At 53.0% G+C, this 57406-nt stretch carries 55 protein-coding genes and 2 pseudogenes (2 of these 57 running past the window's edge); 24 read left to right on the forward strand and 33 right to left on the reverse strand.

Going from position 1 to position 57406, the window contains the following annotated elements; all coding sequences use genetic code 11:
- Window positions 1-191 carry the 3' end of a fimbria biosynthesis transcriptional regulator FimZ gene (gene fimZ, locus HU143_RS16300; protein WP_000801273.1) on the forward strand. It extends 442 nt beyond the left edge of the window, so the window shows 191 of its 633 coding nt (coding positions 443-633); the start codon falls outside the window, past its left edge; it ends in the stop codon at window positions 189-191.
- A 45-nt stretch (window positions 192-236) separates the two neighbouring features.
- Here fimZ and sfmF read toward each other — a convergent pair whose 3' ends face one another.
- From sfmF to fimA, 6 genes are all read right to left on the reverse strand, one after another.
- On the reverse strand, window positions 237-755 hold the full coding sequence (gene sfmF / locus HU143_RS16305) for a fimbria assembly protein (RefSeq protein WP_000577507.1): 519 nt from the start codon (window positions 753-755) through the stop codon (window positions 237-239).
- Between the two features lie 9 nt (window positions 756-764).
- Entirely contained in the window at window positions 765-1772 is a 1008-nt protein-coding gene (fimH, locus tag HU143_RS16310; RefSeq protein WP_000708662.1) for a type 1 fimbria D-mannose specific adhesin FimH, read from the reverse strand.
- Between the two features lie 14 nt (window positions 1773-1786).
- Window positions 1787-4399: a fimbrial biogenesis usher protein gene (locus tag HU143_RS16315; RefSeq protein ID WP_023227363.1), complete on the reverse strand. Its 2613-nt coding sequence runs from the start codon at window positions 4397-4399 to the stop codon at window positions 1787-1789.
- A gap of 30 nt (window positions 4400-4429) precedes the next feature.
- Window positions 4430-5122 carry a type 1 fimbria chaperone FimC gene (fimC, locus tag HU143_RS16320; protein ID WP_023227362.1) on the reverse strand — a complete coding sequence of 231 codons (693 nt, stop codon included), beginning with the start codon at window positions 5120-5122 and terminating at the stop codon, window positions 4430-4432.
- A 43-nt stretch (window positions 5123-5165) separates the two neighbouring features.
- Window positions 5166-5699 carry a type 1 fimbrial protein subunit FimI gene (gene fimI / locus HU143_RS16325; RefSeq protein ID WP_023227361.1) on the reverse strand — a complete coding sequence of 178 codons (534 nt, stop codon included), beginning with the start codon at window positions 5697-5699 and terminating at the stop codon, window positions 5166-5168.
- 74 nt (window positions 5700-5773) lie between these two features.
- A complete protein-coding gene (gene fimA / locus HU143_RS16330; RefSeq protein ID WP_000681028.1) occupies window positions 5774-6331 on the reverse strand; it encodes a type 1 fimbrial protein subunit FimA in 558 nt (185 codons plus the stop codon).
- A 546-nt stretch (window positions 6332-6877) separates the two neighbouring features.
- On the opposite strand from fimA, the gene folD reads away from it, so the two are divergent.
- From folD to HU143_RS16355, 5 genes are all read left to right on the forward strand, one after another.
- Window positions 6878-7744 (forward strand): bifunctional methylenetetrahydrofolate dehydrogenase/methenyltetrahydrofolate cyclohydrolase FolD, encoded by an 867-nt coding sequence (folD, locus tag HU143_RS16335; protein ID WP_000729165.1) that lies wholly within the window; start codon window positions 6878-6880, stop codon window positions 7742-7744.
- Window position 7745: 1 nt separating this feature from the next.
- The gene (gene ybcJ / locus HU143_RS16340; RefSeq protein WP_000190278.1) at window positions 7746-7958 is read left to right on the forward strand and encodes a ribosome-associated protein YbcJ; all 213 of its coding nucleotides are present in this window, start codon (window positions 7746-7748) and stop codon (window positions 7956-7958) included.
- Between the two features lie 127 nt (window positions 7959-8085).
- Window positions 8086-8631, forward strand: coding sequence for a metal-dependent hydrolase (locus HU143_RS16345; protein WP_023227360.1), 546 nt, complete (start codon window positions 8086-8088; stop codon window positions 8629-8631).
- Window positions 8624-9061 carry an STM0539 family protein gene (locus HU143_RS16350; RefSeq protein ID WP_001038573.1) on the forward strand — a complete coding sequence of 146 codons (438 nt, stop codon included), beginning with the start codon at window positions 8624-8626 and terminating at the stop codon, window positions 9059-9061. The genes HU143_RS16345 and HU143_RS16350 overlap by 8 nt, the downstream gene beginning before the upstream one ends.
- Entirely contained in the window at window positions 9058-9882 is an 825-nt protein-coding gene (locus tag HU143_RS16355) for a DUF2145 domain-containing protein (protein ID WP_000819118.1), read from the forward strand. Before HU143_RS16350 ends, HU143_RS16355 begins: the two co-directional genes overlap by 4 nt.
- A 44-nt stretch (window positions 9883-9926) precedes the next feature.
- Here the strand turns inward: HU143_RS16355 and cysS are convergent, their stop codons facing one another.
- A complete protein-coding gene (gene cysS, locus HU143_RS16360; RefSeq protein WP_000912377.1) occupies window positions 9927-11312 on the reverse strand; it encodes a cysteine--tRNA ligase in 1386 nt (461 codons plus the stop codon).
- 172 nt (window positions 11313-11484) lie between these two features.
- On the opposite strand from cysS, the gene ppiB reads away from it, so the two are divergent.
- The 4 genes from ppiB (at window position 11485) to purK (ending at window position 14395) form a co-directional block, all read left to right on the forward strand.
- A complete protein-coding gene (gene ppiB / locus HU143_RS16365) occupies window positions 11485-11979 on the forward strand; it encodes a peptidylprolyl isomerase B (protein WP_000255991.1) in 495 nt (164 codons plus the stop codon).
- A 2-nt stretch (window positions 11980-11981) separates the two neighbouring features.
- Window positions 11982-12704 carry a UDP-2,3-diacylglucosamine diphosphatase gene (lpxH, locus tag HU143_RS16370; RefSeq protein ID WP_000212284.1) on the forward strand — a complete coding sequence of 241 codons (723 nt, stop codon included), beginning with the start codon at window positions 11982-11984 and terminating at the stop codon, window positions 12702-12704.
- Window positions 12705-12821: 117 nt separating this feature from the next.
- Window positions 12822-13331, forward strand: a complete 510-nt coding sequence (gene purE, locus HU143_RS16375; RefSeq protein ID WP_000098736.1) for a 5-(carboxyamino)imidazole ribonucleotide mutase — start codon at window positions 12822-12824, stop codon at window positions 13329-13331.
- The gene (gene purK, locus HU143_RS16380) at window positions 13328-14395 is read left to right on the forward strand and encodes a 5-(carboxyamino)imidazole ribonucleotide synthase (protein ID WP_023227359.1); all 1068 of its coding nucleotides are present in this window, start codon (window positions 13328-13330) and stop codon (window positions 14393-14395) included. The genes purE and purK overlap by 4 nt, the downstream gene beginning before the upstream one ends.
- A 40-nt stretch (window positions 14396-14435) precedes the next feature.
- Here purK and HU143_RS16385 read toward each other — a convergent pair whose 3' ends face one another.
- The 4 genes from HU143_RS16385 to HU143_RS16400 are packed head-to-tail and all read right to left on the reverse strand — an operon-like array spanning window position 14436 to window position 19087.
- Window positions 14436-15329: a carbamate kinase gene (locus HU143_RS16385; protein WP_021000026.1), complete on the reverse strand. Its 894-nt coding sequence runs from the start codon at window positions 15327-15329 to the stop codon at window positions 14436-14438.
- A 3-nt stretch (window positions 15330-15332) separates the two neighbouring features.
- Window positions 15333-16142: a DUF2877 domain-containing protein gene (locus tag HU143_RS16390; RefSeq protein WP_000821192.1), complete on the reverse strand. Its 810-nt coding sequence runs from the start codon at window positions 16140-16142 to the stop codon at window positions 15333-15335.
- Window positions 16143-16153: 11 nt separating this feature from the next.
- Window positions 16154-17413 carry a DUF1116 domain-containing protein gene (locus tag HU143_RS16395; RefSeq protein WP_023227358.1) on the reverse strand — a complete coding sequence of 420 codons (1260 nt, stop codon included), beginning with the start codon at window positions 17411-17413 and terminating at the stop codon, window positions 16154-16156.
- 9 nt (window positions 17414-17422) lie between these two features.
- Window positions 17423-19087, reverse strand: a complete 1665-nt coding sequence (locus HU143_RS16400) for an acyl-CoA synthetase FdrA (RefSeq protein ID WP_023227357.1) — start codon at window positions 19085-19087, stop codon at window positions 17423-17425.
- 315 nt (window positions 19088-19402) lie between these two features.
- Here HU143_RS16400 and allD point away from each other — a divergent pair, with 315 nt between their 5' ends.
- From allD to allE, 3 genes are read left to right on the forward strand one after another with little or no spacing between them, the layout of a single operon-like run.
- Window positions 19403-20452 carry an ureidoglycolate dehydrogenase AllD gene (gene allD, locus HU143_RS16405; protein WP_023227356.1) on the forward strand — a complete coding sequence of 350 codons (1050 nt, stop codon included), beginning with the start codon at window positions 19403-19405 and terminating at the stop codon, window positions 20450-20452.
- A 21-nt stretch (window positions 20453-20473) separates the two neighbouring features.
- Window positions 20474-21709, forward strand: coding sequence for an allantoate deiminase (gene allC / locus HU143_RS16410; RefSeq protein WP_000589769.1), 1236 nt, complete (start codon window positions 20474-20476; stop codon window positions 21707-21709).
- Between the two features lie 10 nt (window positions 21710-21719).
- On the forward strand, window positions 21720-22505 hold the full coding sequence (gene allE, locus HU143_RS16415) for a (S)-ureidoglycine aminohydrolase (RefSeq protein WP_000540985.1): 786 nt from the start codon (window positions 21720-21722) through the stop codon (window positions 22503-22505).
- A 78-nt stretch (window positions 22506-22583) separates the two neighbouring features.
- On the opposite strand, the gene glxK is transcribed toward allE, so the two are convergent.
- The 12 genes and pseudogenes from glxK to allA all read right to left on the reverse strand — a co-directional run bounded on the left by glxK (window position 22584) and on the right by allA (window position 35204).
- Window positions 22584-23732: a glycerate 3-kinase gene (gene glxK, locus HU143_RS16420; protein ID WP_023227355.1), complete on the reverse strand. Its 1149-nt coding sequence runs from the start codon at window positions 23730-23732 to the stop codon at window positions 22584-22586.
- Between the two features lie 22 nt (window positions 23733-23754).
- A pseudogene (locus tag HU143_RS16425) lies at window positions 23755-24174 on the reverse strand (solute carrier family 23 protein); the annotation flags it as partial.
- A 16-nt stretch (window positions 24175-24190) separates the two neighbouring features.
- Window positions 24191-24888 (reverse strand): IS1-like element IS1B family transposase gene (locus HU143_RS16430; protein ID WP_095033700.1). Its coding sequence is split into 2 segments (ribosomal slippage): window positions 24191-24639 and window positions 24639-24888, totalling 699 coding nucleotides; the frame shifts between segments, so codons are not numbered across the junction.
- A gap of 56 nt (window positions 24889-24944) precedes the next feature.
- Window positions 24945-25829, reverse strand: a pseudogene (locus HU143_RS16435) (uracil/xanthine transporter); the annotation flags it as partial.
- A 58-nt stretch (window positions 25830-25887) separates the two neighbouring features.
- A complete protein-coding gene (gene allB / locus HU143_RS16440; protein WP_000006865.1) occupies window positions 25888-27249 on the reverse strand; it encodes an allantoinase AllB in 1362 nt (453 codons plus the stop codon).
- Between the two features lie 78 nt (window positions 27250-27327).
- Entirely contained in the window at window positions 27328-28782 is a 1455-nt protein-coding gene (locus tag HU143_RS16445) for an allantoin transporter (protein WP_017441717.1), read from the reverse strand.
- A gap of 95 nt (window positions 28783-28877) precedes the next feature.
- Window positions 28878-30125 carry an MFS transporter gene (locus tag HU143_RS16450; RefSeq protein ID WP_000005067.1) on the reverse strand — a complete coding sequence of 416 codons (1248 nt, stop codon included), beginning with the start codon at window positions 30123-30125 and terminating at the stop codon, window positions 28878-28880.
- 65 nt (window positions 30126-30190) lie between these two features.
- Window positions 30191-31069: a 2-hydroxy-3-oxopropionate reductase gene (gene glxR, locus HU143_RS16455; RefSeq protein ID WP_023227353.1), complete on the reverse strand. Its 879-nt coding sequence runs from the start codon at window positions 31067-31069 to the stop codon at window positions 30191-30193.
- 100 nt (window positions 31070-31169) lie between these two features.
- Window positions 31170-31946 carry a hydroxypyruvate isomerase Gip gene (gip, locus tag HU143_RS16460; RefSeq protein ID WP_023227352.1) on the reverse strand — a complete coding sequence of 259 codons (777 nt, stop codon included), beginning with the start codon at window positions 31944-31946 and terminating at the stop codon, window positions 31170-31172.
- A 12-nt stretch (window positions 31947-31958) separates the two neighbouring features.
- Window positions 31959-33740 carry a glyoxylate carboligase gene (gene gcl / locus HU143_RS16465; protein ID WP_023227351.1) on the reverse strand — a complete coding sequence of 594 codons (1782 nt, stop codon included), beginning with the start codon at window positions 33738-33740 and terminating at the stop codon, window positions 31959-31961.
- Between the two features lie 84 nt (window positions 33741-33824).
- On the reverse strand, window positions 33825-34643 hold the full coding sequence (allR, locus tag HU143_RS16470) for an HTH-type transcriptional repressor AllR (protein ID WP_000141265.1): 819 nt from the start codon (window positions 34641-34643) through the stop codon (window positions 33825-33827).
- A gap of 78 nt (window positions 34644-34721) precedes the next feature.
- Entirely contained in the window at window positions 34722-35204 is a 483-nt protein-coding gene (gene allA, locus HU143_RS16475; RefSeq protein ID WP_000764659.1) for an ureidoglycolate lyase, read from the reverse strand.
- 226 nt (window positions 35205-35430) lie between these two features.
- Here allA and allS point away from each other — a divergent pair, with 226 nt between their 5' ends.
- Window positions 35431-36357: an HTH-type transcriptional activator AllS gene (gene allS, locus HU143_RS16480; protein WP_023227350.1), complete on the forward strand. Its 927-nt coding sequence runs from the start codon at window positions 35431-35433 to the stop codon at window positions 36355-36357.
- 69 nt (window positions 36358-36426) lie between these two features.
- Complete coding sequence (gene mnmH / locus HU143_RS16485) at window positions 36427-37521, forward strand: tRNA 2-selenouridine(34) synthase MnmH (RefSeq protein ID WP_001154077.1); 1095 nt, start codon at window positions 36427-36429, stop codon at window positions 37519-37521.
- Window positions 37522-37559: 38 nt separating this feature from the next.
- Here the strand turns inward: mnmH and HU143_RS16490 are convergent, their stop codons facing one another.
- The 6 genes from HU143_RS16490 to ybbA form a co-directional block, all read right to left on the reverse strand.
- A complete protein-coding gene (locus HU143_RS16490; protein WP_000342247.1) occupies window positions 37560-38219 on the reverse strand; it encodes a methionine ABC transporter permease in 660 nt (219 codons plus the stop codon).
- Window positions 38212-39228, reverse strand: coding sequence for a virulence-associated ABC transporter ATP-binding protein SfbB (gene sfbB, locus HU143_RS16495; RefSeq protein ID WP_000569660.1), 1017 nt, complete (start codon window positions 39226-39228; stop codon window positions 38212-38214). Before sfbB ends, HU143_RS16490 begins: the two co-directional genes overlap by 8 nt.
- A 36-nt stretch (window positions 39229-39264) precedes the next feature.
- Window positions 39265-40095, reverse strand: a complete 831-nt coding sequence (locus HU143_RS16500; RefSeq protein WP_000524311.1) for a MetQ/NlpA family ABC transporter substrate-binding protein — start codon at window positions 40093-40095, stop codon at window positions 39265-39267.
- Between the two features lie 256 nt (window positions 40096-40351).
- Window positions 40352-41485 (reverse strand): porin, encoded by a 1134-nt coding sequence (locus tag HU143_RS16505; protein WP_023227349.1) that lies wholly within the window; start codon window positions 41483-41485, stop codon window positions 40352-40354.
- 185 nt (window positions 41486-41670) lie between these two features.
- Window positions 41671-44085, reverse strand: coding sequence for a putative ABC transporter permease subunit YbbP (ybbP, locus tag HU143_RS16510; protein ID WP_023193412.1), 2415 nt, complete (start codon window positions 44083-44085; stop codon window positions 41671-41673).
- Entirely contained in the window at window positions 44082-44768 is a 687-nt protein-coding gene (gene ybbA, locus HU143_RS16515) for a putative ABC transporter ATP-binding protein YbbA (protein ID WP_001110598.1), read from the reverse strand. Before ybbA ends, ybbP begins: the two co-directional genes overlap by 4 nt.
- On the opposite strand from ybbA, the gene tesA reads away from it, so the two are divergent.
- The 3 genes from tesA to cnoX all read left to right on the forward strand — a co-directional run bounded on the left by tesA (window position 44739) and on the right by cnoX (window position 47192).
- Window positions 44739-45353 (forward strand): multifunctional acyl-CoA thioesterase I/protease I/lysophospholipase L1, encoded by a 615-nt coding sequence (gene tesA / locus HU143_RS16520; protein ID WP_001010574.1) that lies wholly within the window; start codon window positions 44739-44741, stop codon window positions 45351-45353. The two genes, ybbA and tesA, sit on opposite strands and share 30 nt — an antisense overlap.
- Before the next feature lie 154 nt (window positions 45354-45507).
- A complete protein-coding gene (locus HU143_RS16525) occupies window positions 45508-46278 on the forward strand; it encodes an SDR family oxidoreductase (protein WP_001172802.1) in 771 nt (256 codons plus the stop codon).
- Between the two features lie 59 nt (window positions 46279-46337).
- On the forward strand, window positions 46338-47192 hold the full coding sequence (gene cnoX / locus HU143_RS16530; protein WP_000116060.1) for a chaperedoxin: 855 nt from the start codon (window positions 46338-46340) through the stop codon (window positions 47190-47192).
- 85 nt (window positions 47193-47277) lie between these two features.
- On the opposite strand, the gene fetB is transcribed toward cnoX, so the two are convergent.
- The gene (fetB, locus tag HU143_RS16535; RefSeq protein WP_001002130.1) at window positions 47278-48057 is read right to left on the reverse strand and encodes an iron efflux ABC transporter permease subunit FetB; all 780 of its coding nucleotides are present in this window, start codon (window positions 48055-48057) and stop codon (window positions 47278-47280) included.
- A complete protein-coding gene (fetA, locus tag HU143_RS16540) occupies window positions 48044-48721 on the reverse strand; it encodes an iron efflux ABC transporter ATP-binding subunit FetA (protein ID WP_023227348.1) in 678 nt (225 codons plus the stop codon). Before fetA ends, fetB begins: the two co-directional genes overlap by 14 nt.
- A 146-nt stretch (window positions 48722-48867) precedes the next feature.
- Here fetA and HU143_RS16545 point away from each other — a divergent pair, with 146 nt between their 5' ends.
- Complete coding sequence (locus tag HU143_RS16545; protein WP_000906146.1) at window positions 48868-49785, forward strand: SPFH domain-containing protein; 918 nt, start codon at window positions 48868-48870, stop codon at window positions 49783-49785.
- Window positions 49782-50234, forward strand: a complete 453-nt coding sequence (locus tag HU143_RS16550; protein WP_000561177.1) for an NfeD family protein — start codon at window positions 49782-49784, stop codon at window positions 50232-50234. Before HU143_RS16545 ends, HU143_RS16550 begins: the two co-directional genes overlap by 4 nt.
- On the opposite strand, the gene cueR is transcribed toward HU143_RS16550, so the two are convergent.
- On the reverse strand, window positions 50235-50651 hold the full coding sequence (cueR, locus tag HU143_RS16555; protein ID WP_001026760.1) for a Cu(I)-responsive transcriptional regulator: 417 nt from the start codon (window positions 50649-50651) through the stop codon (window positions 50235-50237).
- Between the two features lie 109 nt (window positions 50652-50760).
- On the opposite strand from cueR, the gene copA reads away from it, so the two are divergent.
- The 4 genes from copA (at window position 50761) to ybaK (ending at window position 55804) form a co-directional block, all read left to right on the forward strand.
- Window positions 50761-53262 carry a copper-exporting P-type ATPase CopA gene (gene copA / locus HU143_RS16560; RefSeq protein WP_023137943.1) on the forward strand — a complete coding sequence of 834 codons (2502 nt, stop codon included), beginning with the start codon at window positions 50761-50763 and terminating at the stop codon, window positions 53260-53262.
- A gap of 153 nt (window positions 53263-53415) precedes the next feature.
- Entirely contained in the window at window positions 53416-54243 is an 828-nt protein-coding gene (locus tag HU143_RS16565) for a lysozyme inhibitor LprI family protein (protein WP_023227347.1), read from the forward strand.
- 85 nt (window positions 54244-54328) lie between these two features.
- Window positions 54329-55123: a TraB/GumN family protein gene (locus HU143_RS16570; RefSeq protein ID WP_000421861.1), complete on the forward strand. Its 795-nt coding sequence runs from the start codon at window positions 54329-54331 to the stop codon at window positions 55121-55123.
- Between the two features lie 201 nt (window positions 55124-55324).
- Window positions 55325-55804 (forward strand): Cys-tRNA(Pro)/Cys-tRNA(Cys) deacylase YbaK, encoded by a 480-nt coding sequence (gene ybaK, locus HU143_RS16575; protein ID WP_000186618.1) that lies wholly within the window; start codon window positions 55325-55327, stop codon window positions 55802-55804.
- A 116-nt stretch (window positions 55805-55920) separates the two neighbouring features.
- Here ybaK and ushA read toward each other — a convergent pair whose 3' ends face one another.
- Window positions 55921-57406 carry the 3' portion of a bifunctional UDP-sugar hydrolase/5'-nucleotidase UshA gene (ushA, locus tag HU143_RS16580; protein ID WP_000670399.1) on the reverse strand. Its footprint extends 167 nt past the window's final position, so 1486 of the gene's 1653 nt are visible here — the last part of the coding sequence; the start codon falls outside the window, past its right edge — the gene reads right to left on this strand; its stop codon occupies window positions 55921-55923.

Raw genomic sequence — 57406 nt, forward strand, 5'->3', positions numbered from 1 at the left:
TGCCACTATCTAACCGCGAAGTTACCGTGCTGCGCTATCTGGCCAATGGAATGTCTAACAAAGAAATTGCCGAGCAACTTTTATTGAGTAACAAGACTATCAGCGCGCATAAGGCCAATATATTTTCTAAACTTGGCCTTCACTCTATCGTTGAGCTTATAGATTACGCCAAATCACACGAATTATTGTAAATGTACTCCCGGCGAATTATCGTTCGGGAGCCACAATAACGGACACTAATTGTAATTGATCAGGAAGGTCGCATCCGCGTTAGCAAGACCGGGCTGCACGCCATCGGCTAAGGCGATATAGTTCGCATAGAATTTCAGGGTAGCATTGCCATTGTTGTCAATATCGACGGCCTTGCTGGCCTGTTCAAGCGGCAATCGACGTTGATCGCCATCGCGAATTTCAATCGCCAGTTTTTGCGCCATTGCCGTATCAGCAAGCGCCAGTAATGCCGTGCCGGGCGCTGGCGTCCCGGAAAACGTTATAGACGCCGACCCCGGCGGGCAGCCTTCAAGTTTTAGGCTAAAGGCTACCGGTTGCGTGGCGTCACCGGCGGCGTGAAGCTGTTTTGTCGGCCAGGTGCCGAGGTTAACCGATTTGTTACTGTCGCCCGCCACCACGGCGCAGGTAAAATCCACCACGTTACCGCGCAGTTCAATATTCACTTCGCCCAGAGATGAGTTGGCCTGACTCAGCGGGCTGAACAAAACACAACCGATAGCGATGAAAACGCGCCGAAAGATCATTATGCCTCCTTAATCATAATCGACTCGTAGATAGCCGCGCGCAGTAAACGGCCCTTCCGCCGGTTTATTCCCCGTCACGCTGATCGGCCAGGCGCGAATACCTACGCGAGCGGCGGCGTTATCATCAAGATGAAACGGAATTTTACTCGACAAATTATTGGGTGTGAGCGGCGTACCGTTGCTATTAGCAACCACAAAGCCTAAATCCGGATTATCGGACACCATCGCCTGCCCTGAGGCCTTTTCGGCTTCAAGCCGCATAGATAAATAGGCCTGCGCCGCGACGTTGGTACATTTAATAGCGATAGTTTTCGTTTGCGGCGTGACGCCTTGCGGACGATTACCCGCCCCCGCCTGACTAAATAACGACGCGCCGATATCGCCGAAATCAAACTCCACGACCTGTCCGGCATTCACTTCGCAGTTTTGCGGTACTTCCACTTTGCCGCTGTAGCTAATGGTATATACCGGCGTGCTCAACGCGTCGCCGGTAGAGGTCGTCACATAGACAGTAAACATTGTCTGGCGAGGGATCGTCACCATATTAATAAAAGGCCGTATCACTTTTAATTTAAAAACCAGCTTTGAGTCCTGCACGCCAAACGGCTTTTGCTGCGACACGTTAGAGTCGACGCCCATGCGAATATAGTTACGGGGCGGATAAAATACGCCAGCGACACTATCGGTTATGCTCATCGCACCCAGGAGGTAGTCATTCAACTTGAGGTATTTAAAATTTCCTTCGGTGCTTCGTACCGGTAATTCTGATACATAGCTTCGGTAGGTATAATTTACCGTTGTCCCCGCCGGGCACGTCGCGTTTACGCCGACCCAACCTGATTTTTCCGGCAGCGTAACCACCTGTCCCGGCTGATTATTGCCGCTGGTGAAAACATCTGACAGGTCGTAAAAAATATCGGTCGCCGTCCCGTTTGAATTGCGGCAAACCGTCGCCAGCGCGGGATGGGTGAAAAAGAGCGCGGTCCCCGCCAGCAATAGCGCTGAGTATATTTTCATCTCTATTTTTCCTTTTATGACGCTGGACGGATACAGGTTGCGCTGGCTATCGTAATCGCCTGCTTCAGGCTATCCTCCGCCAGGGCGTAAGGGGCGATACAACGCGCGTTTTTCCCCTCTCCCCACTGGATGAACAGTTCACCTTTTAGCGGCAAGCCGCTCAGATAAATTTGTCCGTCATCGCCGACCATGCTGGTAATGCCGCTGGCGGTTTCTCGTACTATCGCGCCAAACGGTAACGGACGTCCGCCAAGCCTCGCGGTAATGATTGCCCTTACGCCTATCCGCGTATCAAAAGCGGCCCGCACCAGCGCGCCTTCAGTCGGCACCACGCTGCTGACGTTATTTTCGACATCGGTATGGTTGTCCATCGTGTTGGTATCTAACGCGACGCGGTTATAGCGATATACCGTGGCGTAGGGCATTACCGCATAGCCCCGCCAGTCCGTTTTCACGCCGGTCTGGTTTTCGATGCGCACGCCTTTCGCTCCCGGCGCTTTAATCAAGACATTGGTATCGCCCAACGGTTGGCTAAACGTAATACCATCCGCATGACCGACCACGCCGCCGGAAAGTTGCCAGTTATAGTCATGCTGATCGCGATCGTAGTTATATCCCACGCCCAGCGTGCCATACGTCGCCTGCCAGCTAGCGCTGGCGCTGCCGCTATAACCATTGCTACTGCTACGCCCTTGCGTCACGCTGTAGCTCAGATTACGTCCTTCCAGAAGCGTGCCGCCCACGCCGGTCTGCCAGCTATTGTCGCCGTCGCGGTTGCGGTTGGCGTTAAACGTGGCATAAGTACGATCAAGAATAGTGTCGCGCGCATAACGCCGTCCGGTCAGAACGCTAAACGGAACGGACATATTGAATGCCAGAATGCGGTCGGCGCCTGAAATCCCCACCGACTCGCTCCACGACCATGACAGCGAATAACTTATGCCTTGCCATCCACTGGCGTATCCCAGTTGATACCAGGTATTGGTATCCGCCGTATTCCAGTAATTTTGTTGACTGCCGGAAAGATACAGTGACCCGTAATCCCCCAGGTTTTGCGAAATATTGACCTGAAAGCGGCCTTTTTTGCTGTAACGGAGATTGTGGTAGCTCTGCGCCACCGGCACTTTATGGCGGCGTCCGTCGCTATCGTATTCGTAGTCGTACCCTTCCATGCTGCGGTATGCCACATCATCCAGGGTGTAAAATCCGCGTGTGGAATAGCGGTAACCCAGCAATTGAAAATTAGTCCCGTAATTATTCAGCGATTTGGCGTACAGAAAACGCAACGATTGCCCCTGATGGGTGCTGTCATCTGCCAGTTGGCTACGCGCATGTGTGACATCGACCGACACAGCTCCCCAGTCGCCCAAATTTCGCCCCGCCCCGACCACCACGGCACGGTAACGATCGGCAAGTTGCGTACCGCCGTAAGCCGTCAGCCCCGCAGGCAGGCCGGCAATCACCGTTCCCTGGAAAAAGAATGGCGAAGACTGCTGACTATTGCCGCTGCGAAAATCCCCGGCCACCAGGTCATATTTCACCCTGCCCTCACGCTGCAATAGCGGAACGGTAGAGTAAGGCACCGTGTAACGTTGTTGGCTACCGTCTTTTTCATCTACCGTCACCTCAAGGTCGCCGCTGGAAGAGGTAGGATTAAGATCGGTAATCGCAAACGCGCCCGGCGACACATAGCTTTGGTAGATAACATACCCGTTCTGTCGTATCGTCAGCTTTGCCGCCGTCCGGGCGATCCCTCTGACCGTGGGGGCGTAGCCCTGCAGGCTATCGGGATACATATTGTCAGAAGAGTACAGCCGCGCTCCGCGAAAGCCGACGCTGTCGAAAACATCGTTCCCGGTATTGCTGTCCCCCATGACCAGTTCGCTTTTTAGCGGAATGATGGCGCGCTGTACCCAGGTGCCAATGTTGTTCCAGCGTTGCGAATGATAGCCGTCCCCTTTCGAATAGTTCCAGGCTCCGTTATTACGCAACCGCCAGGGGCCATAGTTCAAGCCACTCAGCAGACTCAAAAAATAGCTATCGCTGTCTGTTCCGCGGCTACCGGTAAAACTGTAATTAATGAGTGCGGCGGGTATCCCTTCATCCCACTCTTCCGGCGGGATATAGCCACGCGCGCTGTTGAGCAATGACGCCTGCGGCAAGCTAATGTTTAAGCGCATCGACGCGAAATCGAACGCGACCTCCGCGCCCGGGATTTTCTCAGGAAGGTGAATACACGTGGTATCGACGCCTTTATCTGAGACAGGGAACACCGCGGTATTCACGCCCAGCCGTTTAATCCACTCCGGTGTAAAACAAGGCATCAGGCCGCCGGATTTATCGCCGGCACCCACGGCGCCCGCCTCAAAACGAATATCCTGCGTCGCTACGAATTCGTCGTTACGCCAGATATCCACCCGGTAAATACCGGGAGGCTGATGATTACCTTTTTCAAAGCGAGATAAATCCGCCACGGACGCGGTATCCGCCGACAAAAACGCAGGGTTGAAATAACTTTCGCCGCGGCTCGTCAGCGGACACAGCGCCGCCAGCACCGACAGCGCCACGCCGCTTAACGGTGATACATAGCCGGGAAATCGCCCTACAAACCAGGTTGTCTTCTTCATCGTGTTCTCGTGTGGCTTCACGCTCTCTGCTTAACCGAGACTGGCCGTTGTCGCCGACGTCAATGCGCCGTAATCATTGACGGTCTGAAATGTCACGCTGCCCTGCGCGCCAGTCGGTAAGGGAATTTGCATGTCGCTTTTTGGCGCGATCATCACGTTATCAATCTTTTTCGCGCCCACGCTGATATTGACCAGCGTGAGGTAATAAGCAGATGGGTTGGTTATCTTGAGATGGTTGCCGACACGGGAAAATTTCAGCAAGGTCGGCGCGTCTTCCGGCGTCTGCGGCAAATTCGCCGGACGCACGAACAGTTTGATGCGCGACAGAATCGCCAGTTGCAGAACGTTTTTTCCTTCAATATGACTTTTATCGACCGACGGGATGGCTTTCACGTTCATCCAGAATAACGACTCCCGATCCCCGGGTAGCGGTTGCCCGGCGTAGATAATACGCAGCGTGTTTTCGCTTTTGGGTTCGCTGACGAATAAAGGCGGCGTAACGATAAACGTTTTTTCTTTCTGCTCGGCGTTATTTTCGATCCATGAATTGACGAGGTAACGTTCTTGAGTATCGCTATTACTGATTGCCAGAGAAGTCTGCTTCGCCGCCGAGGGATAAATAACTCGCGTGGCGCCTAATGCAATCCCCCCCGCCGCCTGTACGTTCAGCGAAGTAAATAACGTGAGAAGAACAATAAAGCCTACTTTTATACTATTCAGCATGGTAAAAAATACCTTTTGCATTGAGTCACGTCGGCAAGAAAATTCATGGGTAAACCAGCGTAAACCACACTTCTGAATGAATTCGTCCCGGCGTCATATTTTCTGAAATTGCCCGATAGCGGGCGGTAAAATGCAAAGTCATTTCTGACGTTAAAATGGGCGCGTAATGAAGCGGTAATGTGTTAGGTATGATTTGCCGCTGCTGGTCATCAAATAACGCCAGGCCGATTCCGGCATTACCGATACCTTCGCCGCTGGCCAGAAAAACATGGGGATCTTCCGCAGGCGTAACGCCGGCAAACGCAATGCCGACATGACGCCAGACCTCCGCGCTACAGGAGATTAACCGTAACGAAAATGGAACGCTGACGGGAGCGAAGCTGCCAGGACCGGTAAACGCATTCGTGCGGTACTGTCCCATCAGTACGCGCAAATCCTGGCTTTCTGTGGCGACAGCGCAGCCGCCATTGACCAGTTGTCCGCGCAGGTGAATACGCCCGCTCTCCACCATTACCGGCTTCGCAATAACGGGCGACATCAAAGTAAGCCCCACTAGCGCCGCGCCTTTCCTTATCATCTGCTATGTTCTCTTTTATCCCCGATAGCCTCTTCCGTTGAGGCGCCTCCCTTCCCTGGCGTTCCCTGACGGGATTATTCGTATTTCATGATAAAGGTGGCGTCGGCATTAGCCTGGCCTGGCGTCGCGGCGGCGGCGGTTGCCTTATAGCGTGCGGTAAAACGCAGCGTATTGGTGCCTTCAACCAGCGCCTGCTTCGCCGAGAAGGTCGCGCCGTCCGGCTTCAACGGTGAGGAGGTGTTATCAAGAATCTCAATCCCGACGCCGGTTGCGGTAGTGCTATTGTCCGCAGAGGAGACCGCCAGCAAATTAGTGTTGGTGTTATCTGCCTGACCAGAGAAAGCCACGGCAGCGGTGGCCGCCACTTTTGGATCGCAGTCATTCAGGACGATGGAGAAAGGCACCTGCGCGGTCGTATCACCAATCGCCGTAAAGCTGGCGGTACGGTATTGACCCAGCGTCACCGTTTGATCGGCGGATTTAGTGCTAACGGCACAGGCTGCATTAACCAGTTTACCTTCGAAATGAATAGTACCGCCACTCACGCTCACCGGAGTAGGATCAGCCGCAACCGCTGCGCCAGCGACAAACATCAGACTCGCAATAGTAGAGGTCATTAATTTATGTTTCATGGATTTCCCTTGAATTACACACACCCGGTTTCGGCATCCTGTCGGCTCCGTTTGAATTATTATCGACATAGCATGTCAGAAAAGTTATCTCTGCATCCTGTAAAGATAGATATCGCAGATTAATTAGTTTTCTGTTTCTCCCCTGAGTATCAGACGCAGTAATTAATCTTTGCGAATATGACATTTCGTCACGGTAATAAATTAAACATTTCGCTAAATAAAAAACAGCCGCAAACTCTTTTAATGACCTAAGCTAATTCTTATTGGGATATAAGAAGGGTCTAATCTTATTTTGTATAAAATGTCGCATTATGCCGCCTGATGCTATTAACGGCGAGGGATTACGGTAACCATAGCCAGGGTGATGAATTGTTTCTTTTTGGTTAATCATGGCGCGCTTACGGGTCACGTCTCAGTATCGTCAACGGACGGGGGAGACGTCGCGTTTGCATCGGAAACACAAACGTTAACTGACAGCGAGGCCCGCTTCTGACAAAATAGCGTTATCCCCTTTGACTTGAAGTAACAGATGGAATCTTCTCTCTGATGGCAGCAAAGATTATTGACGGTAAAACGATTGCGCAGCAGGTGCGATCTGAGGTTGCTCAAAAAGTTCAGGCACGCGTCGCAGCAGGTCTTCGCGCTCCCGGCCTGGCTGTGGTGCTAGTCGGCAGCAATCCGGCCTCACAGATTTATGTCGCAAGCAAACGTAAAGCGTGCGACGAAGTGGGATTCGTCTCCCGCTCCTATGACCTGCCAGAAACCACCAGCGAAGCCGAACTGCTGGCGCTTATCGATACTCTGAATGCAGATAACACGATTGACGGTATTCTGGTGCAGTTGCCTTTACCGGCAGGCATCGACAACGTTAAAGTGCTGGAGCGTATCGCGCCGGATAAAGACGTAGACGGTTTTCATCCTTATAACGTCGGTCGTCTGTGCCAGCGTGCGCCGCGCCTGCGTCCCTGTACGCCCCGCGGTATTGTGACCCTGCTTGAGCGTTACAATATTGATACCTACGGCCTGAATGCGGTGGTCATTGGCGCGTCCAATATCGTTGGACGCCCAATGAGCATGGAGCTGCTGCTGGCTGGCTGTACGACTACCGTTACGCACCGCTTTACCAAAGATCTGCGTCATCATGTCGAGCATGCTGATTTGCTCATTGTCGCCGTTGGTAAACCGGGCTTTATTCCCGGCGAATGGATTAAAGAAGGCGCAATTGTGATTGATGTCGGTATTAACCGTCTGGAAAATGGCAAGGTCGTTGGCGACGTCGTGTTTGACGAAGCCGCGGCGCGCGCGTCATACATCACGCCAGTACCGGGCGGCGTCGGCCCGATGACGGTCGCCACGCTTATCGAAAACACGCTGCAGGCGTGCATTGAATATCACGATCCACAAGGAAAATAACATGGCGACATTCTCTTTAGGCAAGCACCCGCACGTCGAGCTGTGCGATCTGCTCAAGCTGGAAGGCTGGAGCGAAAGCGGCGCGCAGGCGAAAATCGCCATTGCCGACGGGTTGGTGAAGGTTGATGGCGCGGTTGAAACGCGTAAACGCTGCAAAATTGTCGCCGGGCAAACCGTTAGCTTCGAAGGCCAAAGTGTGAACGTCGTGGCCTGATACAGAGTGCCGGATAGCGACGCAAAGCGTCTTATCCGGCCTGATTACGCTGTCTTTTCAGATAATCATCCACTTAATCCTCTGCGTTCCAACTGCTAGCATGGCTATTTCCCTGTGAACGATCGCTATGCCTACCGTTATCACCCACGCCGCCGTTCCTCTGTGTCTTGGCGCAGGCTTAGGCCTGAAAGTTATCCCTCCTCGCCTGCTGTTTGCCGGTGTTGTGCTGGCGATGCTCCCCGATGCCGACGTGCTGGCCTTTAAATTTGGCGTCGCCTACGGCAACGTGTTCGGCCATCGCGGATTTACCCACTCTTTACTTTTCGCATTCGTCCTCCCCCTGTTGTGCGTACTCGCGGGACGACGATGGTTTCGAGCTGAGCAGGTGCGCTGCTGGCTGTTTTTAACCGTTTCATTGTTGTCGCATAGCCTGCTGGATTCGATAACCACGGGTGGGAAAGGCGTCGGCTGGCTGTGGCCGTGGTCAGATGAACGTTTTTTTGCGCCCTGGCAGGTGATTAAAGTCGCGCCGTTCGCGCTTTCAAGCTACATCACGCCGTATGGACACCAGGTCATTCTCTCAGAATTGCTGTGGGTGTGGTTGCCGGGAAGTATTTTAGTGTTATTTCTATGGGTACTTAAAACGCATATTAAAAGGAATCAATATGAATAAAATGACATTCGCCGCCGCGGTCATCTGTTTCTCATTTTCCCACGCCAGCTATAGCGAAGAAATGTCTGCCACTGGCTGGTATGCGGCATCGTCTGCGGTTGTCAGCGTGGGCAGTTCCGCACTGGTTAGCGGAATTATACTCTCCCCCGTACTGCTGCCGCTCAACCTGAGCATTGGATCTGTTGTCGAAAATAAAAAGCAAAAAACCGCGCTGTTAACCACTAAGTCCCCCGATAACAAAGACATTAAAATGCAAGTTCCGCTACATGTCGTCAAAGAAGGCAACCTCAAAGCAGGTGATAAAGTCACTCTGGAAAAAACGCAGGAAGGCACCGGCGCTTATTTGAAAAAAGAGGGCAAGGTCCTCGCCCATATGGTAAATCAGGACGACGCAGGACTTTCCAGCAACCAGACGGTACCGGCCAAATGAAGCGGTTCGCGTTTGCCCTGTGGCTCAGCGCAATCTCGCTCAACGCTTATGCAGACAGTGCTAACTGTCACCAAAAAGCAAACACGCCGGAGAGCATCGCAGCGACAATGGATCAGGCGCTACAGCTCAAACAACAGCTTAACAGTCAATCCGATCCGGTCGTCATTCTGGTTCGCCAGGGGCAAGATATGTCGAGCCGACATTTAACCTGGTCACATGCTGGCTATGCCATGCGCCAGCCAAACGGAGACTGGCGGGTTTACCATAATCTGAATACTTGCGGAACCGCTGAATCAGCGCTCTATATACAAGGTCTGTATGAGTTTCTGGCTGATGACCTGGTGAATCAGAGCATTGCCGTTTTGCGCCCGCGTTCAGATATCGCGACGGCATTACAAACGCTCTTACATAGCGCTATCAAACTCAATCTCTTCCACAGTCCCCGCTATAACCTGATTGCGTGGCCTTTTTCCGGCCCTTATCAGAATTCGAATGGCTGGCTTCTCGAAGTGTTTGCGCGAGCAAACGATGCGCAGATTTGGTCACGTAATGATGCCCGCCGCTGGTTGCAGCTTCAGGGTTATCAACCCTCTATCGTTAGTGCTGGCACTTTTGAACGATTAGGCGCAAAACTGTTCACCCCTAACGTTTTCACCGACGATCAGCCAGCAGAATTGCTGCGAAAAGGAAATGTGGGGCTAAACAGCGGCGACAGCGTCATCCGCTTTATTGCCCATTACAGCCGGGCAATGCCCGGGTGTGAACATCAGAATCTGGGGGAGTCGGTGTGTGTTTATCTTTCGCCCGGCGCGAAAAAATAAAAAAACAGGCCGTTCTATGCAAATAGAGCGGCCTGTAAAAGCGCTTACTTACGTCGCCAGGTGGTGCCCTGCGGGCCATCCTCCAGAATAATACCCATTTCAGTGAGACGATCGCGCGCCGCGTCCGCCGCCGCCCAGTCTTTCGCTTTACGGGCATCCAGACGCTGTTGAATCAAGGCTTCAATTTCCGCAACTTCACCGTCATCCGCCTGCGCGCCGCTTTGCAGGAAAACATCCGGCTCCTGCTCCAGCAGTCCCAGCACGCCGGAAATCTTCCGCAGATGAGACGCCATCGCATTCGCGGCGGTCATATCTTCGCCCTTCAGACGGTTGACTTCACGCGCCATATCAAACAGGACGGAGTAGGCTTCCGGGGTATTGAAATCGTCATTCATCGCCTCCACGAAACGCGCTTCAAACGCCTCGCCGCCCGCCGGGGCCGCTGATTTATCCGTTCCACGCAATGCAGTGTATAGCCGCTCCAGCGAGGCGCGCGCCTGCTTGAGGTTCTCTTCGCTGTAGTTCAGTTGGCTACGGTAATGCCCGGACATCAGGAAGTAGCGCACAGTTTCCGCATCGTAGTATTTCAGCACGTCGCGCACGGTAAAGAAGTTGCCCAGCGATTTGGACATCTTCTCGCGATCCACCATCACCATACCGGAGTGCATCCAGTAGTTGACGTATTCGCCGTCATGCGCGCAGGTAGACTGGGCAATCTCGTTTTCATGGTGCGGGAACATCAGATCGGAACCGCCGCCGTGAATATCAAAATGGTTGCCCAACTGCTTGCAGTTCATCGCCGAACATTCAATGTGCCAGCCCGGGCGCCCTTCGCCCCACGGCGACGGCCAGCTCGGCTCGCCCTCTTTCGACATTTTCCACAGCACGAAGTCCATCGGGTTACGCTTCACGTCAACGACATCTACGCGCGCGCCCGCCTGAAGCTGCTCAAGATCCTGACGGGAAAGCTGCCCATAAGTCGGATCGGTCGGTACATCAAACATCACATCGCCGTTATCCGCCACATAGGCGTGCCCTTTCTCGATTAAGGTGCGGGTGAGTTCGATAATTTCCTGAATATGGTGCGTCGCACGCGGCTCGCTGTCCGGACGCAGAATATTCAGCGCGTCGAAGTCCTGATGCATTTCCGCAATCATTCTGTCGACCAGCGCGACAAAACTTTCGCCGTTTTCATTGGCGCGTTTAATAATTTTATCGTCGATATCGGTAATGTTACGCACATACTTCAGCTTATAACCGAGAAAACGCAAATAGCGCGCGACAACGTCAAAAGCGACAAACGTGCGTCCGTGGCCAATGTGGCAGAGATCGTAAACGGTGATACCACACACGTACATGCCGACTTCCCCGGCATGAATGGGTTTGAATTCCTCTTTTTGGCGCGTCAGTGTATTAAAAATTTTTAACATCGAAGATTCCGTATAGACGTGTGTGGGTAATTAGGTGTGTATAATACTCATAATTCAACCTTGAAGCAGCACACTTTGCAAGGTGATCGCAGCTTACGGTTATGCTATAACAAGCCCCTATATGTGCCCCATTGCGGGCTAAAGCACCACTCTCTTGGAACAGGATGCAAAAATGGTTACTTTCCACACTAATCACGGCGATATCGTAATCAAAACCTTTGATGATAAAGCGCCTGAAACAGTTAAAAACTTCCTGGACTACTGCCGCGAAGGTTTTTACAACAACACCATTTTCCACCGTGTGATTAACGGTTTCATGATTCAGGGCGGCGGCTTTGAGCCGGGCATGAAACAGAAAGCCACCAAAGAGGCGATCAAAAACGAAGCCAACAATGGTCTGAAAAATACCCGTGGTACGTTGGCAATGGCACGTACTCAGGCGCCACATTCGGCTACCGCGCAATTCTTCATCAACGTGGCAGACAACGACTTCCTGAACTTCTCCGGCGAAAGTCTGCAGGGCTGGGGCTACTGCGTCTTTGCGGAAGTTGTAGAAGGTATGGACGTGGTAGATAAAATCAAAGGCGTCGCCACTGGCCGTAGCGGTATGCACCAGGACGTACCAAAAGAAGACGTCATCATTGAAAACGTGACCGTCAGCGAGTAATCGTGGCGACACTGTTTATTGCAGACTTGCATCTGCAAACGGAAGAACCGGCGATCGTCGCCGGTTTTCTGCGTTTTTTAGCCGTAGAAGCCCGTCAGGCCGACGCGCTGTATATTCTTGGCGATCTCTTCGAGGCCTGGATTGGCGACGACGACCCCAACCCGCTACATCGTGAAATGGCCGTTGCCATTAAATCGCTGGTTGATTCCGGCGTCCCCTGCTTCTTTATTCATGGTAATCGCGACTTCCTGATTGGCAAACGCTTTGCCCGCGAAAGCGGCATGATTCTACTGCCGCAGGAAAAAGTGCTCGACCTGTATGGCCGCAATGTGTTGATTATGCACGGCGATACGCTCTGTACCGATGATGCCGGATATCAGGCGTTTCGCGCCAAAGTCCATAATCCGTGGGTTCAACGGCTGTTCCTTACCCTGCCGCTGTTTATCCGCCGCCGTATCGCCGCCAGAATGCGCGCCGGCAGTAAAGCCGCCAACAGCAGCAAATCGCTGGATATTATGGACGTCAATGCGCAGACCGTCGTCGCCGAAATGGAAAAACACCGCGTACAGTGGCTGATTCACGGTCACACCCACCGCCCGGCGGTGCATGAACTTTCCGCCAACGACCAGCCCGCGTTCCGCGTGGTGTTAGGCGCATGGCATCATGAAGGTTCAATGGTAAAAGTCACGCCGGATAACGTGGAGTTAATCGCCTTCCCCCTGTAAATGTTCGTCGAATCGTCCGTTACGGCGCACACGCAACCGTTTTCCTTGCCTGATTATCATGCTATTCTTTGACACCTCAAAAGCAGCGTGTCCCGCACCACAGGAGTTTTAAGACGCATGTCTTCCCGCAATAATCCGGCGCGTGTCGCCATCGTGATGGGGTCCAAAAGCGACTGGGCTACCATGCAATTCGCCGCCGAAATTTTTGAAATTCTGGATGTCCCGCACCATGTAGAAGTGGTTTCCGCTCATCGCACCCCCGATAAACTGTTCAGCTTCGCCGAAACGGCGGAAGAGAACGGATATCAAGTGATTATTGCCGGCGCGGGCGGCGCGGCGCACCTGCCGGGAATGATTGCGGCAAAAACGCTGGTCCCGGTACTCGGCGTGCCGGTACAAAGCGCTGCGCTAAGCGGCGTGGATAGCCTCTACTCCATCGTGCAGATGCCGCGCGGCATTCCGGTGGGTACGCTGGCGATCGGTAAAGCCGGTGCCGCTAACGCCGCCCTGCTCGCCGCGCAGATTCTGGCGCAACACGACGCGGAACTGCATCAGCGCATTGCCGACTGGCGCAAAGCGCAAACCGATGAAGTTCTGGAAAATCCCGATCCGCGGGGGACGCTATGAAGCAAGTTTGCGTTCTCGGCAACGGGCAACTGGGCCGAATGCTGCGCCAGGCGGGCGAACCGCTGGGTATCGCCGTCTGGCCGGTTGGTCTGGATGCAGAGCCTACCGCCGTGCCGGTACAGCAGAGCGTCATTACCGCAGAGATTGAGCGCTGGCCGGAAACCGCGCTTACCCGCGAGCTGGCGCGCCACCCGGCATTCGTCAATCGCGATGTATTTCCGATCATCGCCGACCGTCTGACACAAAAACAGCTTTTCGATAAACTGGGACTCGCGACCGCGCCGTGGCAGCTGCTGACCAGCGCCGACGAGTGGTCCGGCATCTTTGACCGTCTGGGCGAACTGGCGATTATTAAGCGTCGCGTTGGCGGCTACGACGGTCGCGGGCAGTGGCGTCTACGCGCGGACGAAACCGGGCAACTGCCGGATGACTGCTATGGCGAATGTATTGTTGAGCGCGGTATCCATTTTTCCGGCGAAGTGTCGTTAGTCGGCGCGCGCGCTCATGACGGCAGTACCGTGTTTTACCCGCTAACGCACAATTTGCATCAGGACGGCATCTTGCGGACCAGCGTCGCGTTCCCACAGGCGAACGCCGAACAGCAGGAGCAGGCGGAATCGATGCTGTCAGCAATTATGCAGGCGCTGAACTACGTCGGCGTAATGGCGATGGAATGTTTTATCACGTCGGAAGGCCTGTTAATCAATGAACTGGCGCCGCGCGTGCATAACAGCGGACACTGGACGCAAAATGGCGCCAGCATCAGTCAGTTTGAATTGCATTTGCGCGCGATTACCGGCCTGCCGTTGCCCGCGCCGGTGATTAACGCCCCGTCGGTGATGATCAACCTGATCGGCAGCGAGCTGAATTACGACTGGCTGAAGCTGCCGCTGGTACATCTGCACTGGTATGATAAAGCGGTACGTCCGGGGCGAAAAGTCGGCCATCTGAATCTGACCGACAGCGATACGTCACGTCTTAGCGCCACCCTGGAAGCGCTCTCTCCGCTCCTGCCAGGCGAATACGCCAGCGGCATTATCTGGGCGCAAAGTAAGCTTAAATAAACAGCGTGGGCGGCGCATTCTCTGTCGCCGCCCGTCGCGATCACAGACAGATGCAGGTTCCCGCTCTGCCCGCCAGGGTATCGTCAATACGCGACAATGCGCCAATCCATGCCGGCTTTCCGCACCGCTTCACATACCCGCTTACCGCGGTCACCTTCGGCCCCATCGCGCCATCGGCTTTGGCAAACGGCGCCAGCTCATCGGGCGAAGCCTGACGAATAGCGCGCTGCTGCGGCGTCCCCCAATGTTCATACACCGCATCCGCATCCGTCAAAATGATCAGACCATCGGCCGCTATCTGCTCCGCCAGCAATGCCGCCGCCAGGTCTTTATCTATCACCGCCTCGACCCCTTCGCCCTCGCCGGCAACAGGTACCCCGCCACCGCCGCTGCAAATCACCACATGGCCCTCTTTTAGCAATAACTCAATAGCGGCGCTTTCGATAATCTGACGCGGTGCCGGGGAAGCAACGACACGGCGCAGATATTTTCCATCACGTTTCATATGCCAGCCATAAGTCGCTTCCAGCGACATTTGCTCTTCTGGCGAATAAACGGGACCAATAAACTTTTCCGGTTCAAGAAAAGCAGGATCGTCCGCCGATACCTTTATCCGCGTTAATACTGTAGTCACCGGCGGCATATCGGGTTCAAGCGCCAGACGCTGCGCCAGCATATAGCCGATCATGCCCTGACTCTCCGCTACCAGCACATCCAGCGGATAAGGCTCAACGGCTTTCCAGGCAAGGTTCTGTAAAGCCAACAGGCCGACCTGAGGGCCGTTGCCATGTACTATCGCCAGCCGATACGAGCGGGCAAGTCGCGCCAGCGCGGGCACCGCGTCAGCAATATTGCGATATTGATTCTCTGCCGTTAGCGCTTCTCCGCGCTGCAATAATGCGTTGCCGCCAAGAGCAACTACCAACGTTTTCATTCCCTATCCTTTTACTATTTGTTGTCCAAGCCAGAACCCCAGCAGCGTATCCGCGCCAGAGGTGTGCCCCAGCGCCAGCAGTCCGTCAATCGCCGTTTCTGTGCGAACATCTCGTCGCAGCGCATGAATAAAGTGGAGTAAAGGCGACGCGAAATAACCCATAGCCGCATAGCGTAAATAGCTAACGCTCACGAGCGTCGTCGCCCGATCAAGGCTGCCGGATTGGGCAAAAAAATTACGCCCGGCGCGTTCATCTATGGCGCCAAAATACCAGGCCGCCAGCAACATTCCTGTCAGCGTGTCGTCATGACTGGGCGTTAAGCCCGGCCCTTTACCCAGCCATAGCCGCCAGTCAGTCGCAGCACCTGCAAGCGCCGACTGAAAGCAGTGACAAAACTGGCGAAGTTCCGGACATAGAGGCTGAGCTGCGGCGACGGTTAACGGCCCAAACAGTCCCGTCTCCTCACTACGCTGCATGTACGTCGCGTTAAGACGCGGCGACGCAAGATAGCGTGGAACCCGCAGCGAACAGCGCCTCTCCGGCTCGCATAAAAGAAACTCGCCAATCTGAATACCGGCAGCGGTTGACTGCGGTTTTTCGCCATCGGTGAGCACATCGCGCAAGGCGTCAAAATCGCCGCCGCGCAGTATCCACCCTCCCGGACTGAAGCCGCTCCCCCGACGGTGAAGCGTTAATAACTCACCGCTTTTCGCCACAAAATTAATAGAGCGACGCCATACCCCTGACATCTGCCAGGGTTGCCGATAATCCGCCGATTGTCGGCTTGCCATAAGAGGATGGATACGTTTCATGAGACGCTCTCTTAACTTACGCCCATGCTTTCCGCCAGCGCTTCCAGCGCCTGCTCGAAACAGGCCAGCGGCGCACGGACGGTTCCCGCGCCAATCTGACCAATTCCCGCCTCTTTATGCGCGATACCCGTGTTAATCAGCGGCGTAATTCCGGTCTCGACCACGCGGCGGATATCCAGTCCCAGACAGGCCCCCTGAAAATCCCAGCCGGGGATTTGTAGCTGCATGTTGCGTTCGAGATAAATTTCAGCCATCTCTTCAGAAACAGATTTCGCCGCTTCCATTCCCCCGGCACCGACAAAACGCGTTACGCCAGGCGCGGCAATCATCGCAGCGCCGCCAATACCAAACGTTTCAGTAATGGCGCTGTCGCCCATGTCCGGGTTGGCCTGATCCTGCGAAAAACCGGTAAAAAATAGCCCCTGCGGCGTATTAACAGGCGCGGTGAACCAACGGTCGCCCAGACCGCTAACCCGAATGCCAAACATATCGCCATTACGGGTCATCGCCGTCACAATACTGCCGGCGCGAATCTGCGCGCCTGCGTCCATGGCGGCTTTACAGTAGGCCATCGCCAGATTAAGGAAGAATTGATCGGTGACGCTCAGAAAATCCATCACTTCCGCTATCTGCTGCTTATCGTGTTCCAGACGGGCGATATGCGGCGCCAACGTGCGCATCAGCAATGCGGAAGAGGCGATATTGCGCTGGTGGAATTCATCTCCCATCGTAATGCCCTGCGCCATCATTGCGGTCAGGTCGAGCCCCCGCTCCAGACGTCCCAGCGCCGCGCTTAATACCGGCATCAGCACATCACGCATCCAGCGCAAACGTTGCTGAACATCTTCGCCATAGGCGCCGAAACGCATCACTTTGCCGATCCCTTCGTTGAGATTGCAGTACGCGCGATTGCCGTCGGTGATATTTTCCACGACCAGCATCGGCATACTGGCTGACGTGATACCGCCCATCGGCCCCACGGCGTTAACGTGATGGCAGGGAATAAAGTTGACCTTTCCCTGCTCTAACAGCGCGAGCGCGCTCATTTCATCTTTGGCCCATCCTTCAAACAGACATGCGCCGATACAGGCCCCTTTCATCGGGCCGGTCATCTCTTGCCAGCGCATCGGCGGCCCGGCATGAAGAAGCGTTTTCCCCTGATTGAGCACGCTAATTAATGAAGAAGCTGGCTTCACATCCAGCCAGTGCGGACGTGCGCGACGAATTTGTTCGATGACTTCAGCGTTGGCTTGCGCCACTGATGTAAACATGGGAACCCCTTATTGCAAACGTTCTAACAGACGAGCCAGTTTTTTATTACCGCCAGCGACAGGCGCCCACTGGTAGTGCACCACGGGCATACCGGCAGCCTGTAAATCCAGCGCGAAGCTACGTAACCCGGCATTAATCACCGCTACCGCTTCCAGTAACCGGGGAGCTGATGGATGAGTGGAAGAGAGAGTGGGTCGAATCAGTTCCGCGGCCAACAGAGTGGCTTCGGGAAGAGAATCCACTACCGTGATGCCGGCATCTTCGAGCGCGGCGATTTGTTGCGAGCGGCACTGAGGATCGCGTTCCGTTCCGGTGACGGTTGCGATGGCGAACAGCGGCTGATCGCTGGCGCGTGCGGCGCATGCCTTCTGCCAGGCCTGAATCAGCGATGCGGCGGGATCGGCGGTCGCGCCAAAACCAATAACGACGTCCACTAATAACACGCGTACCTGCGGCTGCGCGCCAAGCCCGGCGATAAGCTGATTACGTAACGCCGGGTCGATCATCGGATGTGGTCGCCCAACGGTATAAAAGTCATCGCCCAGATCGATAACCTGGTGGCCGTCAGCGTCAAGCATCATGCCATGGTGATGTTCCGTATCCGCCGCGACGCCCAGATAGCCGGCCAGCAGCCCCGCCGCTTCCGCCGCCAGCGTTCCGCCGGTATAGAGGCCACGAATCACGCCGCCTGTTGAAACCATTTCTTTACGCTGCGACGTCACGCGAGACAATAAACATGCCAGCCGGGCGGCTTCATCCAGCGTCGAGGCAAACCAGACGTTTTCCTCACGCGCAACGGGGGAGGAAAACCCTAAGAACAGCGCTACAACGGGTTTGCCAGTGGCTTTCATCGCCGCGATAATATGCTGACGAACCGCATCGGCAGGCGGTTTGGAGACAAAGGCCAGCACCTGGCTCTTTTCATCCGCGCTGAGTATGTCCAGTGCCGTTAGCGCGCTGATCCCGCCGACCTCGGCGCTCAAATCGCGTCCGCCAAGCCCGATGGCATGGGTAATCCCTTCCCCCGCCAGCGCAATCTGTGAACAGAGCTCCTGAATACCGGTGCCGGAAGCGCCAATCACCCCGATGTTGCCCTCTGGCATGACGTTAGCGAAAGCCAGCGGCGTATTGGCGATCATAGCGGTGCCGCAATCCGGCCCCATGACCAGCAGTCCTTTATCACGCGCCCGGCGTTTTAGTCTGATTTCATCGTCCAGCGTGACATTATCGGAGAAGATCATCACGTTCAACGAACGATCTAGCGCCTGATCTGCCAGTTCCGCCGCATATTCGCCGGCCACCGATACCAGCGCCAGATTCGCCTCTGGCAGTTTCTGACAGGCGCTTTCCCAGCGTCTGACCTGGATTAACGACTGGCTGCCGCTGCTTCCCTGCGCCAACTGCTGCAATGCTTCTTCGAGCTGTCGCACAATCACCTGCGTAATGCCGTCATCTACCGCTTCGGTACGAATCGCCACGCAAATGTCATTGGGCGTAGCGCCATGAAAATCGTCATGCCAGAAACCGGTAGTTTCCAACAGCGACTTATTCGCAGGCGTTCCCATCATTACCGATACATCATCAACATTTTCGGACTCACTCAGCTTTCGAGAAATAATCATTAAGCTAACAGAGTCCTGAAAACACCCTTTTTTAATAAAGGCGTGGATCATAACAACTCCTTAATAATTGCACCCATTGCAATTGCACGAGCAGTGTTAATGTGCGCTTCACGGTATATATCCGGGAGGGTAAATAGAGTGATTAACGTCACATCAAATTTATTAACAAAAGAATTCAAACAACGGCTAAAGGATTAGTTATGATTTTCTAAAAAAGCTTTTTATTTAAGCAAAAAGATAAAACCCGCCTGATTATCAAATAAATTCTAATTATATTTTTTTGCCTGTCTGGATCACATAATCATTTTATTTTCCCGGTATGTTAATCGCAGTCATGCTTCACACCGTCGTTAAAAAGGAAGACAGATGAAAATCAGTCGGGAAACACTCCATCAGCTTATCGAAAATAAGCTTTATAAAGCCGGACTAAAACGTGAGCACGCCGCCACCGTCGCCGACGTACTGGTTTATGCAGATGCCAGAGGTATTCACTCACATGGCGCCGTACGCGTTGAATATTATGCCGAACGAATTTCAAAAGGCGGCACCAACCGGGAGCCGACGTTCCGCATTGAGAATACCGGTCCCTGTACGGCGATACTGCATGCCGATAATGCTGCCGGACAGGTCGCAGCCCAAATGGGAATGGAGCATGCTATTGAAATAGCGAAAAAAAATGGCGTCGCGGTTGTCGGCATTAGCAGAATGGGCCATAGCGGCGCCATCTCTTATTTCGTCCGCCAGGCTGCTCGCGAAGGCCTGATTGGTCTGTCTATCTGTCAGTCCGATCCTATGGTCGTGCCGTTTGGCGGGGCGGATATTTACTATGGCACTAATCCGCTGGCCTTTGCCGCGCCGGGCGAAGGCGATGACATCATTACCTTTGATATGGCCACCACCGTGCAGGCCTGGGGAAAAGTCCTCGATGCACGGTCTCGCAATGAGTCCATTCCGGAGAGTTGGGCCGTCGATAAAAACGGCGCGCCGACACATGATCCTTTTGCCGTCAATGCGTTATTACCCGCCGCAGGCCCGAAAGGTTACGGCCTGATGATGATGATCGATATTCTGTCCGGTATTCTGCTGGGGCTGCCGTTTGGCCGCCAGGTCAGTTCGATGTATGAAGATTTACACGCCGGACGCAATTTAGGACAACTTCATCTGGTCATTAATCCGGCGTTCTTTTCTTCCTGTGAATTATTCCGCAAACATATTAGTCAGACTATGCAGGAACTCAATTCCGTGAAGCCCGCCCCCGGTTTTAAACAGGTTTATTATCCTGGACAGGATCAGGATATTAAACAGAAAAATGCCGATATGAATGGTATCGATATTGTTGATGATATTTATCAATATCTGATTTCCGATGCCCTCTATCTCAAGTCATACGAAACAAAAAATCCCTTTGCCCAATAATTATTGAAACAGGAATTTTCTATGATAAAGCATTTTCGCCACGCGATAGAAGAAACATTGCCCTGGCTCTCTTCCATTGGAGCCGATCCTACGGGAGGAATGACGCGTTTACTTTATTCGCCTGAGTGGCTGGAAACACAGCAGCAGTTTAAAAAGCGAATGGCAGAAAGCGGTCTGGAAACACGCTTTGATGACGTCGGAAATTTATATGGCCGCCTTTGCGGCACACAATTTCCGGAGCAGGTGATTTTAAGCGGTTCGCATATTGATACGGTCGTCAACGGCGGCAATCTGGACGGGCAATTTGGCGCGCTTGCCGCCTGGCTGGCGCTCGACTGGCTAAAAGCGACCTACGGCGCGCCGCTGCGCACCGTCGAAGTAGTGTCAATGGCAGAGGAAGAAGGCAGCCGTTTCCCTTACGTTTTTTGGGGCAGCAAGAACATTTTTGGCCTGGCGAATCCTGAAGAGGTACGCCATATCCAGGACGCCAAAGGCACAGGCTTTGTCGACGCTATGCAGGCGTGCGGATTTACCCTTCCCGCCGCGCCGCTCGCTGCGCGAACCGATATCCGCGCCTTTGTTGAATTGCATATTGAGCAAGGCTGCGTTCTGGAGAGCAACGGACAGTCGATTGGCGTCGTCAACGCCATCGTCGGGCAACGTCGCTACACGGTGACGCTCAACGGTGAGTCCAACCATGCAGGCACAACGCCAATGGGCTATCGTCGCGATACGGTGCATGCCTTCAGTCGTATTTGCAGTCAGTCCATTGAAAAAGCCAAACAGCATGGCGATCCCCTGGTATTAACGTTCGGCAAAGTTGAGCCGCAGCCGAATACGGTCAATGTTGTCCCTGGAAAAACCACATTTACAATCGATTGCCGGCATACGGACGCCGCGGTACTTCGCGAATTTACCGAACAGTTGGAAAACGATATGCGCGCCATCTGCGATGAAATGGATATCAGCATCGATATCGATTTGTGGATGGACGAAGCGCCGGTGCCGATGAACGCCGAACTGGTCGCGGCCCTCACCAGGCTGTGTGAAACCGAACAACTGAACTATCGCATAATGCATAGCGGCGCAGGTCATGACGCGCAAATTTTCGCGCCGCGCGTCCCTACCTGTATGATTTTCGTCCCCAGCATTAATGGTATCAGCCATAACCCGGCGGAACGTACCAACATTAATGACCTTGCTGAAGGGGTCAAAACTCTGGCATTAATGCTGCATCAACTTGCCTGGCAAAAATAAGGAGCCATCAATGGGATATCTGAATAACGTCACGGGTTACCGCGATGATTTACTGGCGAACCGCGCCATTGTGAAACACGGTAACTATGCGCTCTTAACGCCGGACGGTCTGGTGAAAAATATTATTCCCGGCTTTGAAAACTGTGACGTCACCATCCTTTCGACGCCGAAGCTGGGTGCTTCTTTCGTCGATTATCTGGTCACCTTACATCAGAATGGCGGCAACCAGCAGGGCTTTGGCGGCGAGGGGATTGAAACTTTTCTCTATGTCATTACGGGAAATATTGAAGCTAAAGCAGAAGGAAAAACATTCTCTTTAACTCAGGGCGGATACCTCTATTGTCCACCGGGCGAGATGATGACCTTTAGCAACGCTCAAACGGAAGACAGCCAGCTATTTTTATATAAACGCCGCTATACTCCTGTCGAGGGGCATGCCCCGTGGTTGGTTTCCGGCAATGCCAGCCAGCTGGAGCGTATTCATTATGAAGGCATGGAAGATGTTATTCTGCTGGATTTCCTGCCTAAAGAGCTGGGCTTCGATATGAATATGCATATTCTGTCGTTCGAACCGGGCGCCAGCCACGGCTATATTGAAACCCACGTCCAGGAACATGGCGCTTATATCCTTTCCGGCCAGGGGGTTTATAACCTCGACAACAACTGGGTGCCGGTGAAAAAAGGCGACTACATCTTCATGGGCGCTTATTCCCTGCAGGCCGGATACGGTGTAGGTCGTGGCGAAGCATTCAGCTACATCTACTCCAAAGACTGTAACCGCGACGTTATGATTTAACGGCGGGCAGCCCTCCTGATTATTTTTATTTAGCTATGTTGGATTTTGCCACGGTGAGAACCGTGGCTTTTTTTATACTTAACGAGTCCCGATGTCCTGGCCAAGTTTGATGACGCGGGCAATATTACAGGCGCTGTGGTAGAGATTTTGTTCACCGTTCGCCAGAACCTCCGGCAAAGGCGCCAGCCGCGGCAAAATACTGAATACCGCATCAATACCGTGGCGATGGACCACTTCCACGCCGTCGCCCAGTACGCCGGCGATGCCGATAACCGGGACATGATGCCGTTTCGCCACTGACGCAACGCCTATCGGCGCTTTTCCTCCCGCCGTTTGCGAGTCGATTCGCCCTTCTCCGGTAATCACCAGCGAGGCCTCTTTTACCGCCTCCTCCAGCTTCACCGCCTGCATAACAATCTCAATACCGGGCTTCATTTCCGCTTCCAGGAAGACGATAGCGGCAATCCCCATTCCTCCGGCCGCTCCACCGCCCGGTATTTGAGACATGTCGCGTCCGGTCAGGGCATGTAAGACACGGGCATAATTACGCAATCCATTTTCCAGCGTCTCGACCATTTCAGGCGTCGCCCCTTTCTGCGGACCGAATACCGCCGCCGCGCCGCGTGGCCCCACCAACGGGTTATCAACATCACAGGCGACCTCAATACGACACTCTGAAATTCGCGGATCGCGCCCCTGCAGGTCAATGCTCGCCAGGCGCGATAAATTGCCCCCTCCGGCGCCAAGCGGCGTTCCCTGCGCGTCCAGAAAACGCACCCCGAGCGCCTGCGCTACTCCCATTCCGCCATCCACCGTGGCGCTGCCGCCGATACCCAGAATAATATGGCGAATTCCCGCGTCCAGGGCGTGACGAATCAATTCGCCTGTGCCGAAACTGGATGCCAGCAACGGATTACGCGCCTCTGGCGCCACCAGCATCAATCCGCTCGCCGCCGCCATTTCAATAATCGCCGTTTTGCCGTCGCCGGTCAGGCCATAAAATCCGTTTACTTTTTCCCCCATCGGCCCGCTAACGTCCACAGAAACCCGTTTCCCGCCGGTCGCTGCCACCATCGCGTCCACGGTTCCTTCTCCACCATCGGCGATCGGTAAACAAACATAGCGCGCATCAGGAAATACGGTTGAAAATCCCGCTTTAATAGCCTGACAGCATTTATCAGCGCTTAAGCTCTCTTTAAATGAATCTGGCGCAATTACAATCTTCATTATGTCTCCTTGTTTTCTCACGTTATTTAATGCGTTCCCACGGAATAAGATTTTCCATAAGCACTGCCAGTAGGATTCCCACCAGTAATCCGTTACTAAGCAGAGGACGAATCATCAGTGGAAGATCCTGTAAATAGACCGGAGGAAGCCCCATCAAAAAAATGCCGACAAAAAGCGGTAACGCCAGGCGATAAATATTCCGCGCAGTAAACGTAATTTGCTGGCTAAAAACCAAACCGGAATAAAGTAAAGGTAAATAAGAGACCAGCATAACGGCGCTGCTGATCGCCAGTGGAATAGCGCAAAATAAGCGGGTTAACGGCGTTATAATGGCAACCAGCAGACACAGCGCGCTACCGCAGATAAAGGATTTGCGAGAACTGTCGCCGGTTTGCGTTAATAAACCAATGGAAGATACAAAAGGCGAAAAAGGCACGACCGCAGGTAATGACTCCAACTTATTGATAGTGTTTTATGTTCAGATAATGCCCGATGACTTTGTCATGCAGCTCCACCGATTTTGAGAACGACAGCGACTTCCGTCCCAGCCGTGCCAGGTGCTGCCTCAGATTCAGGTTATGCCGCTCAATTCGCTGCGTATATCGCTTGCTGATTACGTGCAGCTTTCCCTTCAGGCGGGATTCATACAGCGGCCAGCCATCCGTCATCCATATCACCACGTCAAAGGGTGACAGCAGGCTCATAAGACGCCCCAGCGTCGCCATAGTGCGTTCACCGAATACGTGCGCAACAACCGTCTTCCGGAGCCTGTCATACGCGTAAAACAGCCAGCGCTGGCGCGATTTAGCCCCGACGTATCCCCACTGTTCGTCCATTTCCGCGCAGACGATGACGTCACTGCCCGGCTGTATGCGCGAGGTTACCGACTGCGGCCTGAGTTTTTTAAATGGCGGAAAATCGTGTTGAGGCCAACGCCCATAATGCGGGCGGTTGCCCGGCATCCAACGCCATTCATGGCCATATCAATGATTTTCTGGTGCGTACCGGGTTGAGAAGCGGTGTAAGTGAACTGCAGTTGCCATGTTTTACGGCAGTGAGAGCAGAGATAGCGCTGATGTCCGGCGGTGCTTTTGCCGTTACGCACCACCCCGTCAGTAGCTGAACAGGAGGGACAGCTGATAGAAACAGAAGCCACTGGAGCACCTCAAAAACACCATCATACACTAAATCAGTAAGTTGGCAGCATCACCCGACCGCAAAAGGCACCGTCACTAACGTCATCAGTCCGGAAATCATAAAGCTTCGGCGATAACGAGAACTGCCCGACCCTTGATGCGGATAAAAGATATCGGTACCGCGGATAGCGCCGTAAGTGTTGCTGATGTTGACTAACCCCGTCATCACCGCCGTCACAATAATACCCGGCATCAGCGTGCCGTGGCTGCCCAGCGGAAACCATCGCCAGCTTAATTCACCCGGCGGTAAGTGTGACGAAGGAAAGCATAACCGCCATAGCCCCCACCCGACCACGGTCCCTACCAATAACGCGTAACGGGAGATACGCTGCTGCAGGAAAATAATCATCGCGAGGATAAAACACATTACCGCGACCGCCAGCCCAAAGGGGGCCAATTTGATTCTGGCGCTGGTATCGGCAATGCCAAAAGGTAGCCCCAGCATGCCTTTAAAAAATATTGAGGTCAGCTGCGCGCCCAAAAGCAGCATGAAAAAAACCATTACCGCCGGCGTAAACAGGCGAGCCAGACGGTGTCCTAAGCCGCTAATGCCGATAAATATCGTCACCATTGCGGAGATCGCGATCCCGACCGACAGGCTGGAGGCGATATCGTTCAGCGGCGTGCCGCGAGACGCCTCGCCAAGCGTAATCGTAAGAATAGCCCCCCACCACAACCCTGTCGGCCCTTCCATAATGGCCCGGCGATGGCCGCAAAACGCCTGAACCAGGCAGGCCAACGCGGTGGTCAAAAAAGCGTATTGTGTGAGCATTAACAGGTTATCAGCGGGAAGATGAAAAGCGGACAGCAAGGTAGGGGGAACCACAACCGTGTTACAGAAAATAAAGAAAAACCACTGAAAGCCGGACAACACACTTTCGCGGTTAATAACAGGGAACATATCCACACCTTAAAATAGAGAATGCCCGTCGTGACGACGGGCATTAAATCACACCGGATTACTGCTGATGTTTAAGGATAAACTGACCTTTTGGCGGCACAGGGAAGCCATGCTCGATGTCATAAATAACATCGCCGCGCAAAATCGTTTTGGTAATACGCGCGCCAATAGTACGGCCAACATACGGACTGACTTTATGGCGATATTCCAGATCTTCATTTTTCAGAACATAGCTGCTGTCAGGCTGAATAAAGACCAGGTCAGCATCTTTGCCGGGGGCAATACGTCCTTTATGTTTCAGACCAAAAATATCGGCAGCGTTGGTCGCCATTAATTTGCCAAACATCGGCAACGACATACCGCGTTTTTGCACCGCTTCATCAAACATGACGTCCATGCAGTTTTGCAGTCCGGCAATTCCACCCCATGCTTGCATGATATTGCCTGCTTTCATTTCCGGAGGGCATGGAGAGTGGTCGGATACCAGGCAGTCGATTTCGCCGTTAAACAGTTTTTCCCACATCCCTTTCTGGTTTTCCTGGTCGCGAATTGGCGGAGAACATTTTGCCAGGGTGCCAATCTCTTCGAACTGATCGGTATCGAGGACAAAATAGTGCGGGCACGATTCACAGGTGACATCCTGACCTTCCTGACGCGCGCGCGTTACTTCCTCTACCCCCTCCGGGCTGCTGATATGGCAAACGTGCAGACGGCAACCTGCCGCTTTCGCCAGATACAGCACGCGACGAATGGCTTCCACTTCAGTAAATACCGGACGTGAGGCGACATAATCATGCGCCGTTACGCGTCCTTCGCGTTTAGCTTCCTCGCCCAGCTCATCGCAAATCAGAGCATTTTCGCAATGTACCAGTACCGTCTGGTCCATTTCCCCCAGTTTCTGCGCGCCTTTGTAAAACTGCCAGTCATTAACGTCGCGAAAATCATTATCGATGCCACGATCGCCGCAGGTGGCGACAAAGCACTTGAAGCCGACAACGCCCACTTCGTCCAGCTCATGCAGCCGATCCAGGTTATAAGAAACCAAACCGCCCAACTGCGCGGCGTCGATGGTCAATTTACCTTTTGCCGCGTCAAACTTGAGTTCAATCGTCTCACGATCGACCGTCGCCGGCAGCTGATTGAGCGGCATCTCAATCATCGTGGTAATACCGCCTTTCGCCGCCGCGCGCGTACCGGTTTCATAGCCTTCCCAGTGGGTACGGCCCGGTTCAGAAATGTGGGTATGCGCGTCAACCATGCCCGGCGAAACGATCAATCCCGTCGCATCCAGCACATTTTTCGCTTCCCCCAGGTTTTCGCCAATCGCGGCGATTTTTCCGCCCTGGACGGCGATATCGATAACTCTCGCTTCGTTTTCTAAGATGACAGTACCGTTCTTAATAATTAAATCAAAAGACATAACAAACTCCTTGTATGGATACAGATAGTTTTTAAATAGCGCACACTTCATTAAATACGCTTAATGCTTTTTCAATATTTAACCTACGAGTTTTTGCTCTCCTGTATTTTCAAAACCCGTGCGTTTCTTCAATAGCGCATAAGCAACGAACGCAACTATTACGCCTACAAACCAGGACACGCGGGATAAAGGCTCCATAAATGGTATAAACTTGCCGCCTAATGACAGAATGACTGCGACCAGGGTGACTGAAAATGCAGTCAGGTTAAATCCATTATCATAATATTTGTAATCACCGCTGGCGGTGTACAGCTCATCAAGATTAATTTTTCCACGCATCACCACAAAATAATGAGCTAACATTACGCCGATTACCGGGCCAAGCATACCGCCGATAATATCGAGGAACAGATAAATACTGTCCTGATTCTCCATTAATTTCCATGGGCAAATCAGTAGACTGATAATACTGGCAATCATTACGCCATTTTTATAGTTAAGCTTTGTCGGGGCAAGCGCCGCAATTTGATACCCCGCAGGTATAATATTACCGGTGGCGTTGGTTGAAATTGTCGTCATCAGAATCACCAGCACCGCAAAGAATGAAGCAAACAGGCTGTCCCAGCGCTGCACAATATCCAGCACGTTCCAGGTATCCATACCATAATGAATACTGGCTCCGGCAATAATGCATACGCTGGCTACGGCGAATAATATATACGCTACGATAAGCCCCAGCGTTTGTCCCAATGCCTGAGCGCGAAATGAATGCGCGTTTTGCGTGAAATCGGACGCGCTCACCGCTGGCGCAGCCCAGACGGCGACTACGGCGTTAATCACCACCAGGAACAGAAAGCCGCTGTGCTCTGCTTTTTGCACGCCTGAAGGCAGATAGTCCAGAATCGGGCCAATGCCGACCAGCGATATTGCCCAAATAGCCATGCCGCCAAAGACAATGTAAATACATGGATTGAGGATAGCGGTAAATTTATTTAATACTTTACCACCGCCAAAACCGATGCCAACGTTAATAATCCAAAAAATTAGAAAAGTAATTAGTCCTGGCAGTGAAAGACCCAGCAGCTTGAAATCTCCGCCTAATGTCAGAAATCCTGGCCAGATCTTCCCAATCAAAATAAGAAATGCCAGCGATCCCGCGTAACACTGTAAGCCGAACCACATAATTGCCGCGATTCCCCCTCGCAATAATCCAGGGAATAGCGCGCCGCGGACGCCGTAAGAACCTCGCAATATCATAGCAAAAGGAACGCCATATTTGCTGCCTGCCGCGCCATTCATTACCATCGCCGCCGCAATAAATAATGCGCTGATAATAATGGCCAACATGATATTAAATGTTGATAGCCCCAGTATAAAAAAACCGCCGACCATAACGTAATTTGGCACGTTATGTACAGATCCCATCCATAAGGTGAAATAGTTAAATGCCTTCCAGTTTCGTTGGGTTTCTGTTTTAGGTAATAAGTCTTCGCTATAACCGCGCTGCTGGTATAGCTCTCTTTGATGTTCCATAAATCCCTCTTTTCACGCATCGGATAACGTTGTTATGGGTTTAGCTATGAGGAACAAATAAATATAAAATAAAGAATTAGTAGATATAATTATTTTTAAGCTGAAGCAATACGTTGCGTTGCTTTCTTTTTATATAAAGTGACGACAGCAAAGATCAGCGTTCCGGTAACCACTAAACATGCTGAAATCACAAAACTGATCTCCTTCGACCCCGTTACATCCGAAATAAATCCGGTCAACGTTGGGGCGACAACCGCTGAACTCATGCCAAAGAAGTTAAAAAGGCTGAAAGCTCTTCCCAGACTTTTTGCCGAAGCCTGTTCAGATACAAAGGAGATCAGGATCGGGTCTACCGCCATTTTCCCCAGCAAGCCGTATAGCGTCAGGCTGACCATCAGCATCGTGGTATTCGGGGACAAAACCGTAAACGCCAACATTGCTGCCGCCACAATTTCCAGACCGAGAATAACCTTAACTTTACTGTTACGAAATTTATCTGACAGATGGCTAAAAAATAACGCCCCCGGTACGCCAACTACCGCCACCAGCGCTGATGCCAGTCCGATAGCTCCGCCATCAAATCCTCTTTCAGTCTGTAGATAAGAGGGCAGCCAGGTCACTATCAAATAATAACCGTAGCAGGTACAGAAATAGAGGAAGTAAACGCTACACAATAAACCAGAGAATAAAGGCGCGCGTTTTTCATCTTCCGTAACGGTTTGGGTTTGCTTTTCCGCTTGCGCAGAGTCGCTTTTGGCTTTACCGCGAATGATCAGCGTAAAGACGCACAGCATGATTACTAATATCGCAGCCACGATATACAGTACATTCTGCCAGGCCATGCTCATGTTTTTTACTAATATGCTGGAACCGATTAAGCCAATCCCCATCCCTATAGCCGACCCACTGTTGATAATCGCGTTGGCTAATGCCCGACGGGCCTGCGGCACGTTTGCCGAAGAGAGTGAATAAGCCGAGCTAAAGAAAGAAGCGCATCCGCCACCTGCCATTAACGACCCTATATAGATCATGGTCAGGCCATTGGCTTTCGCGATACAGAGTGTACCAATAATAAAAAGCGTAAATCCGGCCATCAGCATGATTTTTTGACCGAATTTATCGACCAATATTCCGCAAGGGATTTGCATACTGCAGTAAGCAAAAAAGTAAAAACTTGCAATGGCGCCTATTTCAGCATTACTTACATTGTCTAAAGATGCCTGAATTTCTGGATAAATTGGCGTAAGCACGGTGCGATAGATCCAAATCGCTACCCAGCCCAGACTCATTACGACAACAATTTGTTTCCAGTAATCAATCCCGGATTTTTTAGTTTCACTCATGTTCTTCACCTTTACAGAGTGTTCCTTGTGAACAGGTATCGCTGCAGCCGCAGCGATACACATAATTAGGACAATTTATGATTGGCCATTAATTCCAGCGCCTGTACCATTGCCGAATGATCAAGCTGGCTCCCGCCATTTGCCGCACAGGTATTGAATAATTCCTGGCAGGTCGCCGTATTCGGTAAATTCAGCGCCAGCGCTTTTGCGCTTTGCAATGCAAGATTAAGGTCTTTCTGATGAAGCGCGATTTTGAAACCAGGCTCGAACGTCCGGTTGATCATCCGCTCGCCGTGAACTTCCAGAATGCGTGAAGAGGCGAACCCGCCCATTAACGCCTGGCGCACGCGTACCGGATCGGCACCTGCTTTTGAAGCAAACACTAAGGCTTCAGAAACCGCTTCAATATTCAGCGCAACAATAATCTGGTTAGCCACCTTACAGGTTTGCCCATCCCCATTGCCGCCCACCAGGGTGATATTTTTTCCCAGGATGTCAAAGAGCGGTTTAACGCGGTCAAAGACTTTCTGCTCGCCGCCGACCATAATCGACAGAGTGCCTTCACGCGCCCCGATTTCTCCCCCGGAAACCGGGGCATCCAGGTAATCAGCGCCCATTTTATTAACGCGCTGGGCAAAACGTTTGGTTTCGATAGGAGAAATAGAACTCATATCGACGATGGTTTTTCCCTGAAGCGATGTTTTGGCGCAACCGTGTTCGCCAAATAACACCTCTTCAACCTGCGGCGTATCCGGCACCATTATGAAGATAATGTCTGCAAATTCAGTTACCTGACGTGCAGTCTCAACATTTACCGCCCCCAGCGAGAGCAGTTCGTCCGCGACCGGACCAATAGTCGTAACGTGTAATTGATGACCGGCGCGTGCCAAATTGATAGCCATTGGCGAGCCCATAATTCCCAGGCCAATAAATCCCAGTTTCATATACAACCTCTTTTATTGCTTTCGGTGTTTCCAGATTCAGGCAACACAATCCCCTTCCAACACAGTGGAAAAAAAAGCGCTGCCCGAATTATTCTGCGTTTTAACGGTACTGATTAATCCACGATAATCCCGCTTCCGTGGTAGTCAGTGGTTTATATTCACAGCCAACCCAGCCATCATAACCAGACTGTTTAATGACATTAAAAATAAAGTCATAATTAATTTCCCCGGTCCCCGGCTCGCCGCGACGCGGGTTATCAGCAATCTGTAAATGGCCTATTTTATCGGCCCATGCCGTCATGGTTTGCGTTAATTCCCCTTCCATGCGTTGCATGTGATAAATATCATACTGAATTTTGATATTATCGCTGCCGATATCCTTAATTAAGGCTAACGCCTGTTGAGTGCCGGTGAGATGGAATCCCGGCATATCAAAGTGATTAATAGGTTCGATAAGTAATAAAATGCCTTCTTTCGCCAGCATATTTGCCGCATAGCGCAGGTTTTCGACCAACGTGTCGTGGATCTCCGTTGCGGAGAATCCTGACGGCGTTTTACCCACCAGACAATTTATTTTCTTATTGCCTAACGCACGTGCATAACGGATTGCGGCCGCTACGCCATCGCGAAATTCTTCTTCGCGCCCAGGAATACAGGCAATTCCACGTTCGCCAGCCGCCCAGTCGCCAGCAGGTAAATTATGTAACGTATGTTCCAGATTATTATCCCTGAGCTTACGTTTTAACACTTCGATGTCGTTATCGTAGGGAAACATGAATTCCACGCCGCGAAATCCCGACAACGCCGCTTTATCAAAGCGTTCCAGGAAATCATATTCCGTAAACAGCATAGAAAGATTGGCAGAGAAACGTAACATCGATTACCTCCCTTACTCATATTTCATAAAACAGGTTTCTGTTGGCGCATCTTTCGCACTATCCGCAACCTCTTCAAACTCGGTTACGTTATCCAGTTCGCTGCCCATGGAAATATTGGTTACGCGTTCCAGAATGACTTCCACCACCACCGGAACGCGATATTGCGCCATCAGCGCTTTGGCTTGTTCAAATGCAGGCGCAATATCTTCCGGTTTAAAGACACGAATGGCTTTACAGCCTAATCCTTCCGCCACTTTTACATGGTCAACGCCATAGCCATTCACTTCGCTGGAGTTGATATTTTCAAAGGCGAGCTGCACGCAGTAGTCCATGTCAAATGCGCGCTGCGACTGACGAATCAGGCCAAGATAAGCGTTGTTAACCAGCACATGGATATACGGAATGTTAAACTGCGCGCCGACGGCTAACTCTTCAATCAGGAACTGGAAGTCGAAATCGCCGGAAATCGCCACCACATTGCGTTGCGGATCGGCAGCACAAACCCCTAATGCCGCCGGGATTGTCCAGCCAAGAGGCCCCGCCTGGCCGCAGTTGATCCAGTGTCTGTCTTTAAACACATGCAGCATCTGCGCTGCCGCGATTTGCGACAATCCAATGGTGGTGACATAGCACACATCGCGACCAAAGGCTTTGTTCATCTCTTCATAGACGCGCTGCGGCTTCACTGGCACGTTGTCAAAGTGGGTTTTACGCAGCAAAGTCCGTTTACGCTGCTGGCATTCGTCCACCCAGGTCTTCCGGCATGGCAAACGCCCCGCTTTTTGCATCTCCTGCGCGACATCGATCAGCAACGTTAGCGCCGCTTTGGCGTCAGAAACGATGCCCAGATCCGGGCACAACACGCGGCCAATTTGCGTCGGTTCAATATCGATATGGATGATTTTTCGCCCCTGAGTATATTTCTCAACGGACCCCGTATGACGGTTGGCGAAACGGTTACCGATGCCAAAAACCATATCGGATGCCAGCAGAGTGGCGTTGCCGTAGCGGTGCGCCGTTTGCAGGCCGACCATCCCCGCCATTAAGGGGTGATCGTCCGGGATACAGCCCCAGCCCATCAGGGTAGGGATCACCGGTACGTTGGTCAGTTCGGCAAACTGCTGCAGCAGTGGCGCGGCGTCGGCGTTAATAACCCCGCCGCCCGCGACAATTACCGGACGCTCGGACTGAATCAGCATCTCCAGCGCCTTTTCAATCTGTACGCGGCTGGCGGCTGGCTTATATACCGGCAACGGCTCATACATATCCGGATCGAATTCGATTTCCGCAACCTGGACATCAAACGGTAAATCAACCAGTACAGGACCTGGGCGGCCTGAGCGCATCAGATGAAAAGCCTGCTGTAATACGCGCGGCACCAGCGCCGCCTCACGAACCGTCACTGCCATCTTGCTGACTGGTTTTGCAATCGCTTCAATATCGACTGCCTGGAAATCTTCCTTGTGCAGACGCGCTCGTGGCGCCTGACCGGTAATGCATAAAATCGGGATAGAGTCGGCAGAAGCGGAATAGAGCGCGGTGATCATGTCGGTTCCCGCCGGGCCGGAAGTGCCCAGGCAGACCCCAATATTACCTGCCGCCGCACGTGTGTAGCCCTCAGCCATATGCGAAGCGCCTTCCACATGACGCGCCAGTATATGGCGAATGCCTCCATGCTTACGCATTGCAAAATAGAAGGGGTTGATTGCAGCCCCAGGAACGCCGAATGCTGTGGTGATACCTTCTTTTTCCAGCACATACATTGCCGCATCCACGGCTCTCATTTTTGCCATTTTATTGCTACCTCTTTTTATTGGAAAAAGTTTCCAACTTTTAAAAATTTTAAAAAAGTCCCGCTCCAGCGAGCGGGATGCGGCTCAGGCTACAGGGGGTTTTAGCCCAAGCGCCGTACTGATGTCTTTCGCGGTATCCCGTACCAGTTCACCCTGGCTGATAAAGCGATCTTCCGTCAGCCGGGAAGCCGGTCCCGATATTGAGATAGCGGCGACCACGCTGCCCGCATCGTCATAGATAGCGGAGGCGATACAATTCAGCCCGACAACATGTTCTTCCTGGTCGACGGTGTAGCCCTGTTCACGCGCCTGCTCCAGATTTTTAAGCAGGATAGGTAAATCCACCAGAGTGGTCGGCGTAAACCGCCGCAAACCGGTATTGACGACGATCCCCACCAGCTCTTCTTCGGTGAGCGGGTAAAGCAGCGCTTTTCCGGCGCCGGAAGCATGTAACGGCAGACGACTCCCTAAGGGCGCGCACATTCTGACCATCGATTTGCACTCCTTTTGACCGATTAACACCGCTTCATTACCGTTGCGAATCGCTACGTTGACCGTCTCGCCAGAAAGCAGCATAAGTCGGTGCATAAAGGGTCCGGCCACCGAGAGGACATCGCGATTATGAATATACGCAGAGCCCACATTAAATACGCCTAAACCAATATGCCACCAGCCAAGCTGGCTATCCTGGTACACAAAATCAGCCGCTTGCAGTACCTTTAACAGGCGAAACGTCGTAGAAAGCGGTAAATCCAGGCTGCCGGAAATATCGCTAACTGATGAACTGCCGCCGCTTCTTTCGAGATATTGCAATATCGCTATGCCCCTCTCCAGCGCCTGAGCGCCTTTCTGCGCAGTCGGCTCTGCCTGTCCTGGCCTGCCGCGTCGTCTTACTTCCGTCATATTTACGTTAACTCCGGCCCAAAATATGAGCATAAACAATGAACAATATGTTCATCTTATGCAAGAAGGCCAATAGCGTCACGCAAAACAGAGTTCATGTGTCGGGATACTTTCAACATCACAGTTATCGCTGCCACCGCGATCCACCGTCAGAAAATCGGTAACCGTCTGCCACGCAAACAGCGGGTGATGCCATACATTACGGTGATAATTGACGCCCTGCCGTCCATTGCTAATAAACGCCCGCAGCGTGGAGAGATCGGGTTTATCATCGCCGAGCGCGACAATAACGACAAAAGCCTCGCCGTTCATCGGCACAAACGCCTGCGTACCTAAAGGATGACGTTCCAGTTCATGTACCACAATAGGCATCGCGGCCGGTTGCGCCCTGTTAATACTGATCAGCGTGCGATCCTGCTCCAGAACTTCAACCTTCGCCAGGTCGTGATATCGCTCAACTAACCCGTTGTTTATATGAAAAAAGTCACGTTCCTGCGTCTCAATAACATCGCCATAAGCGCTGAACGTCTTCTGATCTAACGGTAATACCTCAAGTTTCATTATTTTTCCCTTGTAGCTCGATTCCGTTTAACCGCGGTTTGGACTCTGTCCGGTTTCAATACCATGCAATCTAAAACCTTCGGGATTTAACATCAACATAAAAGTTGGAATATTTTTCCAAAAGTAGATTTAGACCACAAATCAAACATGGCTATTATGTAAAACTACTTAAAAATCATAGGAAAACAATTCTGGTTTTATCAGGATCGTAAGGAGGCGTCTGACGATGTTTGACCCGGAAACACTGCGTACCTTTATCAGCGTTGCCGAAACGGGGAGTTTCTCCAAAGCGGCGGAGCGCCTGTGTAAAACCACGGCAACCATTAGCTACCGCATCAAACTGCTGGAGGAAAATACCGGCGTAGGGCTGTTCTTTCGTACAACGCGAAGCGTCTCGTTGACGGCGGCGGGCTCTCACCTTCTCTCTCAGGCAAAAGACTGGCTTGCGTGGCTGGATAGCATGCCTGACGAGCTACGCCAGGTTAACGACGGCGTAGAGCGTCAGGTCAATATTGTGGTGAATAACCTGCTCTATAGCCCGCAAGCGGTCGCCAGTCTTTTATCGTGGCTTAATGCGCGTTACCCTTTCACTCAGTTTCACTTTTCCCGGCAAATTTATATGGGCGTCTGGGATTCGCTCCTGTATGAAGGTTTTTCGCTGGCGATTGGCGTAACTGGCACCGAGCCGTTGGCTAATACCTTTATGCTCGACCCTTTAGGTTCCGTACAATGGCGTTTTGTGATGTCCGCGGATCATCCTTTAGCTCACGTCAGCGGGCCTCTAACAGAAGCGCAGTTGCGCCGTTTCCCGGCAATTAATATCGAAGACAGCGCGCGTACGCTGACCAAGCGGGTAGCCTGGCGCCTTCCGGGGCAGAAGGAAATTATCGTGCCTGATATGGAAACCAAAATCGCCGCTCATCTGGCAGGCGTCGGTATCGGTTTTGTCCCGCAGCCGCTTTGTCAAATGCTGATCGACAAAAACGAACTGGTAAGCTGTACCATCCCTACGATGCGTCCGCCCTCACCGTTAAGCCTCGCCTGGCATAAATTTGGCGGAGGCAAAGCGGTAGAAGACATTGTGAAATTATTTACCCAACGGCAACCCGAAATAGCCGGTTTTTTATCCATTTTCAATACCGTACGCTGTTAAAAATCAAGCCACTTTGCGAATTGGCGCGTAAAATAACGCAAGGGATGATTTGAGGTTACGTTTTACGTTATGCAAGACAGACAAAAAGCACAGGACTATCGCGCGCTCCTCCTTGCCGATACGCCTTTAATTGATGTACGCGCGCCGATTGAGTTTGAACAGGGCGCCATGCCGGGCGCTATCAACCTGCCATTGATGATGGATGACGAGCGAGCCGCCGTCGGCACCTGCTACAAACGTCAGGGCGCGGATGCGGCGTTAGCGTTGGGGCATCGGCTGGTTTGCGGCGACATTCGCCAGCAGCGGCTTGAGGCCTGGAAAGCCGCGTATCAACGTTTCCCCAACGGGTATCTGTGCTGCGCGCGCGGCGGTCAGCGGTCACATATCGTACAACGTTGGCTGCAAGAAACAGGGATTGACTGCCCGCTTATTGAAGGCGGCTATAAAGCGCTGCGCCAGACAGCAATTCAGGCGACCTGGCAACTGGCACAAAAACCGATACTTTTAATTGGCGGCTGTACGGGCAGCGGCAAAACGCAACTGGTGCGACAACAGCCCAACGGCGTGGATCTGGAAGGTCTCGCGCGTCATCGCGGCTCCTCTTTTGGCCGCACGCTGAACCCCCAGCTCAGCCAGGCCAGTTTTGAAAACAAACTTGCCGTTGAATTGCTGAAAATTAACGCGCGTCAGACGCTAAAAAGGTGGGTACTGGAAGATGAAGGGCGAACGATCGGCGCCAACCATCTGCCTGAGTGTTTACGCGAAAGAATGGCGCAGGCCCCCATTGCGGTAGTGGAAGATCCGTTTGCGCTTCGTCTGGAACGACTGCGTGAAGAGTATTTCATCCGTATGCATCACGACTTCACCCACGCCTACGGCGATGAAGCCGGTTGGCAGGCGTATAGTGAATATCTTCATCATGGACTGTTCGCTATTCGCCGCCGTCTGGGGTTGCAACGCTTTGCCGAACTGACGGACACGCTGGATAGGGCGCTGGCGGAGCAATTATCCAGCGGCAGCACCGACGGCCATATGGCATGGCTGGTTCCGCTACTTAACGAATATTACGACCCGATGTATCGCTATCAACTGGAGAAAAAAGCCGCGAATATCGTTTTTCGCGGCCCATGGCAAGACGTTGCCAACTGGCTAAAAGCGCAATAGCTTATTTTTATTGCCGGCTGACGCTACATTGAGCCGGCTTAGTGTCTGTCGCGCTTGTCGGCACGTTTTGCCAGCCAGTCGCCCAGCATCTGAACGACCTGAACCAGCACAATCAGCGCCACTACGGTAACAACCATCACTTCGGTTTCGTAACGGTAGTAGCCATAGCGAATCGCCAGGTCGCCTACCCCGCCGCCGCCGACAATCCCGGCCATCGCCGAGTAGCCGATTAAGCTTACCAGCGTAATCGTCAGGCCGCGCAGCAGCCCTGCGCTGGCTTCCGGCAACAGTACGGTACAGATAATACGCATCGGACTAGCGCCGAATGCCAGCGCCGCCTCAATAATCCCTTTATCGACTTCACGGAGCGCGCTATCTACCAGGCGTGCATAAAACGCGATTGCGGCCACCGACAGCGGGACGGAGGCTGCAATCGGGCCAATGGTATTGCCCAGCAAAAGCTGCGTTAGCGGCAGTAACAGCACCAGTAAAATAACAAATGGCACCGAGCGGATAATATTCACCAGAACCGAGGCGACGAGATAAATAAAACGGTTCTGCCAGAACAGATGACGATCGGTGACAAAAATCAGAAAACCGAGCGGTAGACCGCCAAGAATCGCCAGCACCGTTGAAATACTCAACATCTGGAAAGTTTCATTGAACGCCAGCGTTAAATCCGGCAATAAATCATCCACGGATCACCTCCACCTGTGCGGTACGTTGACGGATATGCTCCACGGCGGCGGCCACCGCCGTTGGATTATGCGGCGCGGTTAATTGCACCACCAGAATGCCCAACGCGCGTTCGCCGATATATTCAATCTTGCCATGCAGGATATTGACCGCGACGCCAAACTTGATCGCCACCTCCGACAGTACCGGCTGCTCCGCCGAATCGCCGATAAACAAAATTTTCAGCAACTGCCCGGGCAGGTGTTCCCGTAAACGTTCCGGCAGGGTCAAATTAAGGGTATGAGACACCAGTTGCTGTGTGAAAGCGTGTTGCGGGTGGGCAAACACATCAAACACCTCGCCCGATTCCACAACCTTACCGCCCGACATCACCGCCACGCGATCGCAAATAGATTTGATCACGTTCATTTCATGGGTGATCAGCACAATAGTAATCCCGAGCTGTGCGTTGATCTGTCTGAGCAGAGCCAGAATCGTGGCGGAAGTTTCCAGATCCAGAGCGGAAGTTGGTTCGTCACACAACAACACATCCGGATGGTTAGCGATAGCGCGCGCTATCCCCACCCGCTGTTTTTGCCCGCCGCTGAGCTGTACCGGAAAACGGTTCGCTTTATCGGCAAGGCCCACCAGCGTTAAAATTTCCGCCACCCGTGGCGCGATTTTGCTGCGTTCCCAGCCAGCCGCTTTCAGGCTAAACGCAACGTTTTGCGCCACTGTCCGGGTATGCATTAAGTTAAAATGCTGGAAAATCATACCAATACGCTGCCGCGCCTGACGTAACGCTTTTCCGTCCAGCGCCGAAATTTCCACGCCGTTGACGTTGACGCGCCCCTGGCTGGGACGCGTTAAGGCGTTCAGGGTACGCAGCAGAGTGCTTTTTCCTGCGCCGCTGGTACCGACAATGCCAAAAATCTCGCCCGCGGCGATATGCAGGCTCACATCATCCACCGCGCGCGTGGGGGTACCGCGACCGGCGGTAAAATCGACGCAGACTTTTTCTATTTCAATCATATTCACCTCAGAAATTGGGGATGGCTACCGCTGCGATCAGGGTGTCGCGGTCATCCATTCCGGTTTCTGGAAGGCGCTATAAATATTCTTTGGATCGTCGATAACCGCGCGATAAGCCGGCGATTTCACCGCCTCGACAATATCTTTGGCAAACGGCTTATCGGCATCTTCACTGCGTACCGCAATGATATTTTTCAGATTCTCATCCAGGTGTTCCTGCTTAATCGCGCTGGAGAGATCGAGTCCTGCCGCCACCGCAAAGTTCCCGTTAACCAGCGCGCCGGTCACGCCATCCAGCGTGCGCGGTAGCTGTGCGGCTTCCAGCGGTTTGAAAACCAGTCCTTTTGGATTACTGGCGATATCTCGTTCAGAGGCTTTGGTCGGATCGATATTGTCCTTAATCGTGATAAGCCCCAACGATTGCAGGAAGCGAAGGCCGCGCGCCAGGTTGGTCGGATCGTTGGAGAGGGTAATAATGTCCCCTTTTTTAAGCGCATCCAGGCTGTTGATTTTACGTGAATAGAAGCCCATCCCGGCGGTCGGTACCACAATAAGTTTGCTGAGCTTCAGCCCTTTGTCAGCGGTGAATTTGTCAAAATAGAGGGTATGTTGAAAGAGGTTGGCGTCGATGCTGCCGTTAGCTAACGCCATATTGGGCTGGACATAGTCGCTAAACTCGCGCACCACGACCTTATACCCTTTTTCTTTTAATGTCGGCGCAATCGCCTGCTTCACCATGTCGCCATACGGCCCTGGCGCGACGCCAAATACGATCGTTTGCGGGGAACCATCGGCATGGGCAAACTGTAATCCGCAGGCCAGTAATAGCGTGCTGGCCGCAATGCGTAAACTCTGACGCAATCCCATAATTTCTCCATTTTAAATAGTGTGATGCTGTGCCGGATGCCGTTCATGCGGCATCGTCTGTTTTGGCCCAAACGAAAGGCTATTTCTTAACATGACACAGATCACAGCCTGCTGTCCTTGAAATTATTTCATGATGTTTCCTGGTGTGTCGTTAAATGTACGAGGCAGGCGCTCAGGCGTGTGTCAGGCGGGAATGGCGTAAAGGGAAATGCCGGATAAGAGGTCTTAACGCCAACATCCGGCACAGGAAAACGCTTTAGAAATCGTAACGCAGACGCACCAGGTTCATATCGCCCAGATTGTCAGTGCTGTAGGTGAAAACATGTTCATAATCAACGCGGAAACCATAATCCAGTTGGAAGGTGATCCCCACGCCGTTATCGGTACGCAGATAGTCGCGGCCATTCACATATTCAATGCGGTCGCCCATAAAGTACGGTTGAATAGCTTTCACGGCATACTGACCAATCGGGAAAGCGTAACCGACAAAATATTCCAGACCCCACGCATCGCCGGCAAAGTAATCATTCACAGACACTTTTTTGGTTGTCATAAAGTTCTGATACCAACCGCCGCCTGCGGCGATAGTCCAGTTTTCCGGCGTCCAGCTTAACGCGGTACCGACAATATTTTGATCGTAAGTTTTATTGCCGTTGCCGCGCATCTCCGCACGGGTATAGTTCCATGCCGTCCCCCAGGTCAGATCGTCGGTGAGATGGTAATCCGCGCCTAAAGAACCGCCGCCTTTACGCTTGTAATTCAGGCCGTTATTGGCATTATAATCGTCGCTGAACAGATAAGACGCGTAGAGATCGACATTGCCAATGCTTTTCTTATACTTCAATGACTTACGCGTGCGATAAGAACCATCGTAGTCGCCGTTAATCCCGTTGCCCGGCGCCTGACCTATCATGTCGTAATCCCAGATATCGGTTTTTACGCCCACCACATCGTAATAAATGCTGTTCTGTTGACCGAAGGTCAGCGTTCCCCACGTCGCGCTCTTGAAGCCGGTATACAGCATACGGCGAGTGGTATCAGTCGCGCCCTTCGCATAATGGTTATCCCAGTCAAATACCGCAGGGATATTGACGCCCAGCTCGTAATAGCTAATCCAACTGATATCATCAAACAGATAATAATCCGCGGCGAAGCGGAAACGCGTCCCGCCATCAAAACCATTACGTTTATAACCGTTCGCGCCGTCATTGCCGGTCATATTCTGGAACTGCGGACGAATACTCCCGCCAACGGTGAAATTGAGTCGGCTGAGTGGATTACCCGCCTGGGGATCTTGTTTTAAAACGGTGATTTCCGCCTGAGTAGCGAAAGGCATGAAAGCCACTGCCGCGCCGATCGATGCCGCCAACGCTGTTATTTTAATTGTCATTATATTTTCCTTGATAGATAGCCAATCCAAATCATTTAGCAGGCAAATAATAACTGTTATAAAACCTTACGTGTTGTGTATTTTTTAATGATTTGTGCTACTAAAAATCAAGGAGTTATCAGTTTGTGCGACTAAAAAAGTACGCGCCGTTTTAAAAACCGGCGCGAAATTATTCACATCATGAATCATCCGCTAAACTGTCGGAATAGCGCTTTGCCTTTCAGCAAACGAACGCCAAGCCAGCCGCCGCATACGGAAAGCAGCAGCGCGCCGCAAAACGGCAGTGCGCCCCATAAACGCCAGTCCGGCTCCCAGGGGAAATCAAAAACGTTGATTTGTAAGATCGCCAGCGCCGTTTCCGCGCCAATCGCGGCGACCAACCCGGCAACTAATCCCAGCATGGCGAATTCGCACCAGAGTGTGGTACGCAACAGTTTCTTTCCGGCTCCTAATGTGCGCCACACCACCAGCTCCTGATGGCGCTGACGCATCCCGACCTGTACCTGGGCCAGTAATAGCAACATGCCGCAGAGGGTGACTAGCACAACCATCACCTCCAGCGCCCGACTGACCTGCTCCAGCACCTGTCCCACCTGTTTCAGGATCGCCCCGATATCTAACAGGCTGACGGTAGGAAACTCGCGGTTAAGCTGCGTTAACATGCCGTTGCCATTCTCCCAGCGAAAACTGGTCAGCCAGCTTTGTGGTTGCCCGTCCAGCGCCCCGGAAGGAAAAATGAAGAAAAAGTTGGGCCGCAGGCTTTCCCAGTCCACTTGACGCAGGCTGGTGACTTTAGCGCTAAATGCCTGGGTATCGCCCATAAAGGTTACGCTATCGCCGAGTTTGACGTTCAGCCGCTTCGCCAGCCCCTCTTCCATGGAGACTTCGCCCGTTTTTGGCGGCCAGTGACCGGCGACCAGCGGATTATGCGCCGGGCGCGTATCCTGCCAGGTCAAATTCAGTTCACGGTTGAGCGACTCATCCTGCTGACCTTCCGTCGGATTACCGTTTATCCTGGTTAACCGCGCCCGCACAATCGGATAAAACGTCTGCGGAATCACCTGATGTTCCGCCAAAAAGGCTTTCAGCGGCGCGACCTGCTCTGAAGCAATATTGATAAGGAAATAGTTCGGACTTTCCGGCGGGAGCTGCTGTTGCCAGCGATCAAGGAGGTCGCCGCGCAGCACCAGCAAGAGCGCCAGCAGCATAAACGAAAGCGAAAACGCCGAAAGCTGACTCAACGTTGACCACGGCTGACGCAGAAGTCGGCTGACGGCCAGACGCAGCGGTAGCGACGTCAACGTCATGCCGCGCAGCACGTTAAGCAGCATCCAGCCCACCAGACCGCACAGCAGCGCCAGTATCACGGCGCCCGCCAGAACCGCCCACAACAGCATACTTCCGCCCATCAATCCGACGAGCAACGCCACCACGACGGCGCAGGCGACAGGCAAATAAATTTTTAACGGCCAGACGCGAGCGACAACATCGCGGCGCAGCACCCGTAGCGGCTGGGTCGCCAGCAACAATCGATAAGGCCGTAAACCGACCAGCAAAGAGATGACCGTCATCGCGCCCAGCGCCCACAGCCAGGGCCACAGGCTGGCGGGCGGCAAATCGGCGGGCAATACCGGTTTTAGCAGCACCAGCAATATGTTTTCAAACAGTAACCCAATCGCGCCTCCCGTGACGGCGGAAAGCCCCAGCACCATCAACCACTGTCCGATAATAAGTTTACGCAACTGGGCCCGGCCCGCGCCCAACGTTTTTAAAATCGCCACCAGATCGTAGCGGCTACGGCAGTAATGGCTCATCGCCACCGCGACGGCAGCTACCGCCAGCAGTAGCGTTAATAACGCCGAAAGCAGCAAAAACTGCTGCGAACGTTCGAGCGATTTCCCCAATGCCCCGTCATCCTGCTCCAGCCCGTACCAGCGATGTTCCGGTTTAAGCTGCGGTAACAGCCAGCTTTCATAGCCAGTAAGCTGTTGCGGCGTTCCGCCGAATTTATACCGCCACATCACGCGGCTCCCCGGCTGTATCGCACCGGTTTTTGCCACATCGGCCATATTCATCATCAGACGCGGCGCCATCTGAAAAGGGTTAAATCCGGAATCCGGCTCCTGCACCACTTCACCGGCAATACGCAAGGTCACGTCGCCGACATCAATGGTATCGCCCGTTTTCAAATTAAGCAGCGCCATCAGACGCGGCGCCAGCAATACGCTACCCGGCTGCGGTTTCACTCCGCCTGGACGGGTTTGCAATTCGCCGTACATCGGATAAACGCTATCTACCGCCTTCACGCTGGCCAGTTGCGGCGTATCGCCGGCAAACGTCATGGTCGCAAAGGTTAACTGCTCGCCCACGTTAAGGCCGCGTTTACGCGCCTCTTCAAGCCAGGCTTTCGGTACCTCCCGCGAACTTTGCAGCGTCCGATCGCCTGCCATAAACTCGCGGCTTTGCTGACTTAACCCTTTTTCCATCCGGTCGCTAATACTGCCGAGCGCCAGTACGCAGGCCACCGCCAGACTCAACGCCAGCCAGACAATAATCAGCGACGGCGAGCGCCATTCGCGCCAGAACCAGCGGGCTATCATGCCTCCTCCTGTAACTGACCGTTGACCAACCGCAGCCGCCGGTCGCAGCGCGCCGCCAGCGCCGGGTCGTGCGTCACCAGAATCAGCGTGGTGCCGTGCTCGCGGTTAAGCGAAAATAGCAGGTCGGCGATTTTATCTCCGGTCTGACGGTCAAGGTTGCCCGTCGGCTCATCGGCAAACAGCACATCAGGACGCCCGTTAAACGCGCGCGCCAGCGCTACGCGCTGCTGTTCGCCGCCGGAAAGCTGTGCCGGAAGGTGGTCAAGCCGTTTTCCCAGTCCCAGTTGTTCGAGCAGCGCTTTCGCCCCCGCCTTACTCTGACCGCTGTTTTCACCGCGTAGCAGGGCCGGTAGCTCAACGTTTTCCAGCGCGTTAAGCGTAGGAATAAGCATGAAGGATTGAAAAACAAAACCGACATGCTGAGCGCGAAGCTGCGCCCGCGCCTCTTCGTCCATCTGGTGAAGCGGTTTCCCGACCAGACTGACCTCTCCGCTACTGCCGTCATCCAGTCCGGCGAGAATCGCCAGCAGCGTAGATTTTCCCGATCCTGATTCGCCAATCAGCGCAATGGTTTCGCCGCGTTTGACAACCAGTTCAACTCCGGTAAGGATGGAAAGCTCATGCTCACCCTGACCGACGGACTTCCTGAGACGATGAACTTCAACACTGTTTTCCGCTGGCATTTGCCCTTCCTGTTTTTGATCCTGTTAACTTTCCGTGCCGCCGCCGCAGACACCTTATTAATTCTGGGCGATAGCCTCAGCGCCGGTTACCGTATGGCCGCCAGCGCGGCATGGCCGTCGCTCCTTAATGATAAATGGCAAAACAAAACGTCGGTCGTTAATGCCAGTATAAGCGGTGATACCTCGCAACAGGGACTGGCGCGTTTGCCGGCGCTGTTGCAACAGCATCACCCGCGCTGGGTAGTAGTGGAACTTGGCGGCAACGATGGCCTACGCGGTTTTGCGCCTGCGCAAACCGAACAGACGCTACGTAAAATCATTCAGACGGTGAAAGCCGCCGATGCCCAACCGTTACTGATGCAAATTCATCTGCCCGCTAACTACGGTCGCCGTTATAATGAATCCTTTAGCGCCATTTATCCTAAGCTCGCCAAAGAGTTCGATATTCCTCTGTTACCGTTTTTTATGGAAGAGGTATATCTGAAACCACAGTGGATGCAGGATGACGGTATTCATCCCAACCGCGACGCCCAGCCGTTTATTGCCGACTGGATGGCGAAGCAGTTGACCCCTTTTCTCTCCTGAATCATTCGAGTTGCATGAAGGCGGCACGTAAGAGAATTTCCAGGAGCATAGATACCTATGTGACTGGAGTAAACGAACGCACAGGCAACTTGAAGTATGACGGATATAGTTAACCACGACTCTTAAATCAACGGAGATCCTGACAGGTAAAGTTATGCAAAAATCGGTCTTAATAACAGGATGTTCCAGCGGAATCGGTCTGGACAGCGCGCTTGAGCTTAAACGCCAGGGCTTTCAAATCCTGGCGGGCTGCCGCAAACCTGATGATGTCGCCCGGATGAACAGTATGGGATTTACCGGCGTGTTGATCGATCTCGACTCCCCTGAAAGCGTGGATCGTGCCGCCGATGAAGTGATCGCCCTGACCGATAATCGTCTGTATGGGATCTTTAACAATGCCGGCTACGGCGTATATGGCCCCCTTTCCACCATCAGCCGTGAGCAGATGGAGCAACAGTTTTCCAGTAATTTCTTCGGCGCGCATCAGCTTACTATGCGCTTACTTCCCGCCATGTTGCCGCATGGCGAAGGACGCATTGTGATGACCTCATCGGTAATGGGGCTGATTTCCACCCCAGGGCGCGGCGCTTACGCCGCCAGCAAATATGCGCTCGAAGCCTGGTCTGACGCGCTACGTATGGAGCTACGGCACACAGGCATTAAAGTGAGCCTGATAGAACCGGGGCCGATTCGTACCCGTTTTACCGATAACGTTAACCAGACGCAGCGTGATAAACCGGTAGAAAATCCCGGCATCGCCGCACGTTTCACCCGCGATCCTGACGCGGTAGTAGCGAAAGTACGTCATGCTTTTGCAAGCGATAAACCCAGGCTGCGCTATCCCGTTACGCTGGTCACCTGGGCGGTGATGGCGCTGAAACGCATATTGCCGGGCCGGATGCTGGATAAAATTTTACAAAGCTGAGTTGAAGCGCGCCCGTCAGCCCCCATGTAAACGTGACACAGACAAAAGAGAGCGACGCCATGTCCGTACAGAACATTGTCAATATTAATGAATCCAACCTGCAGCAGACCTTAGAGCAGTCCATGACCACGCCGGTACTGTTCTATTTCTGGTCTGAACGCAGCCAACACTGTCTGCAATTAACGCCAGTGCTGGAAAGTCTGGCTGCCCAGTACCACGGTCAGTTTATTCTGGCAAAGCTGGACTGCGACGCCGAACAGATGATCGCCGCTCAGTTTGGTCTGCGCGCCATCCCGACAGTCTATCTGTTCCAGAATGGCCAACCGGTCGATGGTTTCCAGGGGCCGCAGCCGGAAGAGGCGATCCGCGCTCTGCTGGATAAAGTACTGCCGCGCGAAGAAGAGCTAAAAGCGCAACAAGCGATGCAGTTAATGCAGGAGGGCAACTACATTGACGCGCTGCCGTTGCTCAAAGACGCCTGGCAGCTCTCTTCGCAGAACAGTGAGATTGGCCTGTTACTGGCGGAAGCGCAAATTGCGCTGAACCGCTCTGAAGAGGCCGAAGCGGTGTTAAAAACTATACCGCTACAGGATCAGGATACCCGTTACCAGGGGCTGGTTGCGCAGATCGAACTGCTTAAACAGGCGGCGGATACGCCGGAAATTCAGCAACTTCAGCAGCAAGTCGCGGAGAATCCGCAGGATGCGGCTTTGGCAACGCAACTGGCGTTGCAGTTGCACCAGGTCGGACGTAATGAAGAAGCGCTGGAATTGCTGTTCAGCCATCTGAGAAAAGATCTTGCCGCCGCCGAGGGACAGACGCGCAAAACCTTCCAGGAGATCCTTGCCGCGCTCGGCACCGGCGACGCGCTGGCGTCGAAATACCGCCGCCAGTTGTACGCGCTACTGTATTAATCCTCTCTTGCCTGATGGCGCGCTTATCTGGCCTACCTGTCGTCCTCAGGCCGGATAAGGCGCTTGCGCCATCATCCGGCAACTATCATGATTTCTTGAGCGGCATCACTACCAACTGATGACGCGAATTATAGAACTTCCGGTAGGTTAAATAGCAGGCAATGATGGTAGACAGGCTGGCTGTCGACAACAGCATAAACGTTACCATAATTTGATATTTAATCGCTTTTACCGGATCGATCCCGGCAAAAATCAGCCCGGACATCATCCCCGGCAGGCTCACCAGCCCAACGGTCTTAGCCGAGTCGATCGTCGGGATAAGCGATGCGCGGATGCTATCGCGGATAAGCCCGGCGGAGGCCATTTTCGGCGTTGCGCCCAAACTTAATTTTTCCTGGATTTGCTGCTGCTCGCTATGAAAACGCAGCCCCAGTTGGTTGTAGCACAGCCCTACCGCCACCATCGCATTGCCGGCGACCATGCCAGCGATGGGAATCACCTGCATCGGCGCAAATTCAATCGAACCGGTAAGCACCAGTACCGTCAGCGTTAGCCCGGCGCCGACGGTGATGGCGATAAACGAGGAGAGAAATGCCTTATCGATATATTTACTGCGCTTTTGCGCGTTCCAGGCGGCGTTAAAACAGATGAACAGCACCATCAGCAGCGTCAGGGCGGCATGATTAACGCCAAAGATGTATTTCAGTACATAGCCGACAATAATGAGCTGTATCACCGCCCGGCATACGCTCCACAGAATATCTTTTTCCAGCGCCAGCTTTTCCTTGTGACTGATGAGCATCGCGACCACCACCAGCAGCATCGATAACGCCAGCGAGGTATTGGTAATATTATGCTCGTTCATAACGCGCCTCCTGCATCTCTCCGGCAGATGGCGTTAACGTTATCACCTTATCCGCGTGTTGAATTTCATCTTTATCATGCGTTACCCACAAGACAGCGACCTGCTTATCGCAAACATAGCGATGAATAATATCATTCACATTCTGTTTGTTATGTTCATCCAGCGCGCTGGTTATTTCGTCGAGTAACAGTATTTTCGGCAGAAACTGTAGATTACGAATTAGAGCAATACGCTGTTTTTCTCCGCCGGAAAGCGCGGTAATCGGTTTTTGCAGAATCGTCTCCGGCAGTTCAAAACGCGCCAGATCGTCTGCGAAGGCTGTCGGCTGCGGGCGCTGATGGCGAATTTGCCAGGGAAAAATCAGGTTATCGTAAACCGTATCGCCAAATAGCGCTGGCGTCTGAGCGCAATAAGAAACCTGCTGGCGATAGGCTTCCGGACTCAGAGTAGTAATATCCTGCCCCTCAAAAAGAATCACGCCGATATCAGGGCTTATTAATGAGGCCACCATTTTCAACAACGTACTTTTTCCGCAGCCAGAAGGACCGGTAATTAACTTAAATTCGCCGCGTTGCAGCGTAAAACTGATGTTATTCACTATTTTTGTCGTCGCAGTCCGGTAACCGACCTGCTTTAACTCAAGCAACATGCTACGTTCTGTCATTTATTGCGCATCCGTTGTTCATATTTTTATAGCGATAGTGTATCCCTGTAATTAATAAGGGGGGAACATGCTTTACTGAATCAGGTATAATTCGCTTAATTCGTCAGCAAAATCGGTTTATGGACAACGCAACAGGAGGTTTAGCTATGCTCATTCTTATCCCTATTCTCATTTTCGTCGCGCTGGTGATCGTCGGCGCGGGCGTCAAAATCGTTCCGCAGGGATACCAGTGGACGGTGGAGCGCTTTGGACGTTACACCAAAACCCTGCAGCCGGGATTAAGCCTTGTTGTACCGTTTATGGACAGAATTGGTCGCAAGATCAATATGATGGAGCAAGTGCTGGATATTCCGTCGCAGGAGGTGATCTCAAAAGATAACGCCAACGTCACTATCGATGCGGTCTGTTTTATTCAGGTTATCGATGCGCCGCGCGCCGCCTATGAAGTCAGTAACCTGGAACTGGCGATCATTAACCTGACCATGACCAATATCCGTACGGTGCTCGGTTCGATGGAGCTGGATGAAATGCTCTCCCAGCGCGACAGCATCAACACGCGGCTGCTGCATATTGTCGATGAAGCCACCAACCCGTGGGGAATTAAAGTTACCCGTATCGAAATTCGCGATGTCCGCCCGCCCGCGGAATTGATCTCCTCTATGAACGCCCAGATGAAAGCGGAACGTACCAAACGCGCCTATATCCTTGAGGCCGAAGGGGTACGTCAGGCGGAAATCCTGAAAGCCGAGGGGGAAAAACAGTCGCAGATTCTGAAAGCCGAAGGCGAACGTCAGTCCGCTTTCCTGCAGGCGGAAGCGCGCGAACGTTCCGCCGAAGCGGAAGCCCGCGCTACGCAGATGGTGTCTGAAGCCATCGCCGCCGGGGATATTCAGGCGATAAACTACTTCGTGGCGCAGAAATACACCGAAGCGTTACAGCAAATCGGCTCGGCGAATAACAGCAAAGTGGTCATGATGCCGCTGGATGCCAGCAGTCTGATGGGCGCTATCGCCGGGATCAGCGAGCTGGTTAAGGACAGCGCCAGCGAACGGAAAAAAGCATGATAGCGATGATTCTGGTGCATCCGCATATCTTCTGGCTTAGCCTCGGCGGCCTGTTGTTGGCTGCGGAAATGCTCGGCGGTAACGGCTATTTGCTGTGGAGCGGCGTGGCGGCAGTGATTACCGGCTTAACCGTCTGGCTCTTACCGCTCGGCTGGGAATGGCAGGGCGTGCTGTTTGCGGCCTTAACGTTACTGGCGGCCTGGCTTTGGTGGCGCTGGCTGGCGCGTCGCGTGCGGGAACAAAAGCCGACCGACAGCCGCCTTAACCAACGCGGACAACAACTGGTAGGCCGCCGGTTTATGCTTGATGCCGCGTTAGTGAACGGACGGGGTCATATGCGTGTCGGCGACAGCTCGTGGCCGGTATGCGCTGACGAAGACCTGCGCGCAGGTACGCATGTCGAAGTGATCGCCGTGGAAGGCATCACCTTACGCATTCGTGCCGTTTAATCAACGTGGCTTTTGCGCCTTGTGATGACAGCAGCCGGAAAGATTATCAATAATCGGGCAGTCGGCGCTGTCATCGCCGGGACAACTCTCCGCCAGCGCCAACAGTTGATCGCGCATTGATTGCAGCTCGCTGATATGGCGCTCGATCTCCGCGACCTTTTCCAGCGTCCGCTTTTTCACATCTGCGCTATGGCGTCGCGGATCGTTAAACAGATTGACCAGTTCGCCACACTCTTCCAGATTAAACCCCACCTGCCTCGCCTGTCGCAGCAACGTCAGCTCGTTTAAATGCTTCTGCGTGTAGGTGCGATAACCATTTTCGCTACGTAATGGCGGCGTCACCAGCCCTTTCTCTTCATAAAACCGAATGGCTTTGCTGGTTAAACCGGTTTTTTTCGCCACATCGCTAATATTCATATTTCCCCCTTGACCTTAACCTTGCTGGAAGGTTTAACCTTTATCACAGTGAGTCACTACGATTACTAAGGTCAATGAATTGATGACCAATCATAAAGGAGTTTTTACTATGTCTCAAACTATCGACCTGACCCTGGACGGTTTGTCCTGCGGTCATTGCGTTAAACGCGTGAAAGAAAGTCTTGAACAACGTCCGGATGTTGAGCTGGCGGACGTCACCGTAACCGAAGCGCACGTTACCGGTACCGCCAGTGCGGACTCGTTAATTGAAACCATCAAACAGGCCGGGTATGGCGCGACGTTAAGCCACCCAAAGGCTAAACCGCTGACGGAGTCATCAATCCCGTCGGAAGCACTGGCAGCGGTTCCTCATGAGCTTCCGGTAGCGACGGCCGATGAAGAAAGCCAACAGTTGCTGTTAAGCGGCATGAGCTGCGCCAGTTGTGTCACCCGCGTACAACATGCGCTACAAAGCGTACCGGGCGTCACGCAGGCACGGGTAAACCTGGCGGAACGCACTGCGCTGGTGATGGGCAGCGCGTCCGCCGCTGATTTAGTGCAGGCGGTGGAAAAAGCCGGCTACGGCGCAGAGGCGATTGAAGATGACATCAAACGCCGCGAGCGCCAGCAGGAAACCGCCATCGCCACCATGAAACGTTTTCGCTGGCAGGCCATCGTCGCCCTGGCGGTCGGTATACCGGTCATGGTCTGGGGGATGATCGGCGATAACATGATGGTGACCGGCGACAACCGCAGCCTGTGGCTGGCTATTGGCCTGATCACGCTTGCGGTGATGGTCTTTGCGGGCGGTCACTTTTACCGTAACGCGTGGAAAAGCCTGCTGAACGGCACGGCGACGATGGATACGCTGGTGGCGCTCGGCACCGGGGTCGCCTGGCTCTACTCCATGAGCGTCAACCTGTGGCCGCAGTGGTTCCCGATGGAAGCGCGGCACCTCTATTACGAAGCCAGCGCGATGATTATCGGTTTGATTAATCTCGGACACATGCTGGAAGCGCGCGCCCGTCAGCGTTCCTCAAAAGCGCTGGAAAAATTACTCGATCTCACCCCGCCCACCGCACGCGTCGTGACAGAAGACGGCGAAAAAAGCGTCCCGCTGGCGGACGTTCAGCCAGGGATGTTGCTGCGGCTCACTACCGGCGATCGCGTGCCGGTGGATGGCGAAATTACCCAGGGCGAAGCGTGGCTTGATGAAGCCATGCTGACCGGCGAACCCATTCCGCAGCAAAAAGGCGAAGGCGACAGCGTTCATGCCGGCACCGTCGTCCAGGACGGCAGCGTCCTGTTCCGCGCCAGCGCGGTGGGCAGTCATACCACGCTGTCACGCATTATTCGCATGGTACGCCAGGCGCAGAGCAGTAAACCGGAAATTGGCCAACTGGCCGATAAAATCTCCGCGGTATTCGTTCCCGTCGTCGTGGCCATTGCGCTGTTCAGCGCCGCTATCTGGTATTTCTTTGGTCCGGCGCCGCAAATTGTTTATACGCTGGTCATCGCCACCACCGTACTGATTATCGCCTGCCCTTGCGCATTAGGCCTGGCGACGCCAATGTCGATTATTTCCGGCGTAGGCCGCGCTGCCGAATTCGGCGTGCTGGTACGCGACGCCGATGCCCTGCAACGCGCCAGTACGTTGGATACCCTCGTTTTTGATAAAACCGGGACGCTGACGGAAGGCAAGCCGCAAGTGGTGGCGGTAAAAACCTTTAACGGCGTTGATGAAGCTCAGGCATTACGTCTGGCAGCCGCGCTCGAACAAGGCTCCAGCCACCCGCTGGCCCATGCGATTCTGGAAAAAGCCGGCGACGATAAACTGCCGCAGGTGAACGGTTTCAGAACTCTGCGCGGACTGGGCGTCAGCGGTGAAGCGGAAGGCCATCAACTGCTTCTGGGGAACCAGGCGTTGCTGAACGAACAGCACGTCGCCACGGATGATATGACGGCGGAAATCACCGCGCAGGCCTCGCAAGGCTCGACTCCGGTCCTGCTGGCGATTGACGGTAAAGCGGCGGCGTTACTGGCGGTACGCGATCCATTGCGCAGCGATAGTATTGCCGCGCTTGAACGCCTGCACAACGCCGGATACCGTCTGGTAATGCTCACCGGGGATAACCCAACGACGGCTAACGCGATTGCCAAAGAAGCGGGCATTGATGAAGTGATTGCGGGCGTTCTGCCGGATGGCAAAGCCGATGCGATTAAACGTCTGCAAAGCCAGGGTCGTCAGGTTGCGATGGTCGGCGATGGTATCAACGATGCGCCCGCGCTGGCGCAGGCGGACGTCGGTATCGCGATGGGCGGCGGCAGTGATGTGGCGATTGAAACCGCGGCGATTACGCTGATGCGCCATAGTCTGATGGGCGTGGCGGATGCGCTGGCCATTTCGCGCGCGACGTTGCGCAATATGAAGCAAAACCTGCTTGGCGCATTTATCTACAACAGCATTGGTATCCCGGTGGCCGCCGGTATTCTGTGGCCGTTTACCGGTACCTTGTTAAACCCGGTAGTAGCGGGCGCGGCAATGGCGCTGTCTTCCATTACCGTCGTCAGCAATGCCAACCGGCTATTGCGTTTTAAACCGAAAGCGTAAAAAGTCTCTATCAGGCAGCATTAGCTGCCTGATATATTATTAAGCCATCAGTAATTTACCGTATCAATATATAAAAATTTAACCGCACATCCTGTAGAAAAATAAAAATCAACATTTTATAATGTTTTTTTGAATCATAAGGATGTGTTATTTATGTTTAGAAAAGCAGTTACGCTTCTTTTCCTGCTTTCTCCCGCCGTCAGTTATGCAGGGTTATTTGATTCCACTCCAGAGTTAAAATGTGGCAACGATAATGCAGTCACGGCGGCAAAAGAGTGGATTTATAATGAAGCATTAGGTCGTTTACAGCAAGACTATATTAAAGAGCCCTCCACGCTTTTCTTCGATATCCCCCAGACTCAATACGAGCAACAACTCCGGGCTATTCCTGTTCAATTCAGTGATGTAATCACGCAGAACCCTCAACCAGAAAATGCCAACCTACGAACTTGCTCGGCTACCGTCGCCATGGGTATTCCTCAGCCATTGTTTAAATTAATGAAAGACTTACCAAATACTCTATTCTATATTTCACAAGGGGATGGACAGGTAATAAACAATACGGTGACCTGGAAACAGGTTAACTACAATATTCAGCTAGCAGACAACAACAAAGATATTGTTGTCACCTCTGTGCAAAAAACCGATAAATTGGCGCGATCTATTTATGTAATGGCAAGAATGACGGTATCTGGTGATAGTATTATAAAGAAAAAAAATAACTCACTGATTGAAATCGCAGCAAAGAAATTTGAGAGTAGAGATCGCGAGCTTAATCAGGTCTGGAAATCGCTATCGGCCTCTGCCCGAACGGCATTAAAACAAGAGCAGCGAGTCTGGGTGACAAAAAAAGAGCAGCAGTGCGGCAAACTTAGCGATGCAAAATCCGAGGCCATACCCGCTGAAAAGCGCATCAGTATTTATAAATGCCAGCTTGAAATGACCATCGCCAGAACGGCCTATCTCGACGGCAGCGAATAACCCGACCGATCGTTGACGTCCCGTCAGGGCGCATTGCGCCCTTTTCTCCAACGCGCTAGCATGAGCTTTTTCAAAGGGAGCGCGTATGGAGTTATTAAATCAACTTAAACGTTTATGGCGCGCGCTGCGTGGTACCCCAAATAGTTGGCCTGCTATCGATCTCTCCCTACCCGGCGGTCGTCATCTGCATCTGGTTGGCAGTATTCATATGGGGACGCGCGATATGGCTCCTCTTCCAGCAAAGCTGGTGAAAAAGCTACGCCAGGCCGACGCGCTGGTCGTTGAAGCGGATATTTCTGGTAACGAAACGCCATTCAGCAATCTCCCCAAATGCCCGCCGTTGGTCGAACGTCTCAGCGCCGGGCAGCTAAGCGCACTGGAAAAACGGGTCAGCGAGTTGGGTATGCCGCTGATCCATTTTGATAATCAACCTTTATGGCAGATAGCTATGGTGCTACAGGCCACGCAGGCGCAACGGCTGGGATTGCGCCCGGACTATGGCATTGATTATCAGCTATTACAGGCTGCCCGCGAAATGTCGCTGCCGGTGCAAGAGCTGGAAGGGGCGAAACACCAGCTCGAACTACTATGCGATCTGCCCGATGGCGGGATGGCGCTGCTCGACGACACGCTGACGCACTGGCACACCAACGCACGGCTTTTGCAGGTGATGATCGGCTGGTGGCTTGAACAGCCGCCGACCAGCGTCGGCGCTTCGCTCCCCAGAACGTTTAGCCAACCGCTGTATGATGTACTGATGGTGAAACGCAATGAAGCCTGGCGCGACGCGCTGCTGGCACTGCCGCCGGGACGCTACGTGGTAGCCGTAGGGGCGCTACATCTGTACGGCGAAGGCAACCTACCGCAAATATTGAAATAAAAAAATGGCCAATATCGCTATTGGCCCGTCAAAGAGGAATTTCATCGTTATTATTATCCCGACGCTTTCGCTTCGGATCTTCAGATTGTCGCTCAAAGTTGCCGCAACTGCCAAGACCTAATGCACAAGATTATACTATTTTTTAGTCCGCTTTCGGGCGTATGCTGATGGCAAATCACGTCTGTAGTAAGAAGGAACGTTATGACACCCGCAGTTAAGTTACTCGAAAAAAACAAGATTCCGTTTAACATTCACACCTACGATCACGATCCGAATGAAACTAACTTTGGCGATGAAGTGGTGCGTAAGCTCGGGCTAAACGCCGATCAGGTGTATAAAACGCTTTTGGTTGCCGTGAATGGCGATATGAAGCAACTGGCCGTCGCCGTAACGCCTGTAGCCGGTCAGCTGGATTTGAAAAAAGTTGCCAAAGCTCTGGGCGCGAAAAAGGTCGATATGGCCGACCCGATGGTGGCGCAACGCACCACGGGATATCTGGTCGGCGGGATCAGTCCGCTGGGACAGAAGAAACGGCTGCCTACGCTGATTGACGCGCCAGCCCGCACGTTTGCCACTATTTATGTTTCCGGTGGTAAACGCGGGCTGGATATTGAACTGGCGGCTGACGATTTGGCCGCCATCCTGGGTGCTAAATTCGCTGATATCGCGCGTCGGGATTAAGCCTGCGTAAAATACATTGCCGGATAGCGGCGCAAACGCCTTATCCGGCCTACAGCAGACATAATCCGTAGGCCTTAAGGCTGCGCGCCATCAGGCAGTGATGGCTATCCGTACCGCTACAGCCAGCTCACCTCGCCATTTGGCGTAAACGCCGCCGCATCCAGCGGTGAATTTTGCTGAATAAACTCTTTCAGCACTTCCGCGTCAATAAACCCGGTATTCACGTATCCCGGTTTGTTATCGATGCGCGGATAACCATCGCCGCCCGTGGCGTTGAAACTCAGCGTCGCCATGCGGTAGGTTTTGGCCGGATCAACAGGCTCGCCTTTGATTTTCAGATCGGTGAGCTTGCCCTCTTTGGCGACAAAGCTCACATTGGCGAACTGTGGATAGGCGCCGGAGTCCGGTTTCATCTGCGCTACGGCGGTGAGATAATCAACCACCTCTTTGCCGCTCATATCGGCATACACCACAATGTTGCCGAACGGCTGTACCTTGAGCACGCTTTTATAGGTAATATCTCCCGCCTCAATCGAGTCGCGAATACCGCCGCCGCTCATCACGCCAAAATCGGCGCCGGTGCGCGCGATCTGCGCAGCCAGAATCACCCGTCCCATATTGGTCTGGACAAATCTGACCTTACTGCGATCGCCTTCAAGAAGGCCATTCACGCTACCAATTTTCACCTCCAGTTGCGCTTTACCTTTATTCTGGAACGGCGTTAATAACGAGAGCATTTGCGGATTTTCTGCGATTTCCGGCGTGTAAAGTACACGCTCGCTTTTCCCGTTATCCCAGGTCACTTTTTTCTTTAGATTTACCGGAATAAGCTGGTAGTTAACCATTTTCATCTCGCCGTTACGGAATTCGAAATCCGCACGGCCCACATATTTACCCCACTCATGCGCCTGCACGATCCAGATGCCATTTTGCTTATCCGGCGCGCAGGGCGTTCCCGGTACGTAATTCACCTGTTTTTTATTTTCCGACGCCATGCATACCGGGTCTTGTGAGTGACCGCCCACAATCATCGCCAACGAACCGGCTGGCAGGCTACGCGCCATCTCAACGTCGCCCGGCGCGTTCGAACCGTGATCGCCATTGTCATAATGTCCCATATGCGTGGTCGCGATAATCACGTCCGGTTTTTCATTCATATTAAGTTCCTGAATCACCACCTTTGCTTCTTCAGCAGGTTTACGAAACTCAATATCGGTGAAATATTCCGGGTTGCCTATTTTCGCCGTGTCATCGGTGGTTAAGCCGATTACCGCGATTTTTATATCCTGGCGTGTAAAAATAGCCCACGGCTTAAACAGACGCTCGCCGGTACTTTTTTGATAAATATTGGCGGAAAGAAAGGGAAACTTCGCCCACTTTTCCTGCTGGCGCAATACGGTGAGCGGATTATCAAATTCATGATTACCGACGGCCATAGCGTCGTAGCCAATCAGATTCATCCCGCGGAAATCGGGCTCCGCATCCTGGAGATCGGATTCCGGCACCCCGGTATTAATGTCGCCGCCGGATAACAACAGGACGCTTCCCCCCTCTTGCGCCACCTCTTTACGGATACTGTCCACCAGCGTTTTTTGCGCCGCC

Source organism: Salmonella sp. SJTUF14076, from assembly GCF_015534835.1.
Classification (GTDB): Bacteria; Pseudomonadota; Gammaproteobacteria; order Enterobacterales; family Enterobacteriaceae; genus Salmonella; species Salmonella enterica.

What these genes read in the sequence shown, in the direction of transcription:
- sfmF (WP_000577507.1), bottom strand. Translation starts at nt 755, where the DNA reads ATGATCTTTCGGCGCGTTTTCATCGCTATCGGTTGTGTTTTGTTCAGC.
- fimH (WP_000708662.1), bottom strand. Translation starts at nt 1,772, where the DNA reads ATGAAAATATACTCAGCGCTATTGCTGGCGGGGACCGCGCTCTTTTTC.
- HU143_RS16315 (WP_023227363.1), bottom strand. Translation starts at nt 4,399, where the DNA reads ATGAAGAAGACAACCTGGTTTGTAGGGCGATTTCCCGGCTATGTATCA.
- fimC (WP_023227362.1), bottom strand. Translation starts at nt 5,122, where the DNA reads ATGCTGAATAGTATAAAAGTAGGCTTTATTGTTCTTCTCACGTTATTT.
- fimI (WP_023227361.1), bottom strand. Translation starts at nt 5,699, where the DNA reads ATGATAAGGAAAGGCGCGGCGCTAGTGGGGCTTACTTTGATGTCGCCC.
- fimA (WP_000681028.1), bottom strand. Translation starts at nt 6,331, where the DNA reads ATGAAACATAAATTAATGACCTCTACTATTGCGAGTCTGATGTTTGTC.
- folD (WP_000729165.1), top strand. Translation starts at nt 6,878, where the DNA reads ATGGCAGCAAAGATTATTGACGGTAAAACGATTGCGCAGCAGGTGCGA.
- ybcJ (WP_000190278.1), top strand. Translation starts at nt 7,746, where the DNA reads ATGGCGACATTCTCTTTAGGCAAGCACCCGCACGTCGAGCTGTGCGAT.
- HU143_RS16345 (WP_023227360.1), top strand. Translation starts at nt 8,086, where the DNA reads ATGCCTACCGTTATCACCCACGCCGCCGTTCCTCTGTGTCTTGGCGCA.
- HU143_RS16350 (WP_001038573.1), top strand. Translation starts at nt 8,624, where the DNA reads ATGAATAAAATGACATTCGCCGCCGCGGTCATCTGTTTCTCATTTTCC.
- HU143_RS16355 (WP_000819118.1), top strand. Translation starts at nt 9,058, where the DNA reads ATGAAGCGGTTCGCGTTTGCCCTGTGGCTCAGCGCAATCTCGCTCAAC.
- cysS (WP_000912377.1), bottom strand. Translation starts at nt 11,312, where the DNA reads ATGTTAAAAATTTTTAATACACTGACGCGCCAAAAAGAGGAATTCAAA.
- ppiB (WP_000255991.1), top strand. Translation starts at nt 11,485, where the DNA reads ATGGTTACTTTCCACACTAATCACGGCGATATCGTAATCAAAACCTTT.
- purE (WP_000098736.1), top strand. Translation starts at nt 12,822, where the DNA reads ATGTCTTCCCGCAATAATCCGGCGCGTGTCGCCATCGTGATGGGGTCC.
- purK (WP_023227359.1), top strand. Translation starts at nt 13,328, where the DNA reads ATGAAGCAAGTTTGCGTTCTCGGCAACGGGCAACTGGGCCGAATGCTG.
- HU143_RS16385 (WP_021000026.1), bottom strand. Translation starts at nt 15,329, where the DNA reads ATGAAAACGTTGGTAGTTGCTCTTGGCGGCAACGCATTATTGCAGCGC.
- HU143_RS16390 (WP_000821192.1), bottom strand. Translation starts at nt 16,142, where the DNA reads ATGAAACGTATCCATCCTCTTATGGCAAGCCGACAATCGGCGGATTAT.
- HU143_RS16395 (WP_023227358.1), bottom strand. Translation starts at nt 17,413, where the DNA reads ATGTTTACATCAGTGGCGCAAGCCAACGCTGAAGTCATCGAACAAATT.
- HU143_RS16400 (WP_023227357.1), bottom strand. Translation starts at nt 19,087, where the DNA reads ATGATCCACGCCTTTATTAAAAAAGGGTGTTTTCAGGACTCTGTTAGC.
- allD (WP_023227356.1), top strand. Translation starts at nt 19,403, where the DNA reads ATGAAAATCAGTCGGGAAACACTCCATCAGCTTATCGAAAATAAGCTT.
- allC (WP_000589769.1), top strand. Translation starts at nt 20,474, where the DNA reads ATGATAAAGCATTTTCGCCACGCGATAGAAGAAACATTGCCCTGGCTC.
- allE (WP_000540985.1), top strand. Translation starts at nt 21,720, where the DNA reads ATGGGATATCTGAATAACGTCACGGGTTACCGCGATGATTTACTGGCG.
- glxK (WP_023227355.1), bottom strand. Translation starts at nt 23,732, where the DNA reads ATGAAGATTGTAATTGCGCCAGATTCATTTAAAGAGAGCTTAAGCGCT.
- allB (WP_000006865.1), bottom strand. Translation starts at nt 27,249, where the DNA reads ATGTCTTTTGATTTAATTATTAAGAACGGTACTGTCATCTTAGAAAAC.
- HU143_RS16445 (WP_017441717.1), bottom strand. Translation starts at nt 28,782, where the DNA reads ATGGAACATCAAAGAGAGCTATACCAGCAGCGCGGTTATAGCGAAGAC.
- HU143_RS16450 (WP_000005067.1), bottom strand. Translation starts at nt 30,125, where the DNA reads ATGAGTGAAACTAAAAAATCCGGGATTGATTACTGGAAACAAATTGTT.
- glxR (WP_023227353.1), bottom strand. Translation starts at nt 31,069, where the DNA reads ATGAAACTGGGATTTATTGGCCTGGGAATTATGGGCTCGCCAATGGCT.
- gip (WP_023227352.1), bottom strand. Translation starts at nt 31,946, where the DNA reads ATGTTACGTTTCTCTGCCAATCTTTCTATGCTGTTTACGGAATATGAT.
- gcl (WP_023227351.1), bottom strand. Translation starts at nt 33,740, where the DNA reads ATGGCAAAAATGAGAGCCGTGGATGCGGCAATGTATGTGCTGGAAAAA.
- allR (WP_000141265.1), bottom strand. Translation starts at nt 34,643, where the DNA reads ATGACGGAAGTAAGACGACGCGGCAGGCCAGGACAGGCAGAGCCGACT.
- allA (WP_000764659.1), bottom strand. Translation starts at nt 35,204, where the DNA reads ATGAAACTTGAGGTATTACCGTTAGATCAGAAGACGTTCAGCGCTTAT.
- allS (WP_023227350.1), top strand. Translation starts at nt 35,431, where the DNA reads ATGTTTGACCCGGAAACACTGCGTACCTTTATCAGCGTTGCCGAAACG.
- mnmH (WP_001154077.1), top strand. Translation starts at nt 36,427, where the DNA reads ATGCAAGACAGACAAAAAGCACAGGACTATCGCGCGCTCCTCCTTGCC.
- sfbB (WP_000569660.1), bottom strand. Translation starts at nt 39,228, where the DNA reads ATGATTGAAATAGAAAAAGTCTGCGTCGATTTTACCGCCGGTCGCGGT.
- HU143_RS16500 (WP_000524311.1), bottom strand. Translation starts at nt 40,095, where the DNA reads ATGGGATTGCGTCAGAGTTTACGCATTGCGGCCAGCACGCTATTACTG.
- HU143_RS16505 (WP_023227349.1), bottom strand. Translation starts at nt 41,485, where the DNA reads ATGACAATTAAAATAACAGCGTTGGCGGCATCGATCGGCGCGGCAGTG.
- ybbP (WP_023193412.1), bottom strand. Translation starts at nt 44,085, where the DNA reads ATGATAGCCCGCTGGTTCTGGCGCGAATGGCGCTCGCCGTCGCTGATT.
- tesA (WP_001010574.1), top strand. Translation starts at nt 44,739, where the DNA reads ATGAACTTCAACACTGTTTTCCGCTGGCATTTGCCCTTCCTGTTTTTG.
- ybbA (WP_001110598.1), bottom strand. Translation starts at nt 44,768, where the DNA reads ATGCCAGCGGAAAACAGTGTTGAAGTTCATCGTCTCAGGAAGTCCGTC.
- HU143_RS16525 (WP_001172802.1), top strand. Translation starts at nt 45,508, where the DNA reads ATGCAAAAATCGGTCTTAATAACAGGATGTTCCAGCGGAATCGGTCTG.
- cnoX (WP_000116060.1), top strand. Translation starts at nt 46,338, where the DNA reads ATGTCCGTACAGAACATTGTCAATATTAATGAATCCAACCTGCAGCAG.
- fetB (WP_001002130.1), bottom strand. Translation starts at nt 48,057, where the DNA reads ATGAACGAGCATAATATTACCAATACCTCGCTGGCGTTATCGATGCTG.
- fetA (WP_023227348.1), bottom strand. Translation starts at nt 48,721, where the DNA reads ATGACAGAACGTAGCATGTTGCTTGAGTTAAAGCAGGTCGGTTACCGG.
- HU143_RS16545 (WP_000906146.1), top strand. Translation starts at nt 48,868, where the DNA reads ATGCTCATTCTTATCCCTATTCTCATTTTCGTCGCGCTGGTGATCGTC.
- HU143_RS16550 (WP_000561177.1), top strand. Translation starts at nt 49,782, where the DNA reads ATGATAGCGATGATTCTGGTGCATCCGCATATCTTCTGGCTTAGCCTC.
- cueR (WP_001026760.1), bottom strand. Translation starts at nt 50,651, where the DNA reads ATGAATATTAGCGATGTGGCGAAAAAAACCGGTTTAACCAGCAAAGCC.
- copA (WP_023137943.1), top strand. Translation starts at nt 50,761, where the DNA reads ATGTCTCAAACTATCGACCTGACCCTGGACGGTTTGTCCTGCGGTCAT.
- HU143_RS16565 (WP_023227347.1), top strand. Translation starts at nt 53,416, where the DNA reads ATGTTTAGAAAAGCAGTTACGCTTCTTTTCCTGCTTTCTCCCGCCGTC.
- HU143_RS16570 (WP_000421861.1), top strand. Translation starts at nt 54,329, where the DNA reads ATGGAGTTATTAAATCAACTTAAACGTTTATGGCGCGCGCTGCGTGGT.
- ybaK (WP_000186618.1), top strand. Translation starts at nt 55,325, where the DNA reads ATGACACCCGCAGTTAAGTTACTCGAAAAAAACAAGATTCCGTTTAAC.